Source organism: Paraburkholderia sp. RL17-383-BIF-A (assembly GCF_046028015.1).
Lineage (GTDB): Bacteria > Pseudomonadota > Gammaproteobacteria > Burkholderiales > Burkholderiaceae > Paraburkholderia.
In genome coordinates this window covers 1-57,039 of sequence record NZ_JARESR010000042.1, presented here as the reverse complement: position 1 = coordinate 57,039, position 57,039 = coordinate 1, and the positions used below count along the sequence as shown (strand labels likewise).

General features: G+C 63.4%; 53 protein-coding genes and 2 pseudogenes (1 of these 55 only partly in view). 29 read left to right on the top strand and 26 right to left on the bottom strand.

From position 1 onward, the window contains the following. The 4 genes from P0D71_RS32190 to P0D71_RS32175 form a co-directional block, all read left to right on the top strand. Nucleotides 1-512: the 3' end of a CitMHS family transporter gene (locus tag P0D71_RS32190; RefSeq protein ID WP_408483544.1), read on the top strand. 793 nt of this gene lie to the left of the window's left edge; the window shows 512 of its 1,305 coding nt (coding positions 794-1,305); its start codon lies beyond the left edge, outside the window; its stop codon occupies nt 510-512. 29 nt (nt 513-541) lie between these two features. Next, entirely contained in the window at nt 542-1,900 is a 1,359-nt protein-coding gene (locus tag P0D71_RS32185) for an acyclic terpene utilization AtuA family protein (RefSeq protein ID WP_408483543.1), read from the top strand. Nucleotide 1,901: 1 nt separating this feature from the next. Beyond that, entirely contained in the window at nt 1,902-2,216 is a 315-nt protein-coding gene (locus P0D71_RS32180; protein WP_408341986.1) for an AtuA-related protein, read from the top strand. A gap of 344 nt (nt 2,217-2,560) precedes the next feature. Next, nucleotides 2,561-3,670: an alkene reductase gene (locus P0D71_RS32175; protein WP_408483542.1), complete on the top strand. Its 1,110-nt coding sequence runs from the start codon at nt 2,561-2,563 to the stop codon at nt 3,668-3,670. 125 nt (nt 3,671-3,795) lie between these two features. Here the strand turns inward: P0D71_RS32175 and P0D71_RS32170 are convergent, their stop codons facing one another. Together P0D71_RS32170 and P0D71_RS32165 are read right to left on the bottom strand one after the other, a co-directional pair. Then, the gene (locus P0D71_RS32170; protein WP_408483547.1) at nt 3,796-4,716 is read right to left on the bottom strand and encodes a LysR family transcriptional regulator; all 921 of its coding nucleotides are present in this window, start codon (nt 4,714-4,716) and stop codon (nt 3,796-3,798) included. A gap of 176 nt (nt 4,717-4,892) precedes the next feature. After that, on the bottom strand, nt 4,893-5,603 hold the full coding sequence (locus P0D71_RS32165; RefSeq protein WP_408184374.1) for a FadR/GntR family transcriptional regulator: 711 nt from the start codon (nt 5,601-5,603) through the stop codon (nt 4,893-4,895). A 422-nt stretch (nt 5,604-6,025) separates the two neighbouring features. On the opposite strand from P0D71_RS32165, the gene P0D71_RS32160 reads away from it, so the two are divergent. Together P0D71_RS32160 and gudD are read left to right on the top strand one after the other, a co-directional pair. Next, nucleotides 6,026-7,357 (top strand): MFS transporter, encoded by a 1,332-nt coding sequence (locus P0D71_RS32160; protein ID WP_091806392.1) that lies wholly within the window; start codon nt 6,026-6,028, stop codon nt 7,355-7,357. Between the two features lie 132 nt (nt 7,358-7,489). Further along, entirely contained in the window at nt 7,490-8,839 is a 1,350-nt protein-coding gene (gene gudD / locus P0D71_RS32155; RefSeq protein ID WP_408483541.1) for a glucarate dehydratase, read from the top strand. A gap of 24 nt (nt 8,840-8,863) precedes the next feature. Here the strand turns inward: gudD and P0D71_RS32150 are convergent, their stop codons facing one another. From P0D71_RS32150 to P0D71_RS32140, 3 genes are all read right to left on the bottom strand, one after another. Continuing rightward, entirely contained in the window at nt 8,864-10,372 is a 1,509-nt protein-coding gene (locus P0D71_RS32150; RefSeq protein WP_408184448.1) for an MFS transporter, read from the bottom strand. A gap of 294 nt (nt 10,373-10,666) precedes the next feature. After that, nucleotides 10,667-11,122, bottom strand: a complete 456-nt coding sequence (locus P0D71_RS32145) for a type II 3-dehydroquinate dehydratase (protein WP_091806399.1) — start codon at nt 11,120-11,122, stop codon at nt 10,667-10,669. Between the two features lie 60 nt (nt 11,123-11,182). Next, nucleotides 11,183-12,559 (bottom strand): MFS transporter, encoded by a 1,377-nt coding sequence (locus P0D71_RS32140; protein WP_408483540.1) that lies wholly within the window; start codon nt 12,557-12,559, stop codon nt 11,183-11,185. A gap of 237 nt (nt 12,560-12,796) precedes the next feature. Between P0D71_RS32140 and P0D71_RS32135 the strand changes: the two genes are divergently transcribed. Then, nucleotides 12,797-13,579 carry an IclR family transcriptional regulator gene (locus tag P0D71_RS32135; protein ID WP_091806405.1) on the top strand — a complete coding sequence of 261 codons (783 nt, stop codon included), beginning with the start codon at nt 12,797-12,799 and terminating at the stop codon, nt 13,577-13,579. A gap of 36 nt (nt 13,580-13,615) precedes the next feature. Here the strand turns inward: P0D71_RS32135 and P0D71_RS32130 are convergent. From P0D71_RS32130 to P0D71_RS32120, 3 genes and pseudogenes are all read right to left on the bottom strand, one after another. Continuing rightward, nucleotides 13,616-14,683, bottom strand: a pseudogene (locus tag P0D71_RS32130) (SDR family oxidoreductase). Between the two features lie 126 nt (nt 14,684-14,809). Beyond that, the gene (locus P0D71_RS32125; protein ID WP_408294089.1) at nt 14,810-15,673 is read right to left on the bottom strand and encodes an intradiol ring-cleavage dioxygenase; all 864 of its coding nucleotides are present in this window, start codon (nt 15,671-15,673) and stop codon (nt 14,810-14,812) included. An 84-nt stretch (nt 15,674-15,757) separates the two neighbouring features. Then, nucleotides 15,758-16,636, bottom strand: coding sequence for an SDR family oxidoreductase (locus tag P0D71_RS32120; protein ID WP_408483539.1), 879 nt, complete (start codon nt 16,634-16,636; stop codon nt 15,758-15,760). Nucleotides 16,637-16,753: 117 nt separating this feature from the next. Here P0D71_RS32120 and P0D71_RS32115 point away from each other — a divergent pair, with 117 nt between their 5' ends. Then, the gene (locus P0D71_RS32115; protein WP_408483538.1) at nt 16,754-17,644 is read left to right on the top strand and encodes a LysR family transcriptional regulator; all 891 of its coding nucleotides are present in this window, start codon (nt 16,754-16,756) and stop codon (nt 17,642-17,644) included. 50 nt (nt 17,645-17,694) lie between these two features. On the opposite strand, the gene P0D71_RS32110 is transcribed toward P0D71_RS32115, so the two are convergent. Next, nucleotides 17,695-18,327: a Vgb family protein gene (locus tag P0D71_RS32110; protein WP_408483537.1), complete on the bottom strand. Its 633-nt coding sequence runs from the start codon at nt 18,325-18,327 to the stop codon at nt 17,695-17,697. 32 nt (nt 18,328-18,359) lie between these two features. Further along, nucleotides 18,360-19,580 carry a helix-turn-helix domain-containing protein gene (locus P0D71_RS32105; RefSeq protein WP_408483536.1) on the bottom strand — a complete coding sequence of 407 codons (1,221 nt, stop codon included), beginning with the start codon at nt 19,578-19,580 and terminating at the stop codon, nt 18,360-18,362. Nucleotides 19,581-19,698: 118 nt separating this feature from the next. Here P0D71_RS32105 and P0D71_RS32100 point away from each other — a divergent pair, with 118 nt between their 5' ends. The 6 genes from P0D71_RS32100 to P0D71_RS32075 all read left to right on the top strand — a co-directional run bounded on the left by P0D71_RS32100 (nt 19,699) and on the right by P0D71_RS32075 (nt 26,137). After that, nucleotides 19,699-20,466: a DUF899 domain-containing protein gene (locus tag P0D71_RS32100; RefSeq protein ID WP_408483535.1), complete on the top strand. Its 768-nt coding sequence runs from the start codon at nt 19,699-19,701 to the stop codon at nt 20,464-20,466. Nucleotides 20,467-20,696: 230 nt separating this feature from the next. After that, a complete protein-coding gene (locus P0D71_RS32095; protein WP_408483534.1) occupies nt 20,697-21,755 on the top strand; it encodes a porin in 1,059 nt (352 codons plus the stop codon). Between the two features lie 363 nt (nt 21,756-22,118). Continuing rightward, nucleotides 22,119-22,562: a cyanase gene (gene cynS, locus P0D71_RS32090; protein ID WP_091806434.1), complete on the top strand. Its 444-nt coding sequence runs from the start codon at nt 22,119-22,121 to the stop codon at nt 22,560-22,562. A gap of 91 nt (nt 22,563-22,653) precedes the next feature. Continuing rightward, a complete protein-coding gene (locus P0D71_RS32085; protein ID WP_408483533.1) occupies nt 22,654-23,361 on the top strand; it encodes a dienelactone hydrolase family protein in 708 nt (235 codons plus the stop codon). A gap of 273 nt (nt 23,362-23,634) precedes the next feature. After that, the gene (locus P0D71_RS32080) at nt 23,635-25,221 is read left to right on the top strand and encodes an alpha/beta hydrolase family protein (protein WP_408483532.1); all 1,587 of its coding nucleotides are present in this window, start codon (nt 23,635-23,637) and stop codon (nt 25,219-25,221) included. 49 nt (nt 25,222-25,270) lie between these two features. Beyond that, nucleotides 25,271-26,137: a GNAT family N-acetyltransferase gene (locus tag P0D71_RS32075; protein WP_408483531.1), complete on the top strand. Its 867-nt coding sequence runs from the start codon at nt 25,271-25,273 to the stop codon at nt 26,135-26,137. A 71-nt stretch (nt 26,138-26,208) separates the two neighbouring features. On the opposite strand, the gene P0D71_RS32070 is transcribed toward P0D71_RS32075, so the two are convergent. Continuing rightward, complete coding sequence (locus tag P0D71_RS32070; RefSeq protein ID WP_091806445.1) at nt 26,209-26,514, bottom strand: panthothenate synthetase; 306 nt, start codon at nt 26,512-26,514, stop codon at nt 26,209-26,211. A 132-nt stretch (nt 26,515-26,646) separates the two neighbouring features. Continuing rightward, on the bottom strand, nt 26,647-27,279 hold the full coding sequence (locus tag P0D71_RS32065; protein WP_408483530.1) for a methylated-DNA--[protein]-cysteine S-methyltransferase: 633 nt from the start codon (nt 27,277-27,279) through the stop codon (nt 26,647-26,649). A gap of 319 nt (nt 27,280-27,598) precedes the next feature. On the opposite strand from P0D71_RS32065, the gene P0D71_RS32060 reads away from it, so the two are divergent. Next, nucleotides 27,599-28,933, top strand: a complete 1,335-nt coding sequence (locus P0D71_RS32060) for a leucine-rich repeat-containing protein kinase family protein (RefSeq protein WP_408483529.1) — start codon at nt 27,599-27,601, stop codon at nt 28,931-28,933. A 94-nt stretch (nt 28,934-29,027) separates the two neighbouring features. Continuing rightward, nucleotides 29,028-30,026: a substrate-binding domain-containing protein gene (locus P0D71_RS32055; protein WP_408483528.1), complete on the top strand. Its 999-nt coding sequence runs from the start codon at nt 29,028-29,030 to the stop codon at nt 30,024-30,026. 70 nt (nt 30,027-30,096) lie between these two features. Here the strand turns inward: P0D71_RS32055 and P0D71_RS32050 are convergent, their stop codons facing one another. Further along, the gene (locus P0D71_RS32050) at nt 30,097-30,528 is read right to left on the bottom strand and encodes a PRC-barrel domain-containing protein (RefSeq protein WP_408184391.1); all 432 of its coding nucleotides are present in this window, start codon (nt 30,526-30,528) and stop codon (nt 30,097-30,099) included. Between the two features lie 201 nt (nt 30,529-30,729). Here P0D71_RS32050 and P0D71_RS32045 point away from each other — a divergent pair, with 201 nt between their 5' ends. The 3 genes from P0D71_RS32045 to P0D71_RS32035 all read left to right on the top strand — a co-directional run bounded on the left by P0D71_RS32045 (nt 30,730) and on the right by P0D71_RS32035 (nt 33,972). Further along, nucleotides 30,730-31,890, top strand: coding sequence for an MFS transporter (locus P0D71_RS32045; protein WP_408483527.1), 1,161 nt, complete (start codon nt 30,730-30,732; stop codon nt 31,888-31,890). A gap of 245 nt (nt 31,891-32,135) precedes the next feature. Then, a complete protein-coding gene (locus P0D71_RS32040; protein WP_408483526.1) occupies nt 32,136-33,308 on the top strand; it encodes a glycosyltransferase family 9 protein in 1,173 nt (390 codons plus the stop codon). Nucleotides 33,309-33,510: 202 nt separating this feature from the next. Then, nucleotides 33,511-33,972, top strand: coding sequence for a MarR family winged helix-turn-helix transcriptional regulator (locus tag P0D71_RS32035; RefSeq protein ID WP_091806467.1), 462 nt, complete (start codon nt 33,511-33,513; stop codon nt 33,970-33,972). Nucleotides 33,973-34,121: 149 nt separating this feature from the next. Here P0D71_RS32035 and msrA read toward each other — a convergent pair whose 3' ends face one another. The 3 genes from msrA to P0D71_RS32020 form a co-directional block, all read right to left on the bottom strand. Continuing rightward, entirely contained in the window at nt 34,122-34,628 is a 507-nt protein-coding gene (gene msrA / locus P0D71_RS32030) for a peptide-methionine (S)-S-oxide reductase MsrA (RefSeq protein ID WP_408483525.1), read from the bottom strand. A gap of 178 nt (nt 34,629-34,806) precedes the next feature. After that, entirely contained in the window at nt 34,807-35,079 is a 273-nt protein-coding gene (locus P0D71_RS32025) for a hypothetical protein (protein ID WP_408483524.1), read from the bottom strand. An 83-nt stretch (nt 35,080-35,162) separates the two neighbouring features. Then, the gene (locus P0D71_RS32020) at nt 35,163-35,588 is read right to left on the bottom strand and encodes an Ohr family peroxiredoxin (protein ID WP_408483523.1); all 426 of its coding nucleotides are present in this window, start codon (nt 35,586-35,588) and stop codon (nt 35,163-35,165) included. 315 nt (nt 35,589-35,903) lie between these two features. Between P0D71_RS32020 and P0D71_RS32015 the strand changes: the two are divergent. Further along, a pseudogene (locus P0D71_RS32015) lies at nt 35,904-36,050 on the top strand (FUSC family protein); the annotation flags it as partial. A gap of 31 nt (nt 36,051-36,081) precedes the next feature. Here the strand turns inward: P0D71_RS32015 and P0D71_RS32010 are convergent. Then, nucleotides 36,082-36,993 carry a LysR family transcriptional regulator gene (locus tag P0D71_RS32010; protein WP_408483522.1) on the bottom strand — a complete coding sequence of 304 codons (912 nt, stop codon included), beginning with the start codon at nt 36,991-36,993 and terminating at the stop codon, nt 36,082-36,084. Between the two features lie 164 nt (nt 36,994-37,157). On the opposite strand from P0D71_RS32010, the gene P0D71_RS32005 reads away from it, so the two are divergent. Then, the gene (locus P0D71_RS32005; protein WP_408483521.1) at nt 37,158-38,258 is read left to right on the top strand and encodes an NAD(P)H-dependent flavin oxidoreductase; all 1,101 of its coding nucleotides are present in this window, start codon (nt 37,158-37,160) and stop codon (nt 38,256-38,258) included. Nucleotides 38,259-38,317: 59 nt separating this feature from the next. On the opposite strand, the gene P0D71_RS32000 is transcribed toward P0D71_RS32005, so the two are convergent. The 6 genes from P0D71_RS32000 to P0D71_RS31975 form a co-directional block, all read right to left on the bottom strand. After that, a complete protein-coding gene (locus P0D71_RS32000; protein ID WP_091806485.1) occupies nt 38,318-38,554 on the bottom strand; it encodes a tautomerase family protein in 237 nt (78 codons plus the stop codon). 61 nt (nt 38,555-38,615) lie between these two features. Then, nucleotides 38,616-39,326: an SDR family NAD(P)-dependent oxidoreductase gene (locus tag P0D71_RS31995; protein WP_408342037.1), complete on the bottom strand. Its 711-nt coding sequence runs from the start codon at nt 39,324-39,326 to the stop codon at nt 38,616-38,618. Between the two features lie 217 nt (nt 39,327-39,543). Continuing rightward, complete coding sequence (locus tag P0D71_RS31990; protein WP_408483520.1) at nt 39,544-40,707, bottom strand: patatin-like phospholipase family protein; 1,164 nt, start codon at nt 40,705-40,707, stop codon at nt 39,544-39,546. A gap of 229 nt (nt 40,708-40,936) precedes the next feature. Then, entirely contained in the window at nt 40,937-41,320 is a 384-nt protein-coding gene (locus tag P0D71_RS31985) for a hypothetical protein (protein ID WP_091806492.1), read from the bottom strand. A gap of 73 nt (nt 41,321-41,393) precedes the next feature. Continuing rightward, on the bottom strand, nt 41,394-41,837 hold the full coding sequence (locus tag P0D71_RS31980; protein WP_091806495.1) for a hypothetical protein: 444 nt from the start codon (nt 41,835-41,837) through the stop codon (nt 41,394-41,396). Between the two features lie 177 nt (nt 41,838-42,014). Continuing rightward, nucleotides 42,015-42,839: an isocitrate lyase/PEP mutase family protein gene (locus P0D71_RS31975; protein WP_408184400.1), complete on the bottom strand. Its 825-nt coding sequence runs from the start codon at nt 42,837-42,839 to the stop codon at nt 42,015-42,017. Between the two features lie 303 nt (nt 42,840-43,142). On the opposite strand from P0D71_RS31975, the gene P0D71_RS31970 reads away from it, so the two are divergent. After that, nucleotides 43,143-43,997 carry a phytanoyl-CoA dioxygenase family protein gene (locus tag P0D71_RS31970; protein WP_408483519.1) on the top strand — a complete coding sequence of 285 codons (855 nt, stop codon included), beginning with the start codon at nt 43,143-43,145 and terminating at the stop codon, nt 43,995-43,997. Nucleotides 43,998-44,035: 38 nt separating this feature from the next. On the opposite strand, the gene P0D71_RS31965 is transcribed toward P0D71_RS31970, so the two are convergent. Next, entirely contained in the window at nt 44,036-44,908 is an 873-nt protein-coding gene (locus P0D71_RS31965) for a LysR family transcriptional regulator (RefSeq protein WP_408483518.1), read from the bottom strand. A 194-nt stretch (nt 44,909-45,102) separates the two neighbouring features. Between P0D71_RS31965 and P0D71_RS31960 the strand changes: the two genes are divergently transcribed. From P0D71_RS31960 to P0D71_RS31935, 6 genes are all read left to right on the top strand, one after another. Continuing rightward, a complete protein-coding gene (locus P0D71_RS31960; RefSeq protein ID WP_408184404.1) occupies nt 45,103-46,068 on the top strand; it encodes a sugar ABC transporter substrate-binding protein in 966 nt (321 codons plus the stop codon). A 72-nt stretch (nt 46,069-46,140) separates the two neighbouring features. After that, entirely contained in the window at nt 46,141-47,754 is a 1,614-nt protein-coding gene (locus P0D71_RS31955; protein WP_408483517.1) for a sugar ABC transporter ATP-binding protein, read from the top strand. Nucleotides 47,755-47,756: 2 nt separating this feature from the next. Beyond that, nucleotides 47,757-48,758 carry an ABC transporter permease gene (locus P0D71_RS31950; protein ID WP_408483516.1) on the top strand — a complete coding sequence of 334 codons (1,002 nt, stop codon included), beginning with the start codon at nt 47,757-47,759 and terminating at the stop codon, nt 48,756-48,758. Between the two features lie 60 nt (nt 48,759-48,818). Continuing rightward, complete coding sequence (gene rbsK / locus P0D71_RS31945; RefSeq protein ID WP_091806517.1) at nt 48,819-49,751, top strand: ribokinase; 933 nt, start codon at nt 48,819-48,821, stop codon at nt 49,749-49,751. Nucleotides 49,752-49,873: 122 nt separating this feature from the next. After that, a complete protein-coding gene (locus P0D71_RS31940; RefSeq protein WP_408483515.1) occupies nt 49,874-50,977 on the top strand; it encodes a nucleoside hydrolase in 1,104 nt (367 codons plus the stop codon). 150 nt (nt 50,978-51,127) lie between these two features. Continuing rightward, nucleotides 51,128-51,334, top strand: a complete 207-nt coding sequence (locus P0D71_RS31935) for a hypothetical protein (protein ID WP_091806524.1) — start codon at nt 51,128-51,130, stop codon at nt 51,332-51,334. 401 nt (nt 51,335-51,735) lie between these two features. Here P0D71_RS31935 and P0D71_RS31930 read toward each other — a convergent pair whose 3' ends face one another. Further along, nucleotides 51,736-52,302 (bottom strand): isochorismatase family protein, encoded by a 567-nt coding sequence (locus tag P0D71_RS31930; protein WP_408294010.1) that lies wholly within the window; start codon nt 52,300-52,302, stop codon nt 51,736-51,738. Nucleotides 52,303-52,418: 116 nt separating this feature from the next. Further along, nucleotides 52,419-53,774 carry an epoxide hydrolase family protein gene (locus tag P0D71_RS31925; RefSeq protein ID WP_408483514.1) on the bottom strand — a complete coding sequence of 452 codons (1,356 nt, stop codon included), beginning with the start codon at nt 53,772-53,774 and terminating at the stop codon, nt 52,419-52,421. Nucleotides 53,775-54,444: 670 nt separating this feature from the next. Here P0D71_RS31925 and acnB point away from each other — a divergent pair. Continuing rightward, nucleotides 54,445-57,030, top strand: a complete 2,586-nt coding sequence (gene acnB / locus P0D71_RS31920; protein ID WP_408483513.1) for a bifunctional aconitate hydratase 2/2-methylisocitrate dehydratase — start codon at nt 54,445-54,447, stop codon at nt 57,028-57,030. The last annotated feature ends 9 nt before the right edge of the window (nt 57,031-57,039 follow it).

The window sequence follows — 57,039 nt, the reverse complement described above, 5'->3', positions numbered from 1 at the left end:
CGCTGATGGTGAACTATCCGAACGTCGACATGCAGCGCAAACGGATCGACGCCCATGCGCGAGCCGCGTTGATGATGGCCGGCATTCTGCTCGCGGCCGGCGTGTTCACCGGCGTGATGCAAGGCAGCGGCATGCTGAAGGCGATGGCGCAGGCGGCGGTCGGTTTCGTGCCGCCGGCGATGGCCAGTCATATTCCCGTGGCGCTCGGCTTGCTCTCGATGCCGCTCAGCATGTTGTTCGATCCCGACTCGTTCTATTTCGGCGTGCTGCCGGTGATCGCAGAAGTAGCCGGCCAGCTCGGCGTGCCCGCGGTGCACGTCGGCCAGGCCGCGTTGCTCGGCCAGATGACCACGGGCTTTCCGGTGAGCCCGCTGACACCCGCCACCTTCCTCGTGGTCGGCCTGTGCGGCATCGATCTCGCCGACCATCAGAAATTCACGTTCCCCTTGCTGTTCGGCGCGTCGGTCGTCATGACGATTGCCTGCGTCGCGCTGGGGATATTCTCACTGTGAGCTTCACTGAACGAACGGATGTGACCAGCATGACAGCCACTCAATCTCAACGCAGCGTGCGCGTCGGCGCGGGCGCGGGTTATTCGGGCGACCGGATCGAACCCGCCGTCGAACTGGCGGAGCACGGCGCGCTCGATTACCTCGTGTTCGAGTGCCTCGCTGAACGCACGATTGCTATCGCGCAGCAGGCGCGCAGCAAAGACCCGGAACTCGGCTACGACCCGTTGCTCGAAACGCGCATGCGGGCCGTGCTGCCGGCCGCGCTGCGCAACGGCGTGCGCATCATTTCGAACATGGGGGCGGCGAATCCCCTCGCGGCGGCGCGCAAAACCGTTGAGATCGCGCGCGAGCTCGGTCTCGGCGAGGTGAAGATCGCGGCGGTCACCGGCGACGATGTGCTCGACGTCGTGCGCCACGGCGATTTCTGTTTCGTCGAATCCGGAGAACGTGTGTCGGACTATCAGGACCGGCTGGTGTCCGCGAACGCCTATCTCGGCGCGAGCGCGATCGTCGATGCGCTCGCGGCCGGTGCACAGATCGTGCTGACCGGACGCGTGGCCGATCCGTCGCTGTTCGTCGCACCGCTGATTCACGAATTCGGCTGGCGCATGGACGACTGGCAGACGCTTGGCCAGGCGACTGTGATCGGCCATCTTCTCGAATGCGCGGGGCAGATCACCGGCGGCTATTTCGCGGATCCGGGCTTCAAGGATGTGCCTGAACTGGCGAGGCTAGGCTTCCCGATTGCCGAAGTCGCCCGGGACGGCGCGGTGGTCATCACCAAGCTCGCGCAAGCCGGCGGGCGAGTCACGGAAGCGACCTGCAAGGAACAGTTGCTGTACGAGATTCACGACCCGCAGCGCTATCTGCAACCGGACGTGGTCGCGGATTTCTCACAGGTGCGCGTCGCGCAGGAAGCGCCGGATCGCGTTCGCGTGAGCGGCGGGCGAGGCACGGCGCGTACGGATACGTTGAAGGTGTCCGTAGCTTATTTCGATGGTTATATCGGCGAAGGGCAGATTTCGTACGGCGGTCCCGGTGCGTTGGCGCGCGCGCGGCTCGCACTCGATATCGTGCAGGAGCGGCTCGTGTTGACCGGCGTGGAGACGCGTGAATTGCGCTTCGATCTGATCGGCGTGAACTCGTTGCATGGCGAGACGGCGGCAGCCGGTTATGCCGAACCGTACGAGGTGCGAGCGAGAGTGGCGGGGCGCGCGGCCTCGCTTGCGCAAGCCGTGCGGATCGGCAACGAGGTGGAGACGCTGTACACCAATGGTCCCGCAGGAGGAGGCGGCGTCACCAAATCGGCCCGCGAAGTCGTCGCGGTGCAATCGGTTTTGCTGCCGCGCGAGCATGTGAAGCCGGCGTTTTCGATGGTGGAGGCGTGAGATGAAATTACGTGAGCTGGCTCATTCGCGTACTGGCGACAAAGGCAATACGCTGAACATCTCGGTGATCTGCTACGACGCGAAGAACTACGAACATCTGCGCGCGGCGCTGACGCCGGAACGGGTCAAAGCGCATCTGCGCGATGTCGTGCAAGGCGACGTGGTGCGTCATGAACTGCCCGGCATCGGCGCGTTCAACTTCGTGCTCGGCCATGCGCTCGGCGGCGGCGTGACGCGCTCGCTCGCACTCGACGCGCACGGCAAGTCGCTGAGTTCGGCGTTGATGGATCTCGATGTCGAGGCGCCTGCTTCGTAGCGCGCTGATACGTTTGCGGCCGCCTTCAGGCGTGCGCGTCTTGCCGAGGCGGCACGCGCTGCCACGCTTCGATCATCTCCTCGATACCATGCCGCACTTTGGGCATCGGATGCCGGCGCGCTCCTGAAACACAGTTGCTGTGCCATAGCAACAATCGGTGAAGGCTGCGCCGTCCAGCAGACGCAGGGCTTTGGGCGCATTGCGGACTGCAGGCTCCCAACTCTTCGGAGCCTTGCCCCGTTTTTCTCGACGACCCGCGCCTATAGATTGTCAATCAACGCCAGACAGCGCAAGCAACGCCCGGCGGCAATCATTCACCGGATCGCATCGAGAGAGAAACCATCATGAGCAAGCTCTTCACCTCAGTTAAAGTCGGACCTTATGAACTCGCCCACCGCATCGTGCTCGCGCCGCTCACCCGCATGCGCGCGGAAGACGGCGCGCGCCCCGGCCGCCTGATGGCCGACTATTACGCGCAGCGCACGACAGCTGGCGCATTGCTGATCGGCGAGGCGACCATTGCCGCGGTCGAAGGCAACGGCTACCTCGGCGCGCCCGGACTTTACGACGACAGCCAGATCGCCGGCTGGCGCGAAGTCACCGACGCGGTCCACGCGAAGGGCGGCAAGATCTTCCTGCAGCTCTATCACGCTGGCCGTCAGTCGAACGCTGAGCTGCAGCCGGAAGGACGCCGGCCGGTAGGCCCGTCGGAAGTGCTGCACGGCGGTGTCGCTTACACGAACGCCGGCTGGATTCCGAACACGCCGAACCGCGCATTGGAGATCGACGAGATCGCCGGGATTGTGGAGAGTTTCCGCACGGCGGCGGAACGTGGCGTGAAGGCGGGCTTTGACGGCGTCGAATTGCACGCGGCAAATGGCTATCTGTTCGACCAGTTCCTGCAGGACGGCAGCAACAGGCGCACGGACGCCTACGGCGGCTCGTTCGAAAATCGCGCGCGCCTGTTGATGGAAGCGACCCGCGCGGTGATTTCCGTGTGGGGCAGCGACAAGGTCGCCGTGCGTCTCGGACCGAGCGGTTCGTGGGGCGATATGTCGGATCGCGATCCGGTCGGCCTCTTTAGCTACGTCGCCGCCGAACTGGCCAAACTCGATCTTGCGTATCTGCATCTGATCGAGCCGCGCATTGCCGGTAATGTAGAAGATGAAAGCCGCGATCCGGATCCGGTCGCCGCGCAGACGATTCGAAAGCACTACGCAGGGACGATCATCGCCGCGGGCGGATTCAAGCGCGATTCGGCGGAGGCGATCCTCGTGGATGGCGACGCCGACCTCGTCGCATTCGGCCGCGACTTTATCGCCAATCCGGACCTGCCGGAACGGTTGCGCCGCAATCTGCCGCTCAATGCATACGACCGGCCGACGTTCTTCGGTGGCACGGAAGTGGGCTATACGGACTATCCGTTTTATGAGGACGAGGCGGTCAGCGCATAAGGCTCGCTAAAACCAGGAAGCGCAATGTCGTAGAAGCCGGCGTGTTCAGTGCATTGCTGAATACGCCGGCTTTTTCGCGCAGGGCGAGACGCGCTGAAAAGTCCCGACGCCGACAGGCGTCACACTCAATCGCGGCCGGCAGCCCGTGCCGCCGCCGCGGATACCGGAAACAGATGCTCGCTCAGATAATCGACGAAGACCCGCGCTTTAGGCGAGATCTGACGCCCCGACGGCCACAACGCGCGAAACACGGTCGGCGTCTCCGTGTAGGTCTGCAGCACGGCAACCAGCGCGCCTCGCGCGAGCTGCGCGCGTATCGTGAAGTCGGGCACGCAGGCGAGGCCCAGGTCCTGTTCGGCAAGCATGGTCAAAGGCTCGACGGCAGTGGCGATGGCGGTGGTCGGAAGATCGATGTTCAGCAGCTCGCCGTCGCGCATCAGCGGCCAGCGCCGCAGCTTGTTGGTGGTGGGAAAACGATGTTGCAGGCACGCGTGATCGCGCAGCTGCTCGGGCTCGGCGGGCATGCCGCGTTGCGCGAAATAGCCCGGCGATCCGACGATCACATGCCGGTATGTGCCCATGGTGCGCGTGACGAGCGTGGAGTCGATCGCATCGCCGGTGCGGGTCACGACATCGAAACCTTCCTCGATCACATCCACCATGCGGTCGGAGAAGTCGATATCGAGCACGATGTCGGGGTAGGTCTTCATGAAAGCGGCGATCACCGGCATCATCAGCGTGCTCACCATCGGCATGCTGACGCGCAGCAGTCCGCGTGGCGCGGCATTGGCGAGCGCCAGTTCGTTCTCGGCCGCCTCGATTTCGCCGATGATGCGCTGGCAGCGCGTCAGAAACGTCGCGCCCTCGGGCGTCAGCGCAATGCTGCGCGTGCTGCGGTGAAAGAGCCGCACGCCGAGCCGTCCTTCGAGCCGCGAGATCGCCTTGCCCACCGCCGACGACGAAATGCCCAACTGCCGGCCCGCTTCCGTAAAGCTGCGGGTTTCGGCGGCGCGCACGAACACGTTGAGCGAGCCGAACCGGTCCATCGCACCCGGCGAGGCGCCGCTCTCGCCGTTGACGGTCTGCGCGGGAACGCGCGGCGTGGGCGCGGCGGGACGGTCTGCAGGGGGCGCCGCATGAGTCGGCTGCGTCATCGGAAGCTCCTTGTCGGGCCCGCTACAAAACGCTGGAAAACAGCACTTCCCGCAGATAAACGAGCGACTCATTCACCCGCTTTGCTCAGTTCGTGAGCGCGACGCAGCCGTTCGCGGCTATTGCTCAAATGCATGCGCATGGCGGCGCGCGCGTCGTCCGGGTCTTGCCGTTCGATTGCGCGATAGATCATCTGATGCTCGTTCAACACGTTGCGCAGATGCTCGATATGGTCGAGTTCCGCGATCTCCGCCGTGCCGAGCCGCGTACGCGGGCTCACCGCGCGGCCGAGTTGGCTCAGCACGTCGAAGAAATAGCGGTTGCCGCTCGCGCGGGCGATCTGCAAATGAAACTCGATGTCGTGCGCGACCGTATCGCTGCTGCCGCGCTCGAGTTCGGACTCGAAGCGGTCCAGTGCGCCGCGGATCTGCTTGAGGTTCTGGTCGGTGCGCCGCGCCGCGGCGAGCGCGGCGGAGGCAGCCTCGACATCGATGCGGAATTCGATGATCGCCATGACGTCCAGCATGCTGGAGAGGTCGGCGGTCGGCAGCTTCATGGCTTGTTCCGACGGCGGCGCCAGCACGAAGGTGCCGATGCCGTGACGCGTCTCGACCACCTGGGCCGCTTGCAGGCGCGAAATCGCCTCACGCACCACGGAGCGGCTGACCGAGAGCTGCTTCATCATCGCGACTTCGGTGGGAATGCGATCGCCCGGCCTCAGGGCGCCGCGGCGAATTTCATCGGAAAGGGTGGCCACCACCTTCTCAGTTAGGCTGCTCATTTCTGGGGCTGGTCGGTTGTTCGGCTGGAAATGCACACATCGCGCGCGCGAATGGTGTCGTGTGTCGCCTCGGTATAGCCATCATAGCGGTTGTCCGGCCGGGAACGATTTCAATCGCGCGCTCGGGATGGTTGGCGGAAAAGAGGTTTCAGGGTTGGTTTGATCGGAAGTATATGTCCGCTATTTTAAAGTCATCAGACATCCTATTTCGATTGTCGAAATGGTTGCCGGCGCGCGCCGTGTGCAATGATACGCAGATGGGCCGCAGTTTGCAGGGTAAACACGGCATTGGAATAGCGCACGAAACAACGGTAGACTGTCATCAGACGACGTATCACAGAGTTGGGTGCGAAAAATCGGCGTGCCTAAATGCGCTGCGTTGCATTGATTTGCCTGCATGACAGCCGAAACTGGAGACAATCTTGACATCTGCCCTCACCACCGCCGCCGACCCGCTCGGATCAGCGGTCTCCAAGGTCAAGCGGCACGTGCTGCCGCTGTTTCTGATCATGTTCATCGCGAACTACATCGACCGCGTGAACATCGGCTTCGTCAATTCCCACATGCAGACGGACCTCGGCATTGGCGCCGCGGCCTACGGTCTCGGGAGCGGTTTGTTCTTTATCGGCTACGCGCTGTTCGAGGTGCCCTCGAACGTGTTAATGCAGAAGTACGGTGCGCGCGCGTGGCTCACCCGCATCATGGGTACGTGGGGACTCGTCGCGGCAGCGATGGCGTTCGTCTGGAACGACACTTCGTTCTACGTGCTGCGGTTTCTGCTGGGCATCGCCGAGGCCGGCTTCTTTCCCGGCGTGGTCTTTTACTTCACGCAATGGCTGCCGCAGAAGGAACGCGGCAAGGCGGTGGCGGTTTTTCTCGGCGGCTCGGCGCTCGCGTCTGTGTTGTCCGGTCCGATCACCGGCAGCCTGCTGTCCATTCGTGGCTTCGGCCTGCACGGCTGGCAATGGATGTTTCTCGTCGAAGGCGGCTTTTCGATCGTGCTGTGCGCGGTGAGCTGGATGCTGCTGAAGTCGCGTATCAGCGATGCCTCGTGGCTCTCCGCCGAAGAACAGAACGTGCTCGCCACGTCGATCGCGGCGGAGCAGGCGGAGCGCGAGGCGCACGGCGGCGCGCATCTGCCGGCCATGAAGCTGTTGAAGGACCCGCAGATTCTGCTGTTCTGTTTCCTGTACTTCGCGATTCAACTGACCATCTACGCGGCCACCTTCTGGCTGCCCACCATCATTCGCAAAATGGGCGGCCTGTCCGACTTCGAAGTCGGCATGCTCAACGCGATTCCCTGGCTCATTGCCATGGTCGCGATGTACTGCTTCGCCCTGTTGTCGGCGAAATGGCGCTTTCAGCAGGCGTGGCTGGCCGTGGCGCTCGTCATCGCGGCGTGCGGGCTGTTCGCTTCGACTTCTGGCAATCCGGTGCTGTCGTTCGTGGCGATCTGTTTCTCGGCGATCGGCTTCAAGGCAGCGGCTTCGCTGTTCTGGCCGATCCCGCAGGGTTATCTGGATGCACGCGTGGCCGCCGCGGTCATTGCGCTGATCAACTCGGTGGGCAACCTCGGCGGATTTTTCGCGCCAGCCGCGTTCGGTTATCTGCAGCAGCACACCGGTTCGATCACGGGTGGACTGTACGGTCTGGCCGTGGCTTCGCTGATTGCGGCAGCGGCTGGCTTTCTGACCCGCAATCGCCGTGTGAATCACGACCCGTTGCCGGAATCGCTGCGGCATCGAGCCCACTGACTACACTGACTAACAGCGTCGCCGATCATGCGTCACGCACTTTCCAGTTTCCGTCCGGTGCCCGTGCCGAGTGCGATCGCACTGCGCCTCGCCTTGCGGCACCCGGCTCATTAACTCATCTGGTCCAACCTCATGTCCACGAAACCTTCCCAATCGAACGCCACGCCCGTCGTCACCGAACTGCGCGTCGTGCCCGTCGCCGGCCGTGACAGTATGTTGCTCAATCTGAGCGGCGCGCATGGCCCGTTCTTCACGCGCAACATCGTCATTCTGCGCGATAGCGCCGGGCATACCGGCGTGGGCGAAGTGCCGGGCGGCGAAAGTATTCGCAAGACCATCGACGACGCGCGCGCGCTCGTCGTCGGTCAGTCGATCGGCAATTTGCAAGCAGTCTTGAACAAGGTGCGCACGCAATTCGCCGACCGCGACGCCGGCGGCCGTGGTTTGCAGACGTTCGATCTGCGTACCACGATTCATGCGGTGACCGCGCTCGAAGCCGCGTTGCTCGATCTGCTCGGCCAGCATCTGGGCGTACCCGTTGCCGCGTTGCTAGGCGAAGGCCAGCAACGCGACGAAGTCGAAATGCTCGGCTATCTGTTCTATATCGGCGACCGCAAGAAGACCGACCTGGAATACGCGAGCGGCGCGGAGGGCCGCGACGACTGGGAGCGCGTGCGCACCGAAGAGGCGATGACGCCCGAGGCCGTCGTGCGTCTGGCCGAAGCCGCGCAGGCGCGCTACGGCTTCAACGACTTCAAGCTGAAGGGCGGCGTGTTGTCCGGCGACGCCGAAATCGAAGCCGTGACCGCGCTCGCCGAACGCTTTCCCAAGGCCCGCGTGACGCTCGACCCGAACGGCGCGTGGTCCTTGGCGGAAGCGGTGCGCCTGTGCCGTGACCAGCACGATGTGCTCGCCTATGCGGAAGATCCGTGCGGCGCGGAAAACGGTTATTCGGGCCGCGAGGTGATGGCCGAGTTCCGCCGCGCGACCGGCTTGCCGACGGCGACCAATATGATCGCCACCGACTGGCGCCAGATGGGCCACGCGATCCAGTTGCAATCCGTGGACATTCCGCTAGCCGATCCGCACTTCTGGACCATGCAGGGCTCAGTGCGCGTCGCGCAGATGTGCAACGACTGGGGTCTCACGTGGGGTTCGCACTCGAACAACCACTTCGACATTTCGCTCGCCATGTTCACGCATGTGGCGGCGGCCGCGCCCGGCAAGATCACGGCGATCGACACGCACTGGATCTGGCAGGACGGTCAGCGTTTGACGCGTGAGCCGCTGCAGATCGTCGGCGGCAAGGTCAGGGTGCCGCAGGCCGCGGGGCTCGGTATCGAACTGGACATGGACGAGATCGAGAAGGCGCACGCGCTGTATCAGCAGCACGGCCTGGGCGCGCGCGACGATGGCGTGGCGATGCAATACCTGATCCCGAACTGGAAGTTCGATAACAAGCGCCCGTGTCTGGTGCGCTAACCAGCGGCAATATGGGCGTCGCCTTTAACTCTTGCGAAACACCACATGCGAGATGCGCTGCACCAGCAGCGCGGCCGCCAGCGCCGCCACCGCCGTCAGCCACACGCCGATATGAATCGACTGCACGAGCGCATCGCGTGCGGTGTCGATCAACGCGAGCGTATTGAGCCCTGACGGTTTCATATCCGCGATCAGCTTCAGACGCGAGGCTTCGTCGATCAGAATGCGCAGGTCGACAAAGCGAGGCCGCCATTGCGACGCGGCCGGTTCGCCGAGCACGCTCATCGTGCGCGTGACTACGTCGCGGTAATGATGTTGCACCACGGTTGCGACAATGCTGGTGCCGAGCATGCCGCCCACCATGCGGGTGGATTGCAGCAGCGCCGTCGTAATGCCGAAGCGCTCGCGCCCGGCAATCTCCTGGCCGAACACGTTCAGATTGTTGAGGATGAAGCCGAGGCCGATGCCGACCGCGGCCATCGGCAATTCGATCCACACATGCGGCGTGTCCGGATTCGCAAACGCGAGCGCAATCGAGGCGAACAACAGCAGCGCGAAGCCGATCGACAGGATCTGCGTGGGCTTCTTCATGTGAATGACGATACGCGTATTCAGCAGACTGCCGAGCGCGATGCAGGCGGCGATCGGTGTGGCGAGCAGGCCGGCCTGCTGCGGCGACAATCCGAAGCCGCCTTGCAGCAGCAGCGGCGCGAAAAAGATCAGCGAGAACATCACGAAGCCCGACAGCATGCCGAGCGTGAATAGCGTGACGAGTTGCGGGTCCTTGAACAGGTCGAGCGGAATGATCGGATGCGTGGCGCGCTTTTCGCATATCAGCAAGGCAATCGCACCGACGATCACGCAGGCCGCCAGCGTGAGCGTGCCTGCGGTGAGGCCGTCTTTCGGCACGGCTTCGATGAAAGCCTGCAGACCGCCGAGCACGGCGGCGACCAGCGCCGCGCCGAGCCAGTCGATCTTCACTTCGCCTTCATGCGGACGCCGGAAGGCGGGCAGATGCGCCCAGATGAAATAGAGCGCCGCCGCGCCGACCGGCAAGTTGATCAGGAAGGTGGAGCGCCAGCCCCAGTGTTCGCTCATCCAGCCGCCGAGCGACGGTCCCGCCGCGGTGCCGATGCCGTAAGCGGCGGCCATCACCACTTGCCAGCGCACGCGCGCCCGAGGATCGGGAAAGAGATCGGGTATCGAAGCGAATGCCGTGCCGACCATCATCCCGCCACCCACGCCTTGCAGGCCGCGCGCGATCACGAGAAACAGCATGTCGTTCGCGACGCCGCAGAGCACCGACGCCACCGTGAACGTGATGACCGCGGCAATCACGAAACGCTTGCGGCCGAAGTAGTCGCCGAGCCGCCCGAACACCGGCACGGTCACGACCGAGGCCAGCAGGTAGGCGCTCGCGATCCACGCGTAGTACTCGAAGCCGTGCAACTCGGCGACGATGGAAGGCAGTGCGGTGCTGACGACGGTCTGGTCGAGTGCGACCAGCATGTTGACGAGGCCGATGCCGAGCATGGCGAACAGGGCGTTGCGGAACGGCAGGGCGGTGGCGGTCGGATTCACGGGCTTGAGAGAGAAAGCTTTGCAAGGTCGGCGCTGCGCGAATGGCGCAGGTCAGGGTCTTGACGAACCATGTCCTCTAGTTGTCTGACCTCTTGGTGGGGATTATACGGGTTTTCCCTGGGCGAAACTAATCGCAGGAATTTTGGGCAAAAAAAGCCGCGCACAGTGGCGCGGCCTGATTGGTGAAATTCGGGGCGGAAAAGAAAGGCGCGCTTGCGTTCCGCGCGCCCATCTGCGCTGGCTGCCTTAGCCGAAGCTCGGACTCTTGCCGAGCGCCATCGCCATCGCTTGCAGCGCGACCAGATAGCCGTTTGCGCCGAGGCCGCAAATCACGCCGGTCGCCGCGCGCGAGATTAGCGAGTGACGATAGGTTTCATCGCGTTTGTGAATGTTGGTGATGTGCAGTTCGATTAACGGTTGCTCGATCAGCTTGACCGCGTCGAAGACCGGCACCGACGCGAACGAAAAGCCCGCCGGATTGATGATCACCGCGGCGTCGCGCTCGAACGCTTCCTGCAACCAGTCGACCATGGTGGCTTCGCTGTTGGTCTGGCGGAACTCGCATTTGAGTTCCAGCCGCGCCGCGAGCGTCTCCACCTGCTGCTGGATTTGCGCCAGCGTGGTCGTCCCATACAGGTGCGGCTCGCGCTTGCCGAGCATGTTGAGGTTCGAGCCGTTCAATACATATACGAGGTCAGTCATTGTTCTGTCGCCTGTTTGCAAAAATTCGATATTCACCGTGACGCCTCGGCGCCGTGCGTATCACGAGCGATGGCTGTTGCCCACGGCCGCCGGCGCAAAGTCCGCCGCGCCCGTGACGGCGGCCGTCGAGTCGGCGCGGTTCATGTCGATGCCGAGCGTTTCACGCGCGGTCAGGATCATCACGAGCGAAATCACGTTGAAGACCACACAGACCGCGACGACGCCCCACGGTGAGCCATTGCAGACAGAGAAAAGCCACACGGCCAGCACCGGCATCGGTCCGCCCGCCACCAGATTCGCGCCGGTATAGGCGAGCGCGGAGCCGGAATAACGCACATTGGTCGGAAACGCTTCGGCGAAGGCGACCGGCTGAATGCCGCTTTGAAACTGCGTGAAGCCGAGGAAGAAGCCCATCGCCGCGAGCATCGGCACGAAGCTTTTGGTGTCCAGAATCTGGAAGTACACGAAGAGCATCAGCAGGGTCGCGGTGGAACCGATCGCGAGCGCCTTCTTGCGGCCGATTTTGTCGCTGAGCATGCCGCCGGCGAGCGCGCCGACGATCGCACAGACATTGGCGCCCATCAGCAGAAGAAAGCCGGTTTGCTTCGGGATCGCGAGTGTCTTCGTGATGTAGCTGAGCGAGAACACCACGATCAGATAGAAGATCGCCGCAGGCCCACAGAAGAACAGCATCCAGCGCAGAACGGTTCTCCAGTGCAACCGCAGCGCATCGCGCAACGGGCTGCCCACATGCACGACCTCCGTTTTGCGCAGCGCGACGAAGGCGGGCGTCTCGCTGACGCGCAAGCGGATATACACGCCGACCACCACGAGAACAAAACTCAGCACGAACGGGATGCGCCAGCCATACGAATCGAATGCCTGCGCCGACATCGTGGACGACAGTAGCAGCAGCACGCCGTTGGCCATGATCTGGCTGAGCGGCGAGCACAGGCCCAGCAGCCCGGAGTACTTGCCGCGCCGCTCGGGGCTGGCGTGTTCGATCGCCATCAATTGCGCGCCGGTCGACTCGCCACCCAGCGCGAAGCCTTGCAGAATGCGCAGCAGCACCAGCAGAACCGGCGCCCATACGCCGATGCTCGCGTAGGTCGGCAGCAGACCCATCAGCATCGAGGCGAGACCCATCACCGTGACGGTGCCCAGCATGAGGTTGCGCCGTCCGAGCTTATCGCCCAAATGGCCGCAGATGATCGCACCGAGCGGCCGCGCGGCGAGCCCTACGCCAAAGGTCGCGAGCGAAGCGAGCAGGGCGGACGTCGAATCCATCGACGGGAAAAATAGTTTGGGCAAAACCGTGGCGGCCAATGCGCCATAAAGCGTGAAGTCGAACCACTCGAGCGCGGTGCCGACGGCCGCCGCCGTGACTGCTCGCGTGCGCATCGAGGCATGCGTGCCTTGCTGCGTTTCCTGAATCATGTTGTCTCCTTAACCGTCGCCGCACGGGATGCAGGTCGCGAGCGATGGTCGCCGCCTACCGTTTCCCGCTCTCTTGTCTGATCGATGAACTCGGGGCGTTTTCGTCGCGCTGTGCACGTCGCGCCGCCTTGGAAGCAAGGTTAGCACCCCTAGGTGGGATGCCGTTCCAGGGTGGAATTTCATCTCATAATGTGCAAGACTGCTGCGCGAAGCAGTTGAAAGAACATGGAGACCGATATGCCCGGCGTCACGGAGCGTACCCTCGCGGTACTCGAATTTCTCGCCACGCAAATGGAGGGAACGCCACTCGCGATGATCGCGGATGAACTCGATATTCCGCGTAGCGCATGTCATCGACTGCTCGTCGATCTGAAGCAATGCGGTTATGTGCGGCAGTTGCGCGAGCATGGCGACTACGTGCTCACCACCAAGCTCGTCGGCCTCGGGCTCGGCTTTCTCGCGACCTCCGGCATTGTCGACATCGCGCAGACCATGCTCGACAGGCTCGCGGAAACATCCGGCGAACTGGTGCGGCTCGCGATCGTGGACGGCGACCGGCTGACGTGGGTCGCTAAGGCGCAGGGCGCGCTGAAGGGCTTGCGCTACGACCCGGACATGGGCATGGACACGATCCTCTCATGCAGCGCCACCGGCCACGCATGGATGATGACCATGACCGACGAGCGCGCGCTCGAACTCGTCTCGCGGCAGGGGTTCGGACAGCCGAAGCAATATGGTCCCAACGCGCCGACCACGATCAACGGACTGCTGAAGTTCGTGCACGCCGCGCGTGAAAGAGGTTACGCGACGATCAACGAAGTCTTCGCCCCCGGCATGACGGCGATGGCCGCGCCCGTGCAGCGGCGCGGCTATCCGGCGATGGGGGTGATCAGTATTGCGGGACCGCTCGTGAGGCTCGACGAAAAACGCATGGCCAGCCTCGGCCCGACGTTGCTTGCGGCGGCCTCGGAACTCGCCGCCGCGAGCCACGCGTCGCCCCTGTTCGATCGAAGGCGCTAGACTGCCCGCGCGTATTACTGCGGTGTTACTGCGGTGTCATTGCGGAATGATCCGCTCCGCCTTCAACCGGTCGAACAACGCGAAGAAGGAATCGGGCGTGCTCTGATAATCGAGGAAGCCGGCCTTGCGGCTCTTGGTCATATCCGTGAGCACTTCCATCGGACGGCCGAGGTCCGCGTCGGTGTGCCACCACGAGGCGAGTTTGCCGATGTCGGCTTCTTTCAGGCCGAAGCGCGTGGCGATCTCGGCCCATGCCTGGCCGGCGTCCTGCATGCGGCCTTCGAGTGGACGCACCTCGCCATCGAACGGTACGGCTTCTATGCCGAAGTAACCGGCGATTTGCGATCACATCCATTTCCAGCGGAACACGTCGCCATTGACCACGTTGAAGTCTTCGTTGCGCGCGTTCGCGGACGTGCCGGCCCATTCGAGGTGGCGCGCGAGCAGCCGCGCGTCGGTCATGTCGGTGAGGCTGTTCCATTGCGCCGCCGAGCCGGGGAAGATGAACGGCTGGCCGGTCTGCTTGCACAGCGTCGCGTAGACGGCGAGCGTCACGCCCATGTTCATTGCATTGCCGAGCGCAAAGCCGATGATCGTATGCGGACGATGCACGCTCCAACTGAAACCGTAGCGTTGCGCGGCGTCGAATAAACGGTCTTCCTGCTCGTAGTAGAAGTTATCCACGGGCTGGCGGCCTTGTTCCTCGCGAAACGGCGTGATCGGCACGGCGCCGGTCGCATAGGCTTCGAACGGGCCGAGGTAATGCTTCAGTCCTGTCACGAGTGCGGCGTGTTCGAGCGTGCCTGCCGGACCCACCGCGTCCATCACGTGACGCACCATGGCGCCGTTCACGCGAATGTTGTCTTTCTCCGTGGCCTGGCGCGACCACGCGGTCAGGAACACATGACTGAACTGCTTGCCGGCGAGCGCCTCGCCAACGGACTCGGCCGATTGCAGATCGGCCGTAATCGATTCGATGGCCGGCGACACCGGCGTGCGGCCGCGCGAGAGTCCGGCGACGTGCCAGCCGCCCGAAAGCAGCCGGTCCGCGAGATTGCCGCCGACAATGCCGCTCGCGCCAATGATGAGTGCTCGTTTTTCCATGAGAGTCGTGCTCGATAATTGAATGCCTGTTGACGCGGAGCGGTTCTGCGACCGATGTGCCCCGCGAGCTGAACGCGCCTGCATGTCCCATGCAAGAAAATTGCTGTACCACGAAAGTGACCCGCGTCAAACGGATCGGTTCAACACGAAATCGAATTCAAGCGTGCTGAACGGCGTGTCCATACACGTCCCGTCCGGCGCCGTGCCTGCCTCATGGCGGTTCCACTGCGCGACCAGGGACGAGCGCACGCCGAACACCGCATCCGAATCGAGATATTGATCGCCTTCGCGAAACACGTGGGTCACGAGGCGCTCGTAGCCAGGCGCCGTGATCATGAAATGCAGATGCGCCGGGCGCCACGGATGCCGCCCCAGCGCTTCGAGCATGCGCCCGACCGGTCCGTCGTGAGGAATCGGATAAGGCTCGGCGACGATGGAGCGAAAGTGATAGCGCCCGTCCGCGAGACTATGGAGCACGCCTCTCGCCCGATGCGTATCGTCGCCGCCGTGCTGGACGTCGTAGAAGCCGTCTGCGTCGGCCTGCCAGACGTCGATGCGAGCGTTGGCCACCGCTTCGCCGTCCGCGCCCCTGATGGTCCCCGCGACGAAGCAGGGCTCACCGTGCGCGCCGTTGGACACGTCGTCGCCATTTCGATAGACGGGCGCGCCTTCGACGAAAAACGGCCCGAATACCGTTGCTTCCGTGCAGCCCGGCGGCTTGCGGTTCGCCATGGCCGTGACGAGCATCGACAAACCCAGCGTGTCCGAGAGCAGGATGAATTCCTGGCGCTTGTCGTCGGTGATATGGCCCACGTCGGTCAGGAAACGGATGCCCTGTTCCCATTCGCTCTCGGTCAGGTTCACTTCGCGCGCAAAGGCATGCAGATGCCGCACGAGGCTCGTGACGATGGTCTTCAGACGCTCATCATCCGCGTGGGCGTGGCGTGCCAGAACCGCTTCCGTGATCGTGTTCTCGTCGAGATTGCGCATGACCGTGGCGTCTCCTTCCTGTCGGTCATGCGATTATCGGCTCGTTTGCAGGCGAGCGTAGGCAAGCGACGCGCGCGCTAGCGCTTACCCCTTCGCCCAGGCCGCCGCCGTCTCCACCGCGAAGTCCCGATACGATCGCGGTTGGCGGCCCAGCAACGCCGCGAGATGATCGATTTCCGCTTTCGATGCGACCGCGCCGTCCTGCTGATAGCGGTTCATCATCAGGCGCATGTCGTACGCGAGCCAGCCCGGCGCAACCGCCTTCAGACGTTGTTCCAGCAGGTCGAGATCGTCGCCGCCATAACGCACCGCGCGCCCGAGCACGTCGGCCCAGATCGACGCCACGCTTTCCGAGGTGATCGCCTCAGGGCCGACCAGCTCATACGTTTCGCGCGGCAAACGGTCCGCGGCACGCTCGCGGCGCAGCAGTTCGCGCGCCGCCGCCTCGCCGATATCGCGCACATCGACCATGGAAATACCTTTGGCGCCGATCGGCATGCCGTACACGCCGTGCGTCAGTAAAGGCTCTTTCTGGCGCACGTCGTTCTGGATGAAATACGCGGGACGCAATACCGTGGCCGGCAGATCGCATTGTTCGATCATCCGCTCGACTGTGTGCTTGCTGGTGAAATGCGGCACGTCGACATAGTCGGCACCTTTGAACACCGACAGATACACCACGCCTTTCACCCCGGCCTCGCGCGCCACGCTCAGTGCTTGCAGCGCTTGCGTGAGTTCGTCGGCGGCGTTGGGCGCGAGCAGGAACAGTGTGCTGACGCCGTTCATCGCGCGCCGCAATCCGTCCACGTCGGACAGGTCACCCTGAACCGCCGTGACGCCGTCCGGAAATTGCGCTTTCTCCGGCGTGCGAGTCAGCGCGCGGACTTGCGCGCCGCTGCCGGACAGATGGTCGAGAACCTGAGTGCCAACTACGCCGGTGCTGCCAGTTACGAGGATTGCCATGATCTTTCTCCTAAGGTTGGATGGACTGTGAGTCAGCCCGTAGACACACAATAGGTGTTCCATTTAAGTGGCGATAGTGCAAAAATTCAGACACCTCGTCTCATATTTGGAACGATCATGGATTTGACGTCGCTTGCTGATTTCAACGCCGTTGCGCTGCATGGCGGATTCGGGCCAGCCAGCCGGGCGCTCGACCGCCCCAAGGCCACGCTGTCGCGGCGCGTGGCCGAGCTCGAGGAAGCGCTCAACGTGCGGCTGATCGAGCGGGGCTCGCGCAGGTTGCGGCTGACGGAAGAAGGTCTCGTGCTGCACGAGCGCACGCGCGGGCCGATGGCGGAGATCCAGGAGGCGGGCGAAGCGGTGGCGTCGCGCGCGCCGGTGCCGCGCGGGCGCTTGCGGATCAGCGCGCCGATCGTGTTCTCGCATGTGGTGCTAGGCCGGATCGCGGCGCGTTTCGCGTTGGCCTATCCGCAGGTCGAACTCGAAGTCATAGCGGAAGACCGGATCGTCGATCCGGTGGAGGACGGCTATGACCTCGTGATCCGCATCAATCCACCGCATGACGAGCAACTCGTGGGGCGGCGCATTTACGGCGACGACCGGCTCCTGGTCGCCGCACCCACTTTGTCGATGCCTGCCCAGGCGGCCGGCGATGCCGCCGCCTTGCAGGTGCCCGCAATCGTGCTGGCTGCGGCGTCGCCGGGCGCGATCTGGACGGTCCGCACCGAAACCGGCTTGTGGACGCTCGCGCCGATGCCGGTGCTGCGCCTCTCGTCGCTGCTGATGGTGCGTGACGCGGTGGTGGACGGCGTGGGCGCGGCGCTTTTGCCCAAGCTGCTGGTCGAGCAGGATGTGGCGGCAGGACGGCTCGTCTGTTGGGGCGTGGCGGACGGGCCGCAGGTTGAAATCTGGGCGCTTTACAACTCGCGGCGTCTGTTGAGCGCCAAGGTGCGGGCGTTCATGAACCTGTTGCAGGACTTGCCGGGACGCGAGCCGAATCCGCGCTGATCCATAGGGCGATCATGGCTCGCGAGTGGAATCGGCACGCATCCGCCGGTTCATTTGGGCCGTCGCACGGCGCGCACTTTGCCGCTACTTCCACCGCCGCAAAAGAAGCGGTCGCCGCCGTCGGATTCGAGTCCCGACACGCTGACTCCTGACGGCATCTCGAGCCGCTCCTGAACTTCGCCGCTGCGCGGATCGATGCGCCGCAATTCGCTTTCATCGCCTTCCCACGTGCCGTGCCAGAGTTCGCCGTCCACCCATGTAACGCCGGTCACGAAGCGGTTGGATTCGATGGTGCGCAAAACCGCGCCCGTCTGCGGATCGACCTGATGGATTTTGCGCTCCCGATACTGCCCGACCCACAGCGACCCTTCGGCCCATGCGAGCCCCGAGTCGCCTCCGCCGCCTGGCGCGGGGATCGTGGCGAGCACGCGGCCGGTATCGGGATCGATCTTCTGGATGCGGTCTTCGGCGATCTGGAATAGATGCTTGCCGTCGAAGGCGGTGCCTGCGTGCGCGGCGACATCGATCGAACGGAGCGTCTTGCCGCTTTCCGGGTCGAACGCGTTCAACGTGTCGCCCGCTGCGAACCAGACATGCTGGCCGTCGTACGTGACGCCATGCACTTTTTCGACGCCCGGAAAGGGACCGTACTCATTGATGATTTCGGCGGCTGATCGTTTCATGACTGTTCCCTCGTGGTTTTCGTGTTGCCATCCTAATCAATCGGCAACGGCGCAGGGAGTAACAAGGTCGTCGTGAATCCAGGCATAGGCGGGGTCATCCAGCGGCGCGCGCGGCCTTTGCCGACGGATTGCACCTTGCCTTGCACCGCGAGCGTATCGAGGCTCCGCTGCACGGTGCGCTGGCTCGCGCCGAGCGCGAGGGCGAGGGCCGAACTCGACCACGACTCGCCGTCGGCAAGCAAGGCGAGTACGGGCGCGTGTTTATCCTCGACAGGCCGCGCCAGCACCACGACCTCTTGCGCGTGTCGTGGCATCAGCATGAAGCCGCGCCGCGTCGCGCTCACGCCGGCCACCGCGCGGAGCACCGAACGCAACCGACCGAGTTCGACCCGCAGACGCGCGCGGTGCGATTCGTCGGCAATCTTGGCCCGGAAGGCTCGCGCGACGAGTACGTCTCTCGGCACATCCTCCGGCCACGCTTCGGCGAGTGCGCGGGCGAGCACGAACAACACCGGACGGCCGGCGAGCGAGATCACCGCGCCTGTCTCGCGTATGACGTGACGGCACGCGTCCACGATCAAAGCTTTCGATGCAAGTAACGCTTCTACCTCGTCGAGCAGCAGCGGGCGTTCTTCGGCACGCGCAATGAGTCGCGCCGCGGGCGTGTTCAGAACGAGTGCGGCGTTGTCGACCTCCGCGATCAGTGCGGGGATACCCGCAAGACCCGCGGCACGCCTCGCGCGCTCTAGCGCGGCGCGTGCCGCGCGGGTCTGCAGGCGGCGCAGCGCGACACCGGCCACGACCAGTTCATGCGCGGCTCTCAAGGCCGGCGGGAATGGCGTGGGGTCAAGACCGGCAAGCGCGCGTTCGGCCTCGTCGAGGCGAGCTATCAACAGCAGGCGGCGGACTTCGAGATAGCGCGCATGCGCGGCGTTGAGCCGGTCGCCGTGCGCTTCGAGCGTGACGCGTGCCGCCTCCAGCGTTTTCGTGGGCCAGTTCAGATCGCGCGAGACGAGCGCGATCTCGGCTTCGGCGACGACACATCGTGCGCGGGCCACCGGCTCCCTTGCGCCAAACGCGCGCGCCGCGCTACGCACGAGCGCCTTTGCGCGAACCAGATCGCCGAGTTGCGCCATGGCGATGCCGCGCAGCGCGAGCGCGGGCGCGTCGTCGCGCAACGCCACGCGATTGAGCGCGCCGAGCGGATCGCCCGCTGCGAGCGCGCGCGCTGCTGCCGTCATTAGCGAGTCCATGGTCTACGCGAATCCCGTCACACTTGTCACTCCCTTGGTCTGAAGCACGCGGCTAATCTAGCACGACACCCCGCAGCATTTCGCGCGGGACTTCGTACAGCGAACCAAGGAGAGAGGCATGGCGACGACACACACCACCGGTACACGGGAAGCATGGCTAGCAGCGCGGCTCGAATTGCTCGAAGCCGAAAAAGCGCTCACGCGGCAGAGCGACGAACTGGCCCGGCAGCGCCAGGCGCTGCCCTGGGTCCGCATCGACAAGGCATACCGATTCGAGACCGATGAAGGAAGCGTCTCGCTGGCCGGGCTCTTTGCAGGACGCTCGCAGTTGCTCGTCTATCACTTCATGTTCGGTCCCGACTACACGGCGGGATGCCCGTCGTGTTCGGCGGTCGCGGACGGCTTCGCCGGGTCTGTCGTCCACCTCGCGAATCACGATGTCACGCTGACGGCGGTATCGCGGGCGCCGCTCGCGAAGCTGCAGGCATACAAGCGGCGCATGGGATGGACATTTCCGTGGGCGTCCTCGGCCGGCAGCGACTTCAACTTCGACGTGAATGTCTCGTTCACCGAGCAGCAACAACGCGAAGGCAGCGTCGACTATAACTTCCAGCGCGGCGGCCATGCCATGGACGTGGTGCCGGCCCCGGCGCCCGTCGTCGAGTTCGCGGCCGCCTGCGGAACCGATGCGCCGACCTATTCGCTCGACAGGCCCGGCATGAGCGCGTTCGTGCTCGAAGACGGTGTCGTGTACCACACGTATTCGGCATACGGGCGCGGTGTGGATGCGCTATGGGGCATGTACCAGTGGCTCGACCGTGCACCCAAGGGACGCAACGAAACGGGGGTCTGGTGGCACCGCCATGACGAGTACGGGAAGCACTGAGCCAGGGGGATCAGCAACGTGCGCGCAACGCGGAGAACGGCTCGGACCATCGAGCCGAAAATTGCAAACTGGCTCAGGTCTGTTATGTTCGCAACTGGTCCGGCGAGCGGCCTGTCTGAACATGCCAGGTTATCGTTTCGCGAGCGCACGTTGGACATCCCTACGGAGGACTTCATCTGGTCGGCGCCGCGAGATATTCACTGAATGAGCCACCACGAAAGTGGGCGCCTTTGGCACAGCTTGCCACCTGGCGCCGCCGCTCGAGTTGGCGTGCAGGCGTCGGCGGTTTGGCGCTGCTATTTTGCGCGCAGAGCCTGGCCGCGCCGGGCGCGAGCGCGGGCTCCGTCACGCTGTACGGCGTGCTCGACACCAGCCTCGAAATAACCGATCCCGGATCCGGGTGGACGCCGCGTCTGGACTCGGGCGCCTATCGCGGCTCGCGGGTTGGCTTGCGCGGCAGCGAGCCGCTCGGCGCGGGCACCGATCTGGTCTTCACGCTGGAAAACGGCTTCAGCTCGGTCGACGGCTCGCTTCAGAGTCCCGGTCTTCTGTTCAACCGCCAGGCGTGGATCGGCACGCGCAGCGGCTGGGGCGAGATGCGGTTCGGCCGGCAATACTCGCCGATCTATATCCCGTTCAAGGGCGATCTCGACGCGTTCGGCGCCGGCACGATTGCGTCCGGACTCAACAACCTGTCGAAGATCACGCCCTACGCGAGCAACGCGATCACGTATCTGTCACCGCTCGTCGGCGGATTCAGCGGCACTGTCATGATGGCCACGCGTGACCCGGCGGAAAACGACGGCAACGGCATCGACGGCTACTACGTCACCGCCGCCTATCAGCTCGACGAGTTGAGGCTGCTCTACGCGCGTCAGCAGACACACGGCGCGGGCGCACTGCGCGCGAATCTCGGCGGTGCGACCTACGGGGTCGGCAAAGTGCGGGTTTGGCTCGCCTTCTTCAATGGCGATGGCGGCACGCCGCTCTATCACGGCGCGGGTGGGGCACTCTCGGCGCAATATAGCTTTTCCTCGAATGCGCGCGCTTCGGTGGGCTACGCGCATGTGCGCGACTTCGCCGGTGCGGGCGCGAGCGCTGATCAGTTCAGCCTGGCGTTCGAATATAACTTTTCTTCCGCCTTACTGTTCTATTTCAGTGCGGCGTATCTGTCGAATCACGACGGCGCCAGCTTCACCCTGCGCGGCGTCAACGTGACCGGGCTGCCGGTCGCCTATCCGGGCGCGCCGGTCGCGGGTGTGCAGTTCGGCGTGCTCGAGCGATTCTAGCGGGCAAGCCGCCCGTGGCCGCCCGGTGCGGCGATTCGAATGGCACGCCGCGGGCTGGTCTTCGGTGTGATCGGCCGTCGCCTGACCGTCCCCGTTGCCGCGCAGTCCGTCGAACAGGCAGCAGACCATTTCGGCTGATTCGCGCTGTTCGCCGGGATGGACGTTCCGACCTCGTGCCGGCAGACGCGGGCGCTGCTGAACCGGGAGCCGACTCAGCCGGGCCCGATTGCCGACCTCGACCGGCCGTGCTGTTTCCCGACCTGACGCGCGGCATGTCGCGGCGAGCGCGCTTATTTCGTCTTGAGTACTATCTCTCAACGTCTCTCATGCGCGTATCGCCCGATCTTCACGGAGGACTCCATCATGGATCGCAACGACGTCACGAAGAAAATCATCGCCGCGAAAGTCAACAGCAAGCTAACGTGGGGAGAGATCGCCGCGAAGATCGGCCGGAGCAAGGAGTGGACGACCGCGGCCATGCTCGGCCAGATGACGCTCGATGCGAAACAGGCCGCCGTCGCTCGCGAACTGTTCGACCTGACCGACGAGGAGACCGCCTGGCTGCAAATCGTCCCGTACAAGGGCTCGCTGCCGACGGCGGTTCCGGCCGATCCGCTGATCTATCGCTGGTATGAGATCGTCAGCGTGTACGGCACGACGATCAAGGAGCTGATCCACGAGGAATTCGGCGACGGCATTATGAGCGCGATCGACTTTTCGATGGATATCCAGCGTGAACCGAACCCGAACGGCGACCGGGTCAAGGTGGTGCTCAGCGGCAAATTCCTTCCCTACAAATCCTACTGATCGCCGCGGCCAGGCCGAGCCGGCGCCGAGTCTGCAGAACCGCCCGCACTGGAGCTATGCTAGCGGCTTCGTCTACTTCGAGGAGCAACTGATGACACAGACAGCGGGTTCGATGATCACGTTCAGCCGTCCCGACGGCAAGCAGATCCAGGGTTATCTGGCCAAGCCGGAAAAGCTGGAGGGCGCGCCCGGCATCGTCGTGATTCAGGAGTGGTGGGGCGTGAACGACCAGATTCGCGGCGTGGCGGACCGGCTCGCGCAGGCCGGTTACGTGGCGCTGGTGCCCGATCTTTTTCGCGGCAAAACCACGGTGGAAGAGGCGGAGGCCCACCACTTGCTCGACGGGCTCGATTTCGGCGACGCGGCGACGCAAGATGTGCGCGGCGCGGCTCAGTATCTGAAGCAGCATGCGGCGAAAGTCGGCGTGACGGGCTTTTGCATGGGCGGCGCGCTGACCTTGCTGGCGCTGTGCAATGTTCCCGAAGTGTCGGCCGGGGTGGTCTGGTATGGCTTCCCTCCGTTGGAGTACGTCGACGCATCGAAAATCACGGTGCCGATGATCGGTCATTGGGCCACGCAAGACGAGTTCTTCACGGCAGAAACGGTCGATGCGCTGGAGGCCAAGCTGAAGGGCGCGAATGTCGACGTGGAGTTTTACCGCTATCTCGCGCACCACGGCTTTGCCAACGAACAAGCCGTCGGCCCGGGCCGCATCGCGCGGACGCAGTTCGATCCGGTCTGGTCGCAATTGGCGTGGGACCGCACGCTGACGTTTTTCGGCCGCACCTTGTGGAAGTAAGCGGCGAGATCGGCAACCGACCCGGCCTCGCCGGGTTCAGTGCTTAAGCTCACCGCTGGCGATCACTTTGCGAGCTTGCGCGAGGCCGTCGGTCACGGCCGGGCGCAGTGGTCCATCGTGCCTCTGAAGTGGCTGATGAACACGAGCGGCACGCCTCCCGTCTTGCCGAAGCGGACGGCCTGACCTTGGCGGCGTGCCGCTCCGTTTACCTATACTCATCTCACTCTGGAAAGCCGCCCACTCGACGTGACACCAACAAGCCGGAGTTTCCACATGTCTGTAGCGATGCGAAACGCGGCCCTCGGACTGCTGGCCTGGTTCACGTTGGGCACGAGTGTCACGGCGCATGCCGACTCCAGTTGCAACGAAGCAGGCACTGCGCGCGGCGAGCTTCTCGACCATCACGTCACGTTGACGCTGACCGCTCAGGAGTTGTCGACATTGCTGGCTTCGAGCGCGGGTGGCCGGCACCTCGCGCGGATTGCTGGCGAGCCCGCATGCGGCATCGAGATCGTGAGCTTTCGCTACCGCACCATCGGCGGCGCGGGCGAACCCACTCATGCAAGCGGCGCGTTGATGATCCCTTCGGGACGTGCGGCGGCATGCAGCGGAGCGCTTCCACTGATGCTCTACGCGCACGGCACCACCGCGTACCGCAACTACAACCTCGCCGATCTCACGCAAACAGATCCGGGCAATGGCGACGGCGCAGGGGAAGGCATTAGCGTGGCGGCCATGTATGCGGCGCACGGCTATCTCGTCGTGGCGAGCAACTACGCGGGCTACGCCGGCTCCGATCTCCCGTACCACCCCTATCTGAACGCCGATCAGCAATCCGCCGATATGATCGATTCGCTGCGGGCGGCGCGGCTCGCGCTAGCCGACGTGAAGCCCGACCGAAGCGCACGCGAGAACGGCAAGCTATTCGTCACCGGCTATTCGCAAGGCGGCTTCGTTGCATTGGCGACGCATCGCGCGTTGCAGGCGGCCGGCATCAACGTGACCGCATCCGCGCCGGGCTCTGGTCCATATGCACTCGCTGCTATCGCCGACGCGTTGATTGAAGGCGCGGTCAACCTGGGCTCGACGCTCTTCGCGACGTTGATCGTGACCGGTTACCAGCGCGCCTACGAGAATATCTACCGCCGGCCCGGCGACTTTTACGACGCCGCCTACGCGTCCGGTATCGAGACGTTGCTGCCGAACGCACAGCCGCTCAATCAGCTGATCGCCGCGGGCAAGCTGCCGTCGACGCAACTCTTCAGCAGCGTGCCGCCCGCGCCGCAGTTTGCCTCGATCACGCCGCCCGCCGTGCCGCCATTGACGCCGCCTGTACTGATGCCGCTATTCGCGGCAGGCTTCGGCAAGGCCAACCTCGTGCGCAACGCTTATCGCCTGACGCTGCTCGAAGATGCGGCCGCCAATCCCGACGGCGCATTTCCCAACGCGACCGCGGCGATGGAGCCGGCAACGGCTCCGCGGCATCCGTTGCGTCAGGCGTTCAAGCGCAACGACTTACGCAACTGGTTGCCGCGCGCCCCTGTCCTTTTGTGCGGCGGCCAGTCCGATCCCACTGTGTTCTTTTTCAACGCGCGTATCGAGCAGGCATACTGGCAGAACGCCAAGGTGCCTGCGGGACTCACGTCCGTGCTGGATGTGGATTCCGCCGTCGCCGGGCCCGGCGATCCGTACGCGCCGATCAGACAGGGTTTCGCGAGCGCGAAGGCGGAAGTCGCGAGTCAGGCTGTCGCCGGCGGCGCGACCGACGGCGGAGCAGCGGCGGTATTGCGTGCCTATCACGGCAGACTGGTGGCGTCGTTCTGCATGTTGGCGGCGCGGGCTTTCTTCGCCCGCTTCTGAGCGCCACGAGTGAGGCGGCGATGTGCCAGGAACAGTGGGCTAAACGATCATGACGAAGCGCAACGGGCACGAGGATTTCGTCGTGCGCAGTATGTCGGCCGACGACCTCGCTTTGGCGGTGGAATGGGCCGCGCAGGAAGGCTGGAACCCCGGTCTGCACGACGCTGCCTGTTTTCGCGCGGCCGACCCGGACGGGTTCTTCATCGGCGAATGGCGCGGCGAGCCAGTGGCCTGTCTATCCGCTGTCGCGTACGGAGAGACCTTTGGCTTCATCGGGCTTTATATCGTGAAGGAGGCGTTTCGCGGTCGAGGTTTAGGTATGTGTGTCTGGCAACACGGCATGGCGTATCTGCGAAACCGTAACGTCGGTCTGGATGGCGTGGTCGCTCAGCAGGCGAACTACAAAAAGTCCGGATTTCAGCTTGCGTATCGCAACATCCGCTTTCAGGGCATTGCGCAAGGCGTCGTTCAGGGCGACGCACATGCCGGATTGCTGAACGCCTCGGCGCTGCCTTTCGAAGTGTTGAACCACTACGATCGGCAATGCTTCCCCGCTGCGCGTGAGCGTTTTCTCGCCGCATGGCTTGCGCAACCTGATGCGATTGCACGAGTCGCGGTGCGCGACGGGCAGCTTGTCGGTTACGGCGTATTGCGGCGTTGCAGGAGCGGCAGCAAGATCGGCCCGCTGTTCGCGGACAACGTGGAGATTGCCAGCGAGCTGTTCTCCGGGTTGATGTCGAGCATTCCGGGCGAAGCGTTTTTCTTCGACGTGCCGGAGATCAACGCAGAAGCGGTCGCATTGGCCGAACGGCACGGCATGACGAGCGTATTCGAAACCGCGCGGATGTACACGCAGGAACCGCCCACTCTTCCCATTGAACGCATATTCGGCGTGACTTCGTTCGAACTCGGCTGACCGCGCGGGATAGTGCATTTGGAGTTGCGTAGCCGTCGGCGGTGCAAATCGGGAACCGCCAACGGCATGGGCTATTTCCACTTCGAGCCGAGATTCTCCAGTCCGGCTTTCATCAGGTCTTCCGGCAACATCGCAATACGCAATTCACAGTCGGCGTTGAATTTCAGAAACCATGGCTCCGCGAGTGCGGGAATCGATGATGCGGCGTCGATATCCACCACCATCACCGCCCCGCGTGCCCCGTTCTGCTCGGTAAAGTAGACGGTCTCCGGTTTTGCCTCTTCCAGTATTTGTCGGATCACGTTCCCGACGCTGCCTTCGCGCACCATGGTGTTGAACGGCTCGTGCGGGATTCGTATGTTGAGAAGCATGCGCATGTCATCCTCCTGTTGACGCCCCAAGGGCCTCTTAAGGATAGGTGCTTCTATGCGCATGGCAACGTGCCCTGTTACGACGCGTTCAACGCGGCACGACGAATGCGGCGTGCTCGTCGCGAGGCATGCGCCCGCTCAGTTTCCGAACAGTGAACTTTGCGTGCCGCGGCTCGGCGCATGGCGTGCGGGTTTCGTCTGGGCTTCGGATTTGGCCCGAGCCTCGACCGCGGGCTTCTCTTCGAGCGCGAACATATCGGTTTGCCTGTCGGCTTCCGCTTCCAGCGAAGTCTGGCCGGCTTCGAGCGACAGCAGAAACATCTTGTTCGCCAGGCCCCCCGCGAAGCCGGTCAATTCACCGGACGCGCCGATCACCCGGTGGCACGGCGTCACGATGGAGATCGGATTTCTGCCGTTCGCCGCACCGACCGCCCGCACCGCGTTGACGTTGCCGATCTGCATGGCAATTTCCGCGTAGCTGCGCGTCTGGCCGAACGGGATGGTCAACAGCGCGGCCCAGACCTGTTTCTGGAAGTCCGTTCCCTGGAACGTAAGCGGCAGGTCGAATTCGCGCCGCGTGCCGGCGAAATATTCGTTCAATTGCCGTTCCGTATCGATCAGGACTGGACGATCAGTCGCTTCGATCCATTCCCCAAGACGCACCCGGTTCGGCTTGTCGTTCTCCCACAGAATGGCAGCGAGGCGCTCGCCGTTCGCAACGAGTTTCAACTGGCCGACGGGAGAGTCCATCAACTTGTAGGCGTAGGTCACTTTGCTTGCTCCTGACGGTTTGGAGGCACAGATGCTGCACGGCGAGTCTGCGAATGCGCGCGGCGAGCGGGCCGCAGCGGGCCTCAAACGCGCCGCAAACGCGCCGACATCCGACAGTTTCAGCCTTGTGCTCTCTGAAGACGCTCCGAATCTTGCTGTCCGGTCCCTTGCAAGCGTTCGCCCATCGCTGGGCTGCTGTGCTGAAGGGAACGCGAACGAAGCGTCACTGTACAACCGTTTTCGCGTCAGGCTCGCGACTCAGTAGAATTGATACCTTCGATACGAAGCGCGCCGGCAACCGGACATCTCCACTACGACTGTGACGACAACACTTGAACAACTCCGGACCGGACAACTCGTGGGTACTCGCCGGCTCAAACTGGCATGCGGGCTGACGGAATTTCCCCGGGAGATTTTCGATCTGGCCGACACGCTGGAAGTTCTCGACCTGTCGGGCAACGCGCTCACGTCGCTTCCCGACGATTTGCCACGACTGGGCAAGCTGCGCATTCTCTTCGCCTCCGACAACCCGTTCACCGAGTTGCCGGAAGTGCTGGGTCAGTGTGCGCAATTGAGCATGGTCGGCTTCAAGGCAAACCGCATCCGGCGCGTTTCCGGCAACGCGCTCCCACCGCAACTACGTTGGCTGATCCTCACCGACAACGAGATCGAAGCGCTGCCGGCCGAAATCGGCGGGTGTACGCAATTGCAGAAGCTGATGCTGGCAGGCAATCGCCTGCGCATGCTTCCCGAGGCATTAGCCGACTGCTCGCGGCTCGAATTGCTGCGTCTCGCGGCGAATCAGCTCGGCGAACTGCCTGCGTGGTTGTTGCGTCTGCCGCGGCTTTCGTGGCTGGCGTACGCCGGCAATCCGTTCAGCGAGGCGCTCGAGGCGGCGGCGCTGATCGACACGCCGATCGCCGCGATTCCATGGCACGAGTTGAAACTCGAAGCGCCATTGGGCGAGGGCGCCTCCGGTGTCATCTATCGCGCGGAGCTTGCGGGCCGTCGCGATGCGTCCCGCGCTGTCGCCGTGAAGCTGTTCAAGGGAGCAGTCACGAGCGACGGCTTGCCGGACTGCGAGATGGCGGCCTGCATTCGTGCGGGCGATCATGCGAATCTGATCCCGGTAGCGGGAAAGGTGAAGGACCATCCGGCAGGCACGCATGGCCTCGTGATGGAACTGATCGATCCGCAGTTCAGCAACCTCGCCGGTCCTCCGAGCCTCGAATCCTGCACGCGCGATGTGTACGGCGCCGACACGCGTTTCGATGCGGCGTCGGCATTGGGCATTGCATACGGTATGGCGTCGGCGGCGCGTCATCTGCATGAGCAAGGCATCATGCATGGCGATCTGTACGCCCACAATATTCTGTATGGCGGACACGGGCGCGCGTTGCTGGGAGATTTCGGCGCGGCGTCTTTCTATGCGCCCGGCGATCGGAACACCGGCCTCGCGCTTCAGCGTCTCGAAGTCAGGGCATATGGCTGTCTGCTCGAAGAGCTGCTCGAACGATGCGACTGGCTGGATTCGCACTCGGACACCGCAGCGGCGTTGGTGGAGTTGAAGGACAATTGCTTGAGCGAGGCGATCGAAAGCCGGCCGTTGTTCGACGACATCGCCGCCCGTTTGCTGGCGCTGAAGGGCGATTGATGATCGGCAAACAGCAGCGTGGCGAGCGTATCGAGCGGCTTTCATCCGAATGCGGCACGGCCATTCGTCGGCCCGCCCCAGAAGGAGAGATTCAATGATGCAGAACACGCCTCGAGGAAAGCCCTATCGGGAGACGCGCCGTCGCGTGTTGCTTGCCGCCGCGTTGGCCGCCACCGGCATCACCGGCACGGTGGGCACCGTGGGCGCCGTGGCTGCGCAGGGCGGCAAGCTCAAGATCGCGCTCGTGCTGAAGTCGCAGACCGATCCATTCACGGTGGCGATGGCGAGTGCCGCGCAGGACTACCAGCGGCATTTCGCGTCGCAATTCGGTTTGACGATGCGCGCCACGGCCACCGAAAGCGATACTGCCGGGCAGATCCGCATGGTCGAGGAGATGATCAAGGCAAAGATGAACGCGATCGTCATCGCGCCGACGGATTCGAAAGCGCTGACCGCGGTTGTCGCTCGCGCGATCAAGGCGGGCATCATCATGATCGCGATCGACAACCCGCTCGATGACGCGTCGCAGGACGCGGCCGGAATTTCCGTGCCGTTCGTCGGGCCGAACAATCGCAAGGGCGCGCAGCAGGTCGGCAATTATCTGGCGGGGCGGCTCAATGCGGGCGATCAGGTGGGCATCATTGAAGGCAGTCCCGCCGATCGCAATGCGCAGCAACGCACGGAAGGTTGCCGGGACGCGATGAATGCGGCGGGCATCGGCATCGTCGCCGTTCAGTCCGGCGAATGGGAGTACGGGAAGGGCCGCGACGTCGCCTCGAAGATGCTCAACGAGCATCCGCAGATTCGCGGCTTGCTGTGCGGCAACGACAACATGGCAATGGGCGCGGTCGACGCGGTTCGCGACGCAGGCAGAACGGGCGGCGTCTACATCACCGGCTACAACGATATCGACGCGATCAAGCCGCTGCTCGCCGATGGCCGCGTGCTTGCCACGATCAATCAGTTCGCCGCTCGCCAGGCGATTTACGGCGTCGACGTGGCGTTGAAGGCGGTGACCGAGCAGAAAAAGCAGAGCGAACTGTCGAGGGTGATCGAAACGCCGCTGCAACTGGTCACGGCCGCCAATCGCTGAATCGAGGCTGTTGTAAGGCCTTTGCGGGAGCGAGCCGTCTCACTCCCGCATCACGGCCTGCCACGTCCCGTTATTCCACCTTGACCTTGCGCGGCTTGGTCGCTTTTTCGAGCTTGTTGTACTCGAACTCGGGCACCGACTTCAGCGCATCCTTGGTCGCGCCGGCGAGGAACAGATTGCCGTCGCGGATCTCGAAGTGATCGACCGGAATCGCCACGAAGTGCTTGCCCATGCCGAGGAAGCCGCCCACCGACACGACGGCATACGTTGCCTTGCGGTCCGGCGAAATGATCACGTCATAGATGCTGCCGATCTTGTCGTTCAGATCGTTGTAGACAGGCTCGTCGACCAGGGCGCGCCGCACGCTCCAGCCTTTTAGCAGCGCATTGGTTTGCTCGACCGTGCCGCCGAGCGGCTGCAGTCCGGCAATTTGCGCGTAGGCGCTTTGCGACGCACAGATTGCGGCGAGAGCGGTCGCGCAGATGAGTGTTTTTGCTTTCATTTTGGCTCCTTGTTATCTATCGAACAGTCAGCTTCGTACCAAGGCAAGAGGAAGCACGCCATGTGCCCGGGGCGGCGCGAACCGGCATTCGTGCTTCTCCGTCAATACTTAATTGCCGCCGGAAGGGTGTTTGTCAGGTGTCCACTGCCCGACAATCCGTCGATTGCGATATTTGCAGGGAGAATAGATATGAAACCAGGTATGAAACCAACCTGGGCACTGTTGGCCCTGGCTGTCGGCGCGTTCGGCATCGGCACGACCGAATTCGCGCCAATGGGCTTGTTGCCCGTGATCGCGAACGGCGTGGGCGTCTCCATTCCCGCCGCCGGCCTGCTGATCAGCGCCTATGCACTCGGGGTCATGCTGGGCGCGCCGTTGATGACGCTCGCCTTCGGCAGACTGCGCGCAAAGAGAGCGCTGATCGCGCTCATGTCGATCTTCGTGATCGGCAATCTGCTGTCGGCCATGGCGCCCGGCTACTGGACGCTGCTCGCCGCACGGCTTGTCACGAGCCTGAACCACGGCGCGTTTTTCGGCATCGGCTCCGTGGTCGCGGCGAATCTCGTGCCGCGCGAGAAGCGCGCGAGCGCGGTCGCCACCATGTTCATGGGACTCACGATCGCCAATATTGGCGGCGTGCCGGCCGCGACCTGGATCGGTCAGCAGATCGGCTGGCGCATGGCGTTCGCCGGCACCGCGGGGCTCGGCGTGCTGGCGATTGCCGCACTGGCCGTTGCGCTGCCGCGAGGCGATGCGGGCAAGATGCCGGACGTCCGCCGCGAGTTGCGGGTGCTGGCGCGGCCTGAAGTGCTGATGGCGCTGGCCACCACCGTGATGGGCGCCGGCGCGATGTTCACGCTTTACACCTATGTGGCGCCGGTGCTCGACAATTTGACGGGCGCCTCCGCGGGCTTCGTCACGATCGCGCTGGTGCTGATCGGCATCGGCTTCACGATCGGCAACGGCCTGGGCGGACGGCTCGCCGACTGGTCGCTCGACGGCAGCACGAAGCTGTTTCTCGGCGCGCTGGCGGTCATCATGGTGGCGTTGCCGTTCGTTCTCACCAGCCACGTGGGCGCGTTGATCGGCATGCTCGTGTGGGGCGCGGCCACGTTTGCGATCGTGCCGCCGGTGCAGATTCGCGTGATGCACGCGGCGGCCGAGGCGCCGGGGCTCGCGTCGTCGGTGAACGTGGGGGCGTTCAATCTCGGCAACGCGCTGGGCGCCGCCGCCGGCGGCGCGGTGATTTCAGCGGGGCTGGGTTATTCGGCGGTGCCGATTGCCGGCGCGGTGCTGGCAGCGGCCGGGCTGCTGCTGGTGTTCGCCGGCCGTGCCAGGCGCCAGGCGATCGAGAGCTGCTGACGGTGAGGCTTCGATCGACTGTGCCAGCCTCGTCTCGTCCGCGAGAAGAGAGCCGCTAGCAGACGGACGGCACGCAGTCCACGGCTCTGTACGCCCGGCCACAGAGCGTACTGCGGCAACCATGCACAATCGGAGCGAGATCCGGGCGGCGCCTGCGGCGCACCGGCGCCATGCGCGCCCGGGCCGCCCGCCGCCGCGCGTCGATGCACGGCGACGGAGATAACCCTCTGCCGATTGGAGACGCAATGGGTTGGAAAAGCCTGCTGATTGAATCGCCGGTCTGGTTGATGGGCCGGTTTCACCGTCCACGGTTCGACCCGCATCGCGACACGCCGCGCGAGATTCTCGTGCTGCGTCCGAACGATTTCGGCGAGCTGCTCACCACCACGCCGCTCTTCGAAGCGCTGCGCACGCGCTTTCCGACCACACGCCTGATCGCGGGCGTGGGCAGTTGGGGGCGTCCGATTCTCGAGAACAATCCTTTCGTCGACGAGATCGTGGAGATCGACGCGCCCTGGAATAACAAGCTGGTCGAGGACCGCTCGCACCGCAACGTGTTGCGTTTTCTGTGGAAGTCGCCGCAAGTCGCCGCGCTGCGCGCGCGGGGCGGCTTCGATGTCGGTATCGATGTGCTCGGCAGCTACATGGGCGCGCTGCTGCTGATGCGCGCCGGTGTGCGTTATCGCATCGGCGTGCGCGGTTATCGCGGCGGCTGGAGCGGGTGTCAGGCGCATATCGAATTCGCTGCCCGGCAATGCGGACGCGCGGCACTCGCGCAGGGCGAGCTGCTGGGCGCAATGGCGCTGCCGGAAGCACGCCCGCAACTGTTTCTGACCGACGACGAGCGCGCAAGCGCCGCGCGGATCTGGAATACGGCTAGCGTGCCGGGCCGTCGCACCGTGCGGTTGATCGTCGGTGTCGGGGCGGGTGTTCCGACCAAGGCGTGGGACGCCCGCCAGGTCGGCGCCGCACTCGCACAGATCACGCAGACGCTCGAACAAGCCGGCGATGCGTGCGATATCGTGATCGTCGGCAGCAAAGCCGATCAAGCGCGCGCCGCCGAGGCGATCGCCGCAGCGGGGCCGCGCGTGCCGGTCCGCTCGGTAGCCGGCGAGGTGCCGATGCGCATCATGTTCGCCCTCACGGAACAGGCCGGCGTCGTGCTGACGAACTCGACGATGCTGATGCACGTCGCGGCCGCGTTCCGCCGTCCGACTGTCGCCGTGCTCGGCGGCAGCGTGACCAAACCCGAGCGGCACGATGCCATCTGGGGCTATCCGCCGCCGTATCGCAGCGTGTCGCCCGAGCAATATGTCGCGGGCGAGCACGCGCGGAACTGGCCGAGCGTCGAGCGGGTCGTGCAGGCGGTACTGGAGGCGGTCGGCACGCAGCGGGCGCAAGTCAGCGCGGCTGCCTGATGTCGTACCGGCTCGTTCGCCATTGACGTTGATACGCCAGAACTCTCGAACCTCCATCGCGGCGGCATCGCTCGGCTGACCAAACGGGGCTCGCTGAATCGCGGAGCATTGCCGTACGCGATTTTAGAGCGATTGCGATTTGATCGCATGCGATATATAATCGCGTCTACGAGGCACTTGCCTACGCCCAACGAGGACGCACATGAAATCGACCGACCCGTCAGCCGCCGCGAATGTGAAACTGTCCGACTTCCTGTGCTTTGCGGTTTACTCCGCGAATCTGGCGTTCGGCAAGGCATACAAGCCCATTCTCGAAGAGCTCGGTCTGACCTATACGCAATACATCACGATCATTGCGCTGTGGGAGGAAGACAACCAGACCGTCAGCAGTCTGGGCGAGAAGCTCTTTCTCGAATCCAACACGCTCACGCCGATCCTGAAGAAGCTGGAAGCGGCGGGTTATGTGGAAAGGCAGCGCGACCCCAACGACGAACGCCAGGTGCTGGTCGGCCTGACGAAAAGCGGCCGGCGGCTGCGTGAGAAAGGCCTGAGCATGGACCTCGTCGAAGCGACCGGTCTCGCGCCGGACGAGTTCGCGAAAGTGCAGAAGGCGATCGTGACGCTGCGCAACAATCTCGTCAAAGCGGTTCACGACGGGGAATGAGCGGGGCGGTCGCTCGCGGTTGCCATGACCGCGCGATCCAAGGACTCTTCAAGCGCTTTGCCCATGAAAGAAGCCCATAGACGTCGCCGTCTATGGGCTTTCGCTTTTGCGCCGCGGTGTTGCTCGACCGTGGGCGCCCGGGTTCACCATCAGCCGCGCTTGGGCAGCTTCCAGTCCGGCCGGACGAAGTGGCACGTGTATCCGTTGGGAATACGCTCCAGATAATCCTGATGTTCCGGTTCGGCTTCCCAGAACGGGCCTGCGGGAGCGATCTCGGTCACAACCTTGCCTGGCCACAGATCGGATGCTTCGACGTCGGCAATGGTGTTTTCGGCGACTCGCTTCTGCTCGTTGTCGAGATAGAAAATGGCCGAGCGGTAGCTCATTCCGACGTCGTTGCCCTGGCGGTTCCTGGTCGTCGGATCGTGAATCTGGAAGAAAAATTCCAGGATCTGACGATAGCTGATCTGGGCAGGGTCGAACACGACCTCGAGCGCTTCTGCGTGCGTGCCGTGGTTGCGATACGTGGCGTTGGGCACGTCGCCGCCGGTGTAGCCCACCCGCGTGGACAGGACGCCGGGGTAGCGCCGCAGCAGGTCTTGCATGCCCCAGAAGCAGCCGCCGGCCAGAATGGCGGTTTCGGTTTGCGTCGTCATTTCAATCCTTTTTGTCAGTGGCGCCGCGCCACTCGCAGGTGGGTTGGTTTGCCGTTGTCGGATGCGATCCCACAAGCATGCCAGAGATCGGCCTGGCCGGTCGGCCGGCGGCTAAAGCCCATCATGCCGGCATTGTCATGCCGGGACGGCGGGACCGTGCCGCGGCCGGCGACGCGGCCTAATGACGTGCATAGAGACCGTCGCGCGGTGCAACGGCGGCACCACCCGCTGATTCGGAATGACCGGCGACCACGCCGCCGTATGCCGCTTGCGAGCCGGCCGCTTCATCGGCGCTTGCCGCGACGGTTTGCGCGCTTTGCCCACGTTGCGACGCCGGTGCGCCGGCCGAGGGCCGATAGAAGGGCGCCGGACCATAGCCGCTCGCGAACGCGGGCGCGGCGGCGGAAGCAGACAGGGCGACGAGCAGTACGGCAATGAGTTTGGATTTCATGATGAAGCTCCGTGAAAAGTGGGGAGTGAGAGGCGCAGTCCATGCCGGATCGCGCCCCGGATTCGTTGAGTGGCCGATCAGGATCAGGCTACGTTGACGACGACGTCGATGTTTCCCCGCACGGCTTTCGAATACGGGCAGACTTCGTGCGCTTCGTGCGCGATGGCCTCGGCGAGCTCGCGCGCCACGCCCGGCACGCTGACGTTAAAGCGCGCCTGAAGGAAATAGGCATTGCCGGTCATGCCCAGATCGACCTCGACCTCGACCGACAGATCGGCCGGAAGCTTCACCTTCTTCTCCTGAGCCACGAGGCCGATCGCCAGGATGTAGCAGGACGACCATGCGCCCGCGAACAGTTTTTCCGCGGTCGGATGGGCCTGCACGGCCGTGAACTCGAGGTTGTCGGCAGGGCCTTCGGACGAGGAGAGTTGCAGGTCGACGCGACCGCCACGGCCGTTGACTTTCGTATGGGTTTTGCCGGTGGAGAGGACAGTTTCGATCTTGGTCATGATGAATTCCTTGAAGAGTGCAGGGTGTCAAATCGCTTTAAATCGCATGCGATGCAATCGCATGCGTCGAATAATGGTCGAGAAGTTTGGCTTTGTCAAGCGTATGCGATTAAATCGCATACGATTTTGGGTGGTAGAAAGCCACGACTCGCGGATGGCGCTCAGCAAGTGGCGCTCGCGCCAAGGCAGGGCAGGCCGGCGCGGCAAGCCGCTGAGGACGATTTTCGACCGGAGCCGCTGCGTTCCTTTCGACTAGACTACGAGCTACCCCGATTCGACAGCGCACAACGCCGTGAAGCCAGAAGTGATCCTCGAGGACGGTTTGCCTTCACGTTGATCGTGACGCTGGCGATCGGCGGCGTGCACTCTGTTTCGTTTCTTGGCGCGCGCGCCTGGGAGACGCTTCTCGGCGGGGCGCTCGGACTGCTCGCCGCGAAGTTCATTTTTCCGCTGCGATCCTGACACCGTGATCATCGCGCGAACACCTCCACGCCTACGATCCGAGCCTTTCCATCAGGAAGTCGACGAAACTGCGCACGCGTGACGACAAGTGTCGCGCATGCGGATAGAGCAGGACAAACGGCCGCGAACAACCGCCGTAAGGAATGAGCAACTCCTTCAGCGTGCCCTCGGCGATATCCTTCTCGACGATGAAACGATAGGTTTGAAAAAGGCCCGCTCCGTGACGCGCGAGCGTGGCCCCGGCAAGCACATCGCCCGAGGACGTGTAAGCGCCGCGTGTCATCGTCTCGACCACCGCGTCTTCGTGTTTGAACAGCCACGGAATGTTGCGGCCGGTGCTCGGCAACGCGAACTGGATGCAGTCGTGATGGACCAGATCGTCGGGCGTTTTGAGTTTGGCGGTGCCCCGCAGATAGGCCGGCGAAGCAACGACCACCAGTTCCGCGTCTTCGATCTTGCGCGCGATCAGACCGGAGTCGCCCGGCGCGCTGCCGCGAATGGCCAGGTCGAAGCCTTCTTCACCAAAGTCGATGTTGCGGTTGCTGAGATGCGTTTCGACCGTGACCCCCGGATAGCGGTTGCGAAACTCGGCCAACAGGGGAAGCACGCGATAGTGGCCATATGGCGTCGGCATGCTGATTCGCAGCACGCCGGTGGGCGCCGTCTGTTGTCCGGTCGCTTCGCGTTCGGCTTCGGCGAGCTGGGCGAGCGCCTGCCGGCATTGTTCGAAGTACCGTCTTCCCGCATCCGTCAGCCGGATCTGCCGTGTGGTCCGCACAAACAGGCGCACGCCGAGCCGTTCCTCGAGACGTGCGACCGTGCGACTGACGGCGGCCGGCGTGACGCTCGCGGCGTTCGCGGCCTCGGTGAAACTCTCGAGTTCGGCCGCGAGACAGAACAGTTCGATACTGCCCAGAAGGACGTCTTCAAATTGACGCTGCATGGTCTCTCGGCGACTTGTCTGATCGTGCTGTCTTGTCCGGGCAGAATGTCGCCCGGAACGACCGCAACGCGAACACAACGACGGTGCGGCCGCGTCCGGTGCGCAATAGAGCTTCGTATGGAATATCAGGACTATATTGTAGTGAGACTCGATGGGGAAGCGACATGACCGACCAGACAGACAATCGTGCCTTGCTGCACCTGCTGGGTATCGACAAGCCAATCATTCAGGCGCCCATGGCCGGCGTGAGCACGCCCGCAATGGCTGCGGCGGTCTCCAATGCAGGCGGCCTTGGCTCGCTAGGTGTGGGAGCGATGAACGCTGAAGGCGCTCGCAAGGTGATCCGGGAGACCCGCGCGCTGACAGGCCAGCCGTTCAATATCAACGTCTTCTGCCATCAACCGGCGCAAGCGGACGCGGCACGCGAGCAGCAATGGTTGAACTGGCTCGCGCCGCATTTCGAAAAGTATGGGGTGATCCCGCCGGCAAAGCTCTCGGAGATCTACACGAGCTTCGCGGCGGATCCGGCCATGCTGGCGGTTTTTCTCGAAGAGAAACCGGCGATCGTCAGTTTCCACTTCGGCTTGCCTTCCGCCAATGTCATCGCCGAACTGAAGACGGCGGGTATCAAGCTGCTTGCCAGCGCGACAAACCTGGAGGAGGCGGCGCAGGTTGAGGAGGCGGGCGTCGATGCGATTGTGGCGCAAGGCATCGAGGCCGGCGGGCATCGCGGCGTCTTCGATCCCGAAGCGTATGACGACGGGCTGGGCACCTTCGCACTCACCCGTTTGCTGGTCAGTCGACGCCGGCTGCCGGTGATCGCTTCCGGCGGCATCATGGACGGTGCCGGTATTGCTGCGGCGCTCGCACTCGGCGCCCAGGCCGCACAGCTTGGCACGGCATTCGTGACCTGCCCCGAAAGCTCGATCGACGACGGTTACCGTCGCGCGATGCTGGGCGAGGCGGCGCGCCGCACGACCTTCACGGCGGCAATCTCCGGGCGGACCGCGAGAAGCATGGCGAACCGCTTCACGGCCCTTGGCGCCGACGCGCGCTCACCCGAGCCGCCCGCGTATCCGATTGCCTATGATGCGGGAAAAGCCCTTCACGCCGCCGCGAAAGCCAAAGGGGAGTTCGGCTACGGCGCGCAGTGGGCCGGTCAGGCGGCCGCTCTGGCGAGGTCGATGCCCGCTGCCGAACTGGTGGCCCAGTTGGAGCGCGAACTGAAGGAGAGCGTTCAGCGCTTGCGGCAGTTCGCGGAGTAATGGATCCGCGAACTGCGGGCCGACGGACTATACGGATTGAGCGATCGAGGTGCTGTCGCTCAACCCGGCTTCTGGCTCAGCTGTTTGCGATACGCTAGAACGGGCAATCCGCCCCAACCCCAGTTCTCGGTGTTCACCTCCTCGATGACCACGAAGGTCGATTCGAGCGGTTTGTGCAACACGTCCAGCAGCAACTGACTGACGCCCGCGATGAGTTGGGCTTTTTCGTCGGCCGTGACGGCATCGTTGCCGGGTTTGGAACCCTCGCGGGTCACCTGAATCGTGACGATAGGCATGTCGTTCTCCGTTGTCCTCGGTTGACGTGAAGGGCGCCGGCCAGCGGCGCCCTGGGCGCGATCAGTGGCCTGCGCTCTGGCCGCCGTCGACGTGCAGGATTTCACCTGTCACGAACGGCGCCGAATCCAGATACAGGACCGCACCCACGATATCGCTCATTTCGCCCATATGCCCGACCGGATGCAGTGCGCCGAGCGCTGCATGGGTCTCTTGCGGGTGCATCGGCGACTTGATGATGCCCGGCGAAACGGCGTTTGCGCGAATGCCCTTCTTCGCATATTCGATGGCGAGCGACTTCGTGGCCGAGTTCAGGCCGCCCTTGGTCAGCGAGGCCAGCACCGAGGGCACGCCGTCGATTGCGTGGTCGGTCAGGCTCGTCGTGACGCTCACCACGTGACCGCTACCCTGCTTTTCCATCTGGGCAATAGCGAGTTGCGTGATGTAGAAAAATCCCGAGAGGTTCACGGCGGTGACGGTTGCGTAGTCTTCGGCCGTGTATTGGGTGAAGGGCTTGGCGACGAAAATGCCGGCGTTGTTGACCAGTGTGTCGATGCGGCCAAAACGGGCGAGGGCTTCGGAAACCACGCGCTGCGCGGTGGCCGGGTCGGCGATGTCGCCTGCCACGGTCAGGAGGTTGGGATCTTCCGACGGCTTGACCGAACGTGCGGTTGCAACGACGCGATAGTCGAGCTTGCGAAATGCGTTGACGATTTCGGCGCCAATGCCTTGTGATGCGCCCGTAACGACAACGACTTTTTGTGAGGTGCTCATGGCTAAATCTCCAGATAAGTGATTTGATCAGATGCTGATCGGGCCAGCGGCTCCGATGGGTATGAAATCTAGGCGCATTAGCGCCGATTTCGAACACCCGCCATGGACAAACAGTCTTGCGTGCAAGGTACAAATGGATTGGGCGGTGAGCGGCCGCGCCGGGCGTGCGTTGCGGCCGGCGTCGCGCCGGCGTTGCCGCTTGCGGTGCTGAGGCGATTTATTTCTGGCTGTCCGCCGAGTTCATGCGAAAGACCGAGATGCCTTCCATCGGGTCTAGCGTTTCCCGCCAGGGTGCGCGCTTCAGCAGGCGGGCCGTGTCCTCGTAGCCCGCGAGCCAGCGCCGCTTGATTCCCGCCGACGAAAAATCGATGTCCCGGTTCAGGTCATCGTTATCGAATGCCGGTGCGTCGAGTTCCAGCACTTGCATCGTCGTGCCGCAGCCCCAATCGAGCAGTTCCCGCACTTCCGGCGCGTTGCGTTGCTCTTCGGGCAGGTGCTGGCCGAGCTCACGAATCACATGACGAAGCCGGTGAATCTGCTTCTGCCGATCGAGATGGCTTTCCGCGCGACTCGAATACTGAATATCGCGTTGCCGGCTCATTACCTGCAAGATCGATTCGGGTTCCGGACCGCTGGAGGGCCACAGCTGCACCGAAAAAATCACCGAGTCGCGGCGCGGCCGGTCGTCGAGCACGGCTTCGAGCGGCGTATTCGAATAGATGCCGCCATCCCAGTACGATTCGCCCTCCAGCCGCACCGCCGGAAAGCCAGGTGGAAAAGCGGCGGAGGCCATGACGTGTTCGACGTCGAGCAGATCGTCGCGATTGGTGAAGTACCGCATGCGGCCACTGCGGACATTGACGGTGCCCACGGTCAACCGCGTTGTCTTCTGATTCAGGTAGTCGAAATCGATCAGCGACGACAAGGTGTCGCGCAGCGGTCCGGTCGAATAGAACGCTGCCTGATCGGAGCGAATGCGCGCCTGAATTCCCGCCCAGCTCTGCCACTGTGGCGTGAAAAACGACGGCACGCCTTGAGTGACCGTGGCGACGTCGCGCAACCAGGTGGCAAGTCCGGGCAACCAGTTTGCCACCTCGACGCCATGACAGGCCACGCCGTTCCAGAACTGCGTCAAGCGCGCCATGCGGTTTTCCGGAAGATTGCCGGCAATGATCGCGCCATTGATCGCGCCGATCGACGTGCCGATTACCCAATGAGGTTCGACCTTGCCGTCATGAAGTGCCTGATATACCCCGGCCTGGTAAGCGCCAAGGGCACCGCCCCCCTGAAAGACCAGGACGATCTGGCCGGGAATGTCCGGTACGCCGTCCGGGCCGTTTTCTGCGTTGCTCTGGCGTTCGACGTGCGTCTTGTTACCCATGACAAGTCTCCGGGACACGTGCTGCGGTGCCGCTGATTTTGCCACGGTATGGCCGGCGTGACGGTGGAGATAATCCGTGTCCGACCAACGACGAACTGGGTCAACCTCTCCTTAATCCTGGAGAGCGCGCGCAGCGCCGATAGGCGCGCTTCTTTTTCGCAATGGTTCAGAACGTCGCGTCAGGTACGGACAACCTGGCGATTTGGACATCCACCGCTGGGGCGATGCCCTACGCCTTCGGCAGAGTCGATTTCCTGCTTCGATTGCGCGGTTTCGGCTCGACTCCCACGCGTGGATCGCGTGCGAGCACGAGCGCCGTCAGTTTTTCGGCGACGATCTCAAACGCCGGATCTTCCTGCGGAACATAGAGCCACTTGCCGAGCACCGGATGCGGCCGCAAAGCAGGCATTTCATTGATGAGCGCGGCGTGGCGCTCCTGCGATGTGCACACCAGCAGGCCATTCCAGGGCGCGTCGCGATCGGCGGCCACGAGGCACAAGAGGCCGTCGATATAGGCGGCGTCGCTGCCGAACATACGCTTGCTGAAGAAGGTCGAATCGCGCTCGAACGCGTCGAAGATCCAGACGAGCGAGTTGCGGACAGACGAAGGCATCGGCGTAAAGTCCTGGGCGGCATGAACGAAGCGGAGCGAAAAGCATAGCACCGCGATGTTCAGACGCGCTGCGTCAATGCGTGCAGATCACCGCCGTCAGCAGTAACGGAATGACCATGTGTACAACGGCGGTGCTTCCGGCCGCGCGCAAGCGCTTTTCGACCGACTCGCTCGGTGCGGATAACACGGCGCCGTACAGCGGGCCGGCGAGTGCCTGGCCGCGGCCTTTCTTGAACATCTCGTCGTCCGGTTCGTAGCCGAGCACGGCATAGACGCGAAACCCGAACGCGGTCATGTCGCTGCCATGTACCGGTCGAAACGCGTTGACCGAATTCGTGTCGATCCGCATTGGATTCGGCTCGATGTACTTGTCTTCGATGAGCTGCCCGATGAAATCGTGGGGACGCGCCTGGCAGTCGAATTGCGCGTCGAGCGCGTACGCGTGCGAGGCCGGCGTATAAAAGCCGACGCTCGAGGCGAGTAGAGCTGCAACTGCGGTGAGAGGACGAGGTGCCATGGCTAACATGCCTGAACTGCGAGCGTCGACAGGCCGGACGCTCGCTAGTCAACAGTCTCTCACGTCCTTGCCTTTAGCGTACGTGCGTCAGCGAACCATGGTGGCGTCGGGGGCCGGTTCGCACCGGCGCTCGGTCTGCGTACCGCTCGACGCGTCAGTCACCGCGTTGTCATGCTTCTATGTGCGGTCCTGGAACAGAGCATTGAGTTGCGAGCCGGGCGCCGCGCCGGCGAAGCCGTCGAAGCGTCCCTGAACCAGCGACTGCGCGGCCTGCATGAAACCGCCCCATGCCGCACGCGCCAGCGCCCCGCCGACACTGATGCGCCGCACGCCGAGCGCGGCCACGTCCTGCACCGTGAGCGCCGACGTCGAACCGATCAGCAGATTGACGGGCTTCGGCGCCACCGCCGCCACCACGGCTTCGATCTGTTCGCGCGTCTGGATGCCCGGCGCGTACAGGCAGTCCGCGCCGGCCGCGGCATACGCCTTGAGGCGCGCAATCGTATCGTCCAGATCGGGCGAGCCGGCGAGGAAGTTCTCGGCCCGGCCGACCAACAGTGTCTCGCCGCCGGTTTCGTCGATGGCGCGCCGTGCCGCGCTGATCCGTTCCACGGCGGCTTCGATTGAAAACAGCGGCGCGGCGGCATTGCCGGTGGAGTCTTCAATCGACAGTCCGGCAACGCCGGTCTCGACGGCAAGCCTGACGCTTTCTGCGACCTCCGCGGGATCGCGGCCGAAGCCGTTCTCGAAGTCGGCGTTGACCGGCAAATCCGTTGCTTCGACGATCTCGCGCAAGTGCGCGAGGATGGCATCGCGAGGCAGTGTGTTGTCGGCGTGTCCGGTCGACCATGCAAAGCCGGAACTGGTCGTGGCGAGCGCCTGGAAGCCGAGGGATTGCAGATAGCGCGCGCTGCCGGCATCCCACGGATTGGGCAGGACGAAACAGCCGGAGGTGTGCAATGCCTTGAAAGCGGCGCGCTTCTCGACGACGGTGCGGGACATGCGTATCTCCTGAAAACGGACGAGCGTGAGGCGCTCGTGTTGTGATGTGACAGGGCGGCGGTGGACCTCATCTTCCGTGAAATTCGACCGGTTGTGTCGGTTATACGTATGTTCGGAAAGGCATGGCGGACAACGGTCGACAGCGTGCGCGACAGCATAGGAACCGAGCGCAATGCGCCATCGAAATGGAAAATAAATTCTATTATTATTTATTTGGCAATTATTCTTGCAGATGCGCCGGATTGTCTTCTATGCTTGACCTCAAACGCTGCTGCAACGCGGTGCGGCTCACAGGAGACAGTCGTGGACAGGATCGAAACGAATGATGCGACACCGGGCGTGGTAGTCGAGGCTCTGACGCGTGGTCCCGGCGCGATATGCCTACGCGGACTGTTCAGCGAAAGCCAGGTGGCGGAGGCACGCCGCGTGGTGATGGCTCATTCGGAAGATCGCGCGCAAACCGTCACGCATTTTCAGGGGCAGGCCGCGGAAGAACAGCGGCTTCACTTGCAGCGGCGCGTGTGGAATCTGCTCGCCAAGGGCGACGTATTCTCCGAGATGTCGGAGCAGCCTGTGATCGTGGATGCGATGCGCCGCTTTCTCGGCGACGACTTCATCATGGGCTCGATCGCGGCCAACCGTATTCTGCCCGGCGGGCCCGGCCAGGAACCGCACATCGACTATCCATACTGGGACTACCACATGCCGGACACGTTTCCGCTCGGCATCAACACGTCGTTCGCGCTCAATGCGCAGGTGACGATTCCGCTCGACCCCTTTACGGCTGAGACCGGCGCGACGGCGTTCGTGCCGCACACGCAGCACGAATTGCGCTATCCGGCGGAAGGCGACCGGTTTTTCGAGCGTTGCCAACGCATGACGGCCGAGCCGGGCGATGCCATCGTGTTCTTCGGCGCGACATGGCATTGCGCGATGCCCAATCGCAGCACGCAGGATCGCAGCGCCGTGCTGATCCAGTACTTGCCCAAGTTCGTGAAGCCGATGGAAGACCTGCGCGCAATGGTCGGCGAAGAGTTCGTCAAACGGGCGAGTCCGACCATGCGTCAGTTGCTCGGCCTCAATTTCCCCTACCCGCAGAAGCTCGACGAGATCGCCGTGGCGACCAACGCCGAGGGTCGCAAGAATGCGATGCGTTGAGGCAGGGCGCAACCCGCGCTTGCCGGAATAGCGTGACGCTAGCGGAAAATCTCCGCAATCAGGTTAGCCACGGTCCGGATCCGCTCGCTGTCGCGCAATGCCGGATGCAGCACCATCCACACGTCCTGATCGAGCGACTTGATATGCTTCTCCACGCAGACGAGGTCGCTCGTCGTGTCACCGGCCAGTTGGGCAAGGACGCCGAGTCCTGAGCCGCCCAGAACGCCGTCGAATACGCCCATGCCGTAGCTGCTGCGCAGCGACGGCGCCGGGGCGCCCGGCAGCGTTTTCAGCCATTGCGTGGCCGGATGGTCGGGCTGCCGGTCGTCGTAGCCGACGAACGACAGCTTGTCCCACTCCTTCTTCACGATCGCCGCGCGGTGGCGAAGATAGTAGTCGCGCGAGCCGTAGAGCCCGAAGCGGATCCGCCCGATCCGCCGAACATACAGGTCACCTTCTTCCGGGCACTCGGACCACAGGGCGATGTCCGCCTCGCGACGTGCAAGGCTATAGGGGCGGCGCGAAGTGAGCACTTCGATCGCGAGCCCGGGTAGCCTGTCCTGAAACGAGCCGAGCAGCTTCAGCAGAATGTACGACGGCCACTCGACGGCGTTGATCCGCACCGTGCCGTGCGCGGCCGCGCCGCCGTTCACGTCCGCGGCGCGTTCGATCTGGTGAGCCAGGTCCTCCATCTGCTCCGCCCAGGCCAGCACCCGGGCGCCGAACGCGGTCACGGTACAGCCGGACGGCACCCGGTCGATGAGCGGTTCGCCCAGCCGTCTTTCCAGCTCGGTGAGGCGGCGCGACAAGGTTGGCGCGCTCAGGTCGCACGCCGCCGCGGCGGATCGCATCGTTCCCTCGCGGGCGATTGCGACCAGAATTCGAAGGTCGTCCCAATCGACGTGTTCCATTTTTGAAACGATAGGTTTTGAAATTTGGCATAGCATAACGCAGTTCGCGAGGATAGGATTGGAGCTGGCCATACTTGCCCGGCATCACACGACGAGACCTGCAAGGTCCGGCACGGCGTGGCAAGTGAGGCGTTCCTGCCCATCACACGACTCATCGGCTCTCAGTAGACCGAACGAGCGATACGGAGACATCAATGATTCGCCATTTTCTACCGGCGCGGCGTCGCGCCATCGCAGCCGGCGCGGCCTTCCTCGCCGTGTCGATTTTGCCGATGCCGGCGGCATTCGCCCAGGCCGCGCATAAGCCGAAAGTCGCGCTTGTCATGAAGTCGCTGGCGAACGAATTTTTCCTGACCATGGAAACGGGCGCCAAGGATTATCAGAAGCAGAATCCGGCGAAATTCGACCTGGTCACCAACGGCATCAAGGACGAGACGGACACCGCGAACCAGATCCGCATCGTCGAGCAGATGATCGTCTCGAAGGTCGACGCGCTGGTGATTGCACCGGCCGACTCGAAGGCGCTCGTGCCGGTCCTGAAGAAAGCGGTCGACGCCGGCATCATCGTGGTCAATATCGACAACAAGCTGGACGGCGACGTCCTCAAATCGAAAGACCTGAATATCCCGTTCGTCGGGCCGGATAACGCGAAGGGCGCACAGAAGGTCGGCGACTACCTGGCCAAGCACCTGAAGTCGGGTGACAACGTCGGCATTATCGAAGGCGTCTCGACCACGACCAATGCGCAGCAACGCACTGCCGGCTTCAAGCAGGCCATGGCGTCGGGCGGCATGAAGGTCGTCTCGCTGCAATCGGGCGAGTGGGAAATCGACAAGGGCAACGCCGTGGCGAGCCAGATCCTCAACGCGAATCCGGACGTCAAGGCCTTGCTGTGCGGCAACGACAACATGGCGATCGGCGCCGTATCGGCCGTGCGCGCGGCCGGCAAGGCCGGCAAGGTGCAGGTGGTCGGCTACGACGACATCAATGCGATCAAGCCCATGCTCGCCGACGGCCGCGTTCTCGCCACCGCCAATCAGTACGCCGCGAAGCAGGCTGTGTTCGGTATCGACACGGCTTTGAAAGCACTCTCCGCACACAAGAAACAGTCTGAATTGTCCGGCGTCGTCGAAACGCCTGTCGATCTGGTCACCAAGTAAGCGTGATGCAACGCGTGGCCCGCTGCGTCAAGGGGCCACGCTGACTGATTTCTGTCCAGCTCGATCTATCCGATGTCCATTCCCATTCCCTCCCTTGCCGATGCCCCGCCCGTGCTGCGTGTTCAGGGCATCGGCAAGACCTACGCCGAACCCGTGCTCGCCGACGTATCGCTGGAACTGCGCGCGGGCGAAGTGCTCGCGCTGACCGGCGAGAACGGCGCGGGCAAGAGTACCTTGTCCAAAATCATAGGCGGCCTCGTCACGCCGACTACCGGCTCGATGACTCTCGGCGGCGCGGCGTACGCGCCGGCCAGCCGCAAGGACGCCGAGGCGCTCGGCGTGCGCATGGTCATGCAGGAGTTGAACCTGCTGCCGACGCTCACGGTGGCGGAGAATCTGTTTCTGAACCGCTTGCCGCGGCGCGGCATGTTCGGCTGGATCGACCGCGCCAAACTGCGCGAGGACGCGCGGCACGCCATGGCGCAAGTCGGACTCGACGCGATCGATCCCGACACGTTGGTTGGCACGCTCGGGATCGGGCATCAGCAGATGGTCGAGATCGCGCGCAATCTGATCGGCGACTGCCGCGTGTTGATTCTCGACGAACCGACCGCGATGTTGACCGCCCGCGAAGTCGATCTGCTGTTCGAGCAGGTCGAGCGGCTCAAGGCGCGCGGCGTGGCGTTGGTGTATATCTCGCACCGGCTCGAAGAATTGAAGCGAATCGCGCGGCACGCTGCCGTGTTGCGCGACGGCCGCCTCGTGCATGTCGACGAGATGGCCAACCTCACGACCGATCGTCTCGTGACGCTGATGGTGGGCCGCGATATCGGCGACAGGATCGATCTCGGCGAGCGGCGCATCGGCGAGGTGGCGTTCAAGGTCAGCGGCATGACGCGCGAGCCGGTGGTGCGCGACGTGTCCTTCGAGGTCAAGGCCGGCGAAATATTCGGCATCAGCGGCCTGATTGGCGCAGGCCGCACGGAGCTGATGCGGCTCATTTATGGCGCGGACCGCGCGGACGCCGGCAGTGTCTCGATCGGACGTGAAGGCGGGTCACCCGTACCCGTGGCGATCGCCTCGCCCGCGGACGCCGTGAAGCACGGCATCGCACTGATCACCGAAGATCGCAAAGGCGAGGGGCTTCTGCTGACCCAGCCGATCGCCGCCAACATCTCGCTGGGCCACCTGCGAGCCGTGTCGAGCAAGGGTGTAGTGGACGGCCGTCGCGAGGCGGCCTTGGCGCACCAGCAGATCGACGCCATGCGCATTCGCAGCGCCGGGCCGTCGCAGCCGGTGTCGGAGCTGTCCGGCGGCAACCAGCAGAAGGTGGTGATCGGCCGGTGGCTTGCGCGCGATTGCACGGTGCTGCTATTTGACGAACCCACGCGCGGCATCGACGTCGGCGCGAAGTTCGATATTTATGCATTGATGGGCGCGCTGGCTCGCGAAGGCCGTGCTCTCGTGGTCGTATCGAGCGATCTGCGCGAATTGATGGCGATTTGCGACCGGATCGGCGTGATGTCGGCGGGACAGATGACGGGCCTGTTCGAACGCGGCAACTGGACCCAGGACGCGCTGCTGGCCGCGGCATTCGCCGGCTACGCGAAGCGCGAGGACTTGCTGCACGAGCCGATCGAACCCGACGCCAAAGCGCCCGACGAAAGCAAATTTGTGGAGTATTGAGCATGACCGTAGAAACCAGCCTGCCTACATTGCAGAACGAACCACCCAAGCATGCAAAGCCGCTCGGCGCACGCCTCGGCTTTTCGAACTACATCGGACTGCTCGGCGCGCTCCTCGGGATGATCGTACTGTTCTCGCTGCTGAGTTCGCACTTCCTGACCTACGACACATTCAGCACGATCGCGAACCAGATTCCCGATCTCGTTGTGATGTCGATCGGCATGACCTTCGTGCTGATCATTGCCGGCATCGATCTGTCGGTCGGCTCGGTGCTGGCGCTCGGCGCGGCGCTCACGAGCGTCGCGGCCTTGCAGTGGCATTGGGCGGCGTTGCCCGCGGCCTTGCTCGGCATGGCCGGCACGACCCTGACGGGCTGCGTGACCGGCGCGATCACGGTGGCCTGGCGGATTCCGTCGTTCATCGTGTCGCTCGGCGTGCTGGAAGCGGCGCGGGGTCTCGCGTATCAGTTGACCAACTCGCGCACGGCCTATATCGGCGACGCGTTCGATTTTCTCTCCAACCCCATCGCGTTCGGCATTTCGCCGGCGTTCATCATTGCCATTGTGGTGATGGTCGCCGCGCAGTTCGTGCTCACGCGCACGGTCTTCGGCCGCTATCTGGTCGGCATCGGCACGAATGAGGAGGCGGTGCGCCTTGCGGGCGTCAATCCGAGGCCCTACAAGATTGCGGTATTCGCGATGATGGGTCTGCTGGCCGGCCTTGCTTCACTGTTCCAGATTTCGCGGCTCGAGGCCGCCGACCCGAATGCCGGGCAGGGTATCGAATTGCAGGTGATCGCGGCGGTGGTTATCGGCGGAACGAGTTTGATGGGCGGGCGCGGTTCGGTGACGAGCACCTTCTTTGGCGTGTTGATCATCTCGGTGCTTGCCGCGGGGCTCGCGCAGATCGGCGCGACTGAGCCGACCAAGCGCATTATTACGGGAGCCGTCATTGTCGTCGCCGTCGTGCTGGATACTTATCGAAGCCGGCGTCGCGCCGCATAATCGGATCATTCGGTGAATGGTGGGCCGCAATCGTCTTGCGTGGGATGGGAGTAATTGAAAGTGTCAAAAGAAACTAAGCAGGGTCGCGTTCTGGTGGTAGGCAGCATCAATACGGATCTGGTCGCCCGTGCGCCGCATTTGCCGCGCCCAGGCGAGACGATCGGCGGGCACGAGTTCTCGCAGGTTGCCGGCGGCAAGGGCGGGAACCAGGCTGTCGCGGCCGCGCGCATCGGCGCGCAGGTGGCCATGGTCGGATGTGTCGGGAAAGACGCGAACGGCGCGCAGCGGGTCAAGGATCTGGAAGCGGAAGGTATCGACTGCAGCGGCGTCGAGGTTCATCCGACCCAGCCCACCGGCGTTGCCATGGTAACGGTGTCGGACGACGGACAGAATACGATCGTCGTGGTCGCAGGTAGCAACGGCGAACTCACGCCACAGAGCGTGGCTCGCCATGAGGCGGCCATCAAGGCGTGCGATGTCGTGGTCTGCCAGCTCGAAACGCCGTGGGATTCCGTTCACGCGACGCTCGCACTGGCTCGGCGGCTCGGCAAGATCACCGTGTTGAACCCGGCGCCGGCAACGGGGCCCTTGCCGGCGGAATGGCTGCCGCTCGTCGATTACCTCGTGCCGAACGAGGTCGAGGCCGCGATCCTGGCCGGCCTGCCGGTCGAATCGCAAAGCGGCGCCCGCCGCGCGGCGACGGAGCTGCAAAGAGGCGGCGCGCGCAATGTGATCGTCACGCTCGGCGCGCAGGGGGCTTATCTTCTCGTGGAAGGCGGCGAGGGCATGCATTTTCCCGCGCCGCAAGTGCAAGCAGTCGACACCACGGCGGCCGGCGACACGTTTATCGGCGTCTTTGCCGCGCAACTCGCCTCACGGCAGCCGCTGGAAGGCGCGATCAACCTCGCGCAACGCGCGGCGGCGATTTCCGTGACGCGTGCCGGCGCGCAGCCTTCAATACCCACTCGCGCGGAAGTGGATAGCGCCGCCTGACACGGATGCCGGTTGTGACATGAGGCGGTCCGTACTGCCACGTTCGGTGGCTCGACGTTGATTTATCGGCACCATCTCGCGATGGTGTTCCCTTATCAATCACGCTCTCGAATGGACGAAACATGAGATCACAATGTATAGGCATACTGATGATGTCGCTGGGTCTCGCTGCGTGCGGAGGAAGTATATCGACCACGGATCCTCTCGCTAACGCGCCGAAGATCATCATCGATTCAGACTTCAATACGATGGGGGACGACGGCCAGTTGTTCGCCATGACCACGCAGTTGATGGGACAGGGCAAGGTCAATCTGCTCGGACTCACTGTCGTTACCGGCAACGACTGGCTGCTTCAGGAAGAATCGGATGCGCTCAAGGCAGTGGAGCGCATGGGCGTGCAGAACGTGGTGGGTGTCTACGGCGGCGCGGATTATCCGTTGCACTACGATGTGGCCAGTATTCGCGCCCAGCAGGCGGCTAACCCGCAAGGCTATTTTGGGGCATGGAGCCGCCCCGAGCCTACCCAGCAGTCGCAGCTAGTGGCTCCGCCGGATGGCTTCGCGGTGTCGACGAAACTGCAGACGCAGAGCGCTGCGGATTTCATGATTCAGACCATCAAGCGTTATCCGAACCAGGTCACCATTCTCGAAGTGGGACCCCCTACCAACCTCGCCACAGCGATCATGAAAGCGCCGGAGATCGTGCCGCTGATCAAGCGGATCGTCTATATGGGCGGCGCGATGGCTGTGCCGGGCAATGCTAACGCCGTCGGGGAGTTGAACTGGTGGTTCGATCCGCTCGCGGTACGCACGGTGTTGCAAACGCCGATTCCCCAAGCCGTGATTCCCCTCGACGTGACGAATACGGTGCCGCTGACGCAAAGCGTGTATGACCAGATCGTCAATGACCCAAACAAGCAGACTGCGGTGACGAAGGCGTATGGGATTGCCAATGCGGGTGCATTCGCGAGTCATACCGATCTGTTCGATACGCTGACTATTGCGTACTTTCTCGATCCTGGTTACGCCACGCAAACCAAAAGCGCCTACCTCGATATCGACACGGCGAGCGGCGAAGATCAGGGGCATGTGATGGTGTATCCCGATCGGCCGGCAGCGGGCGCTTCTCCGCAGAAAATCACCTACGTGACGCAGTTCGATAACAACCGGTTTTTCAGCCTTTATGTTGATCTGCTGACGCGACCCGTGCCGATTACGTTGCCGTGATGTCGTGCCGGTTGCGGGCGGCAGTAGAGTAAGTTCTCGTCGTATGCCTGGACTCAGGGCCGTTGACCTGGCAAAATAGGGTGCCCGGATGCCGTCATGTGTCGCGAGTCTGCAAGCGGTTTGGATATCTCTACGAATAGCAATGGTGGTATGGAAACGAAACGATCGCGGGTTCGCCGTCAAATATTATGTCCGCCGATCGGTGCGCTGCTGCGCTACCAGACACGCATCGTCCGCGTCGTTGCAGAAGCGCGCGGGCAGCGGGCAATGATCGAATCGCTCGACACCACGGGCAGGGCATTCGTCAGTACCGTGAAGTGGGCTAGCCTGTGTGAACTCGGCGCGCAGTTGTTCTGATCCGGTCGCCACAGCGGTGTGAGCAGAATCAGGGAGCGGTCTTATGCGGAAACGGAAGGTCGCAGCAAAGATGGGCGGAGGATCGAGTCTGCCGGAACTGCTGAGCCGGCTTGAACTGGCATTGGTGGGAATGTCCGATCGCAAATCGGTTTGCAAAGCACTGCTGGATCTGAACCGGGCGCTCGGCTCGGTCGGCGAGATAGCGCCGAGACGATGCAGTCGGACTACGCATCCGCGGCGTCAGCGCCAGACGGCGGTCGAATCTTTGTCGCTGTTTTCTTGAGTCTGTCTGTCGGAAGCGGTGATCCGCTAGCTTTTATCGCTCGCATTCAAACAGACGCGTGAAATGCGGGTTGGCTCTTCCGTCTCGTGTTTGGGCTCAGGCCACACACTATGTGGATTCAGGAGCCTGCCAGGAGCGCGAAATCCACGTCTTTGCTCTCGACCACGCCGCCCGTACGCCCCGGCGCGCGTTGATTGCTCCAATAGAGATTCGTGTGTGCGATCACTCCGTCCGGTGGAGGCGCGCCCCATGGCGTCATGTCGACCGTCGTATGAGCGTCGCTGACCAGAATCGCGTCATAGCCACGCACGAGCGCGCCGTGCAGCGTCGAACGAATACACATGTCGGTTTGCGCGCCGGTCACGATAAGCTTACCGACAGCAAGCGTCGATAGCACATGCTCGAGGTTAGTGCCTTCGAACGCGTCGCGGTAGCTCTTTTCAATAATCGCCTCCGAGTGTCGTGGCGACAGCTCGTCGACGATCTGCCACGGGCCGCTGCCAGGTTCCAGCTCTTCGTCACCGTGGCGGACCCAAACGAGCGGTACATTCGCGCTGCGCGCTTTCTCGACGAGCATGTTGACTGCGCGCAGCACTTCCTGGCGGCGATAGGCTTGAGCGACGACGCCGTTCTGAAGATCGATGACAATGAGGGCGGTATTCGGGCGATTGACGAGCGTAGTCATGGAGTCTCGAGTCGGTTCGGTTGAATCGCAAACACAGCGAGAGAAATTCTGCGGTTCAGGTCTCATGGAGAATAACTCAAGCGCGCGGCTACGGCCGCCCTTTGCTGACATCTCCGCTATTGCCGCAGCGGCCTCAACCCTGCACGAACCTCCTCTGCGAACAACTGCGGCTGTTCCCAGGCCGCAAAGTGTCCGCCCTTGTCGAGCCGGTTGTAATAGACAAGCTTGTGATACGCACGCTCGGTCCAACTCCGCGGGGCCTGATAGTTCTCGCGAGGAAAAACGCTCACGGCAGCGGGAACCGATACATCGGCGCTGGCCAGAAAGTTGAAATGAGACTCCCAATAAAAGCGCGCGGCGGAAATGCCCGTGTTCGTCAACCAATAGAGCGTGATGTCGTCGAGGACATCGTTGCGGGTTAATTCGCCCGCGGACTCACCATTGACGGGATGCCCAAACACGGCCGAGGTCAACGCCGCCGCTGGCTGAACATAGCCGTCGCCGTGATCGAGAAGCCAGCTCGCCAGCGCCACGGGCGAGTCGGACAATCCGTATAGCGTTTGTGGACGCGTCCCCATCTCCAGCGCGTAGGCGCGTCTTTTCCTGGCCGCACTGGCCAGCTGCTCATAAGCGTGCCTTTCGTCATCCGGGAGGCCGGAGGGCGTCGGATCGCCGGCCTGAAGCGCCTTTGCTATTTCAGCGGGAACGGTGGCGGGAAAGTTGACATGAATGCCCAACAATTCCGGTGGCGCCTGCTTACCCATTACGTTGCAGACAACGCCGCCCAGGTCGCCGCCTTGTGCGGCGAATTTCTCGTAACCAAGGCGTTTCATCAGCACGACCCAGGCGCGCGCTGTCTTCTCCGGCCCCCAACCGGTCGTGGCCGGTTTGCCCGAAAAACCGTAGCCGGGCAGCGACGGAATGACCAGATGGAACGCATCCGACGCACTCGCGCCATAGGCCGTTGGATTGGTCAACGGATCGATGATCTTGAACTGCTCGATGACCGACCCGGGCCACCCGTGCGTGACGATGAGCGGCATCGCATTCTCGTGCTTCGACCGAACGTGGATGAAGTGAATGTCCAGCCCATCGATCTCGGTCACGAACTGCGGCAGGGAATTCAGCTTCGCTTCACATTTGCGCCAGTCGTAGTCCGTTGCCCAATGGCGCGCGAGTTCCTGCACCGTCGCGAGCGGCACACCTTGGGAGTCGTCGGTAACCGTCTCCCGTTCAGGCCACCGTGTTGCCTTGATGCGCCTTCGCAAATCGACAAGCTGCGATTCAGGTACGTGTACACGAAGTCGACGAATAGCTGTTTTGTCGCCGTCGGCCGCTTGAGCGACCTGAGCGATAGCCGGGTTCGTTTCTGCAACCGCGAACTGGCTCAATGAGCCGGCCGCAACGGTAGCCGCCACGACGCCAACGAAATGACGGCGAGACGGCGATTGGGGAGAGGTGTTGTCTGACATACGGCCTCTAAATCGTGACGAAGATAGGTTGCTGTTCAATGGCGACGTGGTTCCTGCGAGCCACTGCTGGCATTACTCCACGCACAGAGCGCTCGACACGGACGCGTTGGGGTGCGCGGAGGTACTCCGCCGGCTTCCTGCAAGTCGGTCCAAAAGCATGCGTAGAGTCACGCTCAACCTGATGTGGCACGCGCAGATGCATTGCCGCACGAGCCCAACGCCCGATGTCCGTATTCGAGCGCACGGATATATCCCGCATGTGTCGGGAACGGTGCTTTTTGTGTACGGCTGTATCAACCTGTTCTAAAGATACATTGCAATACAAACGGTCATTGTGCTCGCGCGATTCCCGCCTGATGCGGAGCGGATTGAGGCGGTGCCGCAATTGGCGGAGCATCTTGAGCGCATTCATGATGCTGATTGTGTCTGTGTCCATGGATGGGCCGGAGCGGTTACGTGCTGCCGCCGTGCAACCGGCGTTTTGACAGTCCATTCGACGACTCCGCCAACATCATCTTCCCGCTGCCCGCATTTTCAACTCTTATATAAGACATAAGACATTTGACCTTGCCGCCGGATCCTATTAAAATCGTGTTGAAAACAGTGCCCGGCACAGTCTCGGCGTGCCATGCAAGCTATCCCCTGAAACGCAAATACCAGCAGGTTTCCCATGCTTGAAAACTATCGTGTTCACGCGGCCGCACGCGCCGCGCTCGGCATTCCTCCCCTGCCGCTGACGGCTCAGCAGACCGCCGAGTTGGTCGAGCTTCTGGCGAATCCGCCGGCCGGTGAAGAGCAGACCCTGCTCGACCTGCTCACCCATCGCGTGCCCGCCGGCGTGGACGAAGCGGCCCGCGTGAAGGCAGGTTTCCTTGCCGCCGTCGCCAAAGGCCAGACCGCCTGCGCACTGATTTCGCGCGCCCGCGCCACCGAACTGCTGGGCACGATGCTGGGCGGCTACAACATCCAGCCGCTGATCGAGCTGCTGTCCGACGCCGAAGTCGCCGCCGTAGCTGCCGACGCGCTGAAGAAAACCCTCCTGATGTTCGACCAGTTCCACGACGTCAAGGAACTGGCCGACAAGGGCAACGCGCACGCCCAGGCCGTGATGCAAAGCTGGGCCGAGGCCGAATGGTTCACCAGCCGTCCGGAAGTGCCGCAAAGCCTGACTATCACCGTCTTCAAGGTGACGGGCGAAACCAATACCGACGACCTGTCGCCGGCCCCGGATGCCACCACCCGCCCGGACATCCCGCTGCACGCGCTGGCCATGCTGAAGAACGCGCGTCCCGGTATCACGCCGGAAGAAGACGGCAAGCGTGGCCCGATCAAGTTCATCGAGTCGCTGAAGGAAAAGGGCCACCTGGTCGCGTACGTGGGCGACGTGGTCGGCACCGGCTCCTCGCGCAAGTCGGCCACCAACTCGGTGCTGTGGTTCACGGGTGAAGACATTCCCTTCATCCCGAACAAGCGTTTCGGCGGCGTGTGCCTGGGCGGTAAGATCGCCCCGATCTTCTACAACACCATGGAAGACGCCGGCGCCCTGCCGATCGAACTCGATGTGTCGAAGATGGAAATGGGCGACGTGGTCGAACTGCGCCCGTACGAAGGCAAAGCGCTGAAGAACGGCGAAGTGATCGCCGAGTTTCAGGTCAAGTCCGACGTGCTGTTCGATGAAGTGCGCGCCGGCGGCCGCATTCCGCTGATCATCGGCCGTGGATTGACCAGCAAGGCGCGTGAAGCGCTGGGCTTGCCCCCGTCGACCCTGTTCCGCCTGCCGCAGCAGCCGGTCAACAGCGGCAAAGGCTTCTCGCTGGCCCAGAAAATGGTCGGCCGCGCCTGCGGCCTGCCGGAAGGCCAGGGCGTCCGTCCGGGCGCGTACTGCGAACCGAAAATGACCTCGGTCGGCTCGCAGGACACCACCGGCCCCATGACCCGCGACGAGCTCAAGGACCTGGCGTGCCTGGGCTTTTCGGCCGACCTCGTCATGCAGTCGTTCTGCCACACCGCGGCTTATCCGAAGCCGGTGGACGTGAAGACCCACCACACTCTGCCGAACTTCATCAGCACCCGTGGCGGCATCGCGCTGCGCCCGGGTGACGGCGTGATCCACTCGTGGCTGAACCGCATGCTGTTGCCCGACACCGTGGGCACCGGCGGCGACTCGCACACGCGCTTCCCGATCGGTATCAGCTTCCCGGCCGGTTCGGGCCTGGTCGCGTTTGCCGCCGCCACCGGCACGATGCCGCTGGACATGCCGGAATCGGTGCTGGTGCGCTTCAAGGGCAAAATGCAGCCGGGTGTGACCCTGCGCGATCTGGTCAACGCGATTCCGCTCTACGCCATCAAGCAAGGCACGCTGACGGTGGCCAAGCAAGGCAAGAAGAACATCTTCTCGGGCCGGATTCTCGAAATCGAAGGCCTGCCCGAACTGAAGGTCGAGCAAGCGTTCGAATTGTCGGATGCTTCCGCCGAGCGCTCGGCCGCCGGTTGCACGGTCCACCTGAACAAGGAACCGATCATCGAATACCTCAACAGCAACGTCACGCTGCTGAAGTGGATGATCGCGGAGGGCTACCAGGACCCGCGCAGCCTGCAGCGCCGCATCAAGGCAATGGAGCAGTGGCTGGCTGACCCGCAACTGCTGTCGCCGGATGCCGACGCCGAGTACGCAGCCGTCATCGAGATCGATCTCGCCGACATTCACGAGCCGATCGTGGCCTGCCCGAATGATCCGGACGACGTGAAGACGCTCTCGGACGTGGCCGGTGCCAAAATCGACGAAGTGTTCATCGGCTCGTGCATGACCAACATCGGTCACTTCCGTGCCGCATCGAAGCTGCTGGAAGGTAAGCGCGACATCCCCGTCAAGCTGTGGGTGGCCCCGCCGACCAAGATGGACCAGAAGCAGTTGACCGAGGAAGGCCACTACGGTGTCTTCGGTACAGCCGGCGCCCGTACCGAAATGCCGGGCTGCTCGCTGTGCATGGGCAACCAGGCTCAGGTGCGCGAAGGTGCGACGGTCATGTCGACCTCGACCCGTAACTTCCCGAACCGTCTGGGCAAGAACACGAACGTGTATCTCGGCTCGGCGGAACTGGCGGCGATCTGCTCGCGTCTGGGCAAAATCCCGAGCAAGGAAGAGTACATGGCAGACATGGGCGTGCTCACCGCCAATGGCGACAAGATTTACCAATACATGAACTTCGACCAGATCGAAGACTTCAAGGAAGTGGCCGACACCGTGCAGATGTAAGCGTGCTGT

Coding starts and splice junctions, on each gene's coding strand:
- P0D71_RS32185 (WP_408483543.1), top strand. CDS start 542: ATGACAGCCACTCAATCTCAACGCAGCGTGCGCGTCGGCGCGGGCGCG.
- P0D71_RS32180 (WP_408341986.1), top strand. CDS start 1,902: ATGAAATTACGTGAGCTGGCTCATTCGCGTACTGGCGACAAAGGCAAT.
- P0D71_RS32175 (WP_408483542.1), top strand. CDS start 2,561: ATGAGCAAGCTCTTCACCTCAGTTAAAGTCGGACCTTATGAACTCGCC.
- P0D71_RS32170 (WP_408483547.1), bottom strand. CDS start 4,716: ATGGACCGGTTCGGCTCGCTCAACGTGTTCGTGCGCGCCGCCGAAACC.
- P0D71_RS32165 (WP_408184374.1), bottom strand. CDS start 5,603: ATGAGCAGCCTAACTGAGAAGGTGGTGGCCACCCTTTCCGATGAAATT.
- gudD (WP_408483541.1), top strand. CDS start 7,490: ATGTCCACGAAACCTTCCCAATCGAACGCCACGCCCGTCGTCACCGAA.
- P0D71_RS32150 (WP_408184448.1), bottom strand. CDS start 10,372: ATGCTCGGCATCGGCCTCGTCAACATGCTGGTCGCACTCGACCAGACC.
- P0D71_RS32145 (WP_091806399.1), bottom strand. CDS start 11,122: ATGACTGACCTCGTATATGTATTGAACGGCTCGAACCTCAACATGCTC.
- P0D71_RS32140 (WP_408483540.1), bottom strand. CDS start 12,559: ATGATTCAGGAAACGCAGCAAGGCACGCATGCCTCGATGCGCACGCGA.
- P0D71_RS32135 (WP_091806405.1), top strand. CDS start 12,797: ATGCCCGGCGTCACGGAGCGTACCCTCGCGGTACTCGAATTTCTCGCC.
- P0D71_RS32125 (WP_408294089.1), bottom strand. CDS start 15,673: ATGCGCAATCTCGACGAGAACACGATCACGGAAGCGGTTCTGGCACGC.
- P0D71_RS32120 (WP_408483539.1), bottom strand. CDS start 16,636: ATGGCAATCCTCGTAACTGGCAGCACCGGCGTAGTTGGCACTCAGGTT.
- P0D71_RS32115 (WP_408483538.1), top strand. CDS start 16,754: ATGGATTTGACGTCGCTTGCTGATTTCAACGCCGTTGCGCTGCATGGC.
- P0D71_RS32110 (WP_408483537.1), bottom strand. CDS start 18,327: ATGAAACGATCAGCCGCCGAAATCATCAATGAGTACGGTCCCTTTCCG.
- P0D71_RS32105 (WP_408483536.1), bottom strand. CDS start 19,580: ATGGACTCGCTAATGACGGCAGCAGCGCGCGCGCTCGCAGCGGGCGAT.
- P0D71_RS32100 (WP_408483535.1), top strand. CDS start 19,699: ATGGCGACGACACACACCACCGGTACACGGGAAGCATGGCTAGCAGCG.
- cynS (WP_091806434.1), top strand. CDS start 22,119: ATGGATCGCAACGACGTCACGAAGAAAATCATCGCCGCGAAAGTCAAC.
- P0D71_RS32085 (WP_408483533.1), top strand. CDS start 22,654: ATGACACAGACAGCGGGTTCGATGATCACGTTCAGCCGTCCCGACGGC.
- P0D71_RS32080 (WP_408483532.1), top strand. CDS start 23,635: ATGTCTGTAGCGATGCGAAACGCGGCCCTCGGACTGCTGGCCTGGTTC.
- P0D71_RS32075 (WP_408483531.1), top strand. CDS start 25,271: ATGACGAAGCGCAACGGGCACGAGGATTTCGTCGTGCGCAGTATGTCG.
- P0D71_RS32070 (WP_091806445.1), bottom strand. CDS start 26,514: ATGCGCATGCTTCTCAACATACGAATCCCGCACGAGCCGTTCAACACC.
- P0D71_RS32055 (WP_408483528.1), top strand. CDS start 29,028: ATGATGCAGAACACGCCTCGAGGAAAGCCCTATCGGGAGACGCGCCGT.
- P0D71_RS32050 (WP_408184391.1), bottom strand. CDS start 30,528: ATGAAAGCAAAAACACTCATCTGCGCGACCGCTCTCGCCGCAATCTGT.
- P0D71_RS32045 (WP_408483527.1), top strand. CDS start 30,730: ATGAAACCAACCTGGGCACTGTTGGCCCTGGCTGTCGGCGCGTTCGGC.
- P0D71_RS32040 (WP_408483526.1), top strand. CDS start 32,136: ATGGGTTGGAAAAGCCTGCTGATTGAATCGCCGGTCTGGTTGATGGGC.
- P0D71_RS32035 (WP_091806467.1), top strand. CDS start 33,511: ATGAAATCGACCGACCCGTCAGCCGCCGCGAATGTGAAACTGTCCGAC.
- msrA (WP_408483525.1), bottom strand. CDS start 34,628: ATGACGACGCAAACCGAAACCGCCATTCTGGCCGGCGGCTGCTTCTGG.
- P0D71_RS32025 (WP_408483524.1), bottom strand. CDS start 35,079: ATGAAATCCAAACTCATTGCCGTACTGCTCGTCGCCCTGTCTGCTTCC.
- P0D71_RS32020 (WP_408483523.1), bottom strand. CDS start 35,588: ATGACCAAGATCGAAACTGTCCTCTCCACCGGCAAAACCCATACGAAA.
- P0D71_RS32010 (WP_408483522.1), bottom strand. CDS start 36,993: ATGCAGCGTCAATTTGAAGACGTCCTTCTGGGCAGTATCGAACTGTTC.
- P0D71_RS32005 (WP_408483521.1), top strand. CDS start 37,158: ATGACCGACCAGACAGACAATCGTGCCTTGCTGCACCTGCTGGGTATC.
- P0D71_RS32000 (WP_091806485.1), bottom strand. CDS start 38,554: ATGCCTATCGTCACGATTCAGGTGACCCGCGAGGGTTCCAAACCCGGC.
- P0D71_RS31995 (WP_408342037.1), bottom strand. CDS start 39,326: ATGAGCACCTCACAAAAAGTCGTTGTCGTTACGGGCGCATCACAAGGC.
- P0D71_RS31990 (WP_408483520.1), bottom strand. CDS start 40,707: ATGGGTAACAAGACGCACGTCGAACGCCAGAGCAACGCAGAAAACGGC.
- P0D71_RS31985 (WP_091806492.1), bottom strand. CDS start 41,320: ATGCCTTCGTCTGTCCGCAACTCGCTCGTCTGGATCTTCGACGCGTTC.
- P0D71_RS31980 (WP_091806495.1), bottom strand. CDS start 41,837: ATGGCACCTCGTCCTCTCACCGCAGTTGCAGCTCTACTCGCCTCGAGC.
- P0D71_RS31975 (WP_408184400.1), bottom strand. CDS start 42,839: ATGTCCCGCACCGTCGTCGAGAAGCGCGCCGCTTTCAAGGCATTGCAC.
- P0D71_RS31965 (WP_408483518.1), bottom strand. CDS start 44,908: ATGGAACACGTCGATTGGGACGACCTTCGAATTCTGGTCGCAATCGCC.
- P0D71_RS31960 (WP_408184404.1), top strand. CDS start 45,103: ATGATTCGCCATTTTCTACCGGCGCGGCGTCGCGCCATCGCAGCCGGC.
- P0D71_RS31955 (WP_408483517.1), top strand. CDS start 46,141: ATGTCCATTCCCATTCCCTCCCTTGCCGATGCCCCGCCCGTGCTGCGT.
- P0D71_RS31950 (WP_408483516.1), top strand. CDS start 47,757: ATGACCGTAGAAACCAGCCTGCCTACATTGCAGAACGAACCACCCAAG.
- P0D71_RS31940 (WP_408483515.1), top strand. CDS start 49,874: ATGAGATCACAATGTATAGGCATACTGATGATGTCGCTGGGTCTCGCT.
- P0D71_RS31935 (WP_091806524.1), top strand. CDS start 51,128: ATGGAAACGAAACGATCGCGGGTTCGCCGTCAAATATTATGTCCGCCG.
- P0D71_RS31930 (WP_408294010.1), bottom strand. CDS start 52,302: ATGACTACGCTCGTCAATCGCCCGAATACCGCCCTCATTGTCATCGAT.
- P0D71_RS31925 (WP_408483514.1), bottom strand. CDS start 53,774: ATGTCAGACAACACCTCTCCCCAATCGCCGTCTCGCCGTCATTTCGTT.
- acnB (WP_408483513.1), top strand. CDS start 54,445: ATGCTTGAAAACTATCGTGTTCACGCGGCCGCACGCGCCGCGCTCGGC.